Annotated in this window: 50 protein-coding genes, 3 tRNA genes and 1 pseudogene (1 of these 54 running past the window's edge); 27 read left to right on the plus strand and 27 right to left on the minus strand. The window is 61.2% G+C overall.

Annotated features, from left to right (window positions below):
• Positions 1-14: 14 nt before the first annotated feature.
• The 3 genes from AACQ43_RS00005 to AACQ43_RS00015 all read right to left on the minus strand — a co-directional run bounded on the left by AACQ43_RS00005 (position 15) and on the right by AACQ43_RS00015 (position 434).
• Positions 15-91: transfer RNA gene (locus tag AACQ43_RS00005), tRNA-Met, on the minus strand.
• A gap of 96 nt (positions 92-187) precedes the next feature.
• A tRNA-Met gene (locus AACQ43_RS00010) sits at positions 188-264 on the minus strand.
• A gap of 93 nt (positions 265-357) precedes the next feature.
• Positions 358-434, minus strand: a tRNA-Met gene (locus AACQ43_RS00015).
• Between the two features lie 196 nt (positions 435-630).
• Here AACQ43_RS00015 and glgX point away from each other — a divergent pair.
• Positions 631-2694, plus strand: coding sequence for a glycogen debranching protein GlgX (glgX, locus tag AACQ43_RS00020; protein ID WP_168965263.1), 2064 nt, complete (start codon positions 631-633; stop codon positions 2692-2694).
• A gap of 69 nt (positions 2695-2763) precedes the next feature.
• Here glgX and AACQ43_RS00025 read toward each other — a convergent pair whose 3' ends face one another.
• The 4 genes from AACQ43_RS00025 to AACQ43_RS00040 all read right to left on the minus strand — a co-directional run bounded on the left by AACQ43_RS00025 (position 2764) and on the right by AACQ43_RS00040 (position 6479).
• Positions 2764-3483: a hypothetical protein gene (locus AACQ43_RS00025; RefSeq protein ID WP_076360836.1), complete on the minus strand. Its 720-nt coding sequence runs from the start codon at positions 3481-3483 to the stop codon at positions 2764-2766.
• A gap of 209 nt (positions 3484-3692) precedes the next feature.
• Positions 3693-5330, minus strand: a complete 1638-nt coding sequence (locus tag AACQ43_RS00030) for an ATP-dependent endonuclease (protein WP_042067495.1) — start codon at positions 5328-5330, stop codon at positions 3693-3695.
• Between the two features lie 77 nt (positions 5331-5407).
• Positions 5408-5530, minus strand: a complete 123-nt coding sequence (locus AACQ43_RS00035; protein WP_254902163.1) for a hypothetical protein — start codon at positions 5528-5530, stop codon at positions 5408-5410.
• 61 nt (positions 5531-5591) lie between these two features.
• Complete coding sequence (locus AACQ43_RS00040; RefSeq protein ID WP_011706232.1) at positions 5592-6479, minus strand: helix-turn-helix domain-containing protein; 888 nt, start codon at positions 6477-6479, stop codon at positions 5592-5594.
• A 172-nt stretch (positions 6480-6651) separates the two neighbouring features.
• Here AACQ43_RS00040 and AACQ43_RS00045 point away from each other — a divergent pair, with 172 nt between their 5' ends.
• Positions 6652-7569, plus strand: coding sequence for a DMT family transporter (locus AACQ43_RS00045; RefSeq protein WP_168965265.1), 918 nt, complete (start codon positions 6652-6654; stop codon positions 7567-7569).
• Between the two features lie 52 nt (positions 7570-7621).
• On the plus strand, positions 7622-8476 hold the full coding sequence (locus AACQ43_RS00050) for a LysR family transcriptional regulator (RefSeq protein WP_168965267.1): 855 nt from the start codon (positions 7622-7624) through the stop codon (positions 8474-8476).
• An 84-nt stretch (positions 8477-8560) separates the two neighbouring features.
• On the opposite strand, the gene AACQ43_RS00055 is transcribed toward AACQ43_RS00050, so the two are convergent.
• Positions 8561-9340 (minus strand): TSUP family transporter, encoded by a 780-nt coding sequence (locus AACQ43_RS00055; protein ID WP_011706235.1) that lies wholly within the window; start codon positions 9338-9340, stop codon positions 8561-8563.
• A gap of 208 nt (positions 9341-9548) precedes the next feature.
• A complete protein-coding gene (locus AACQ43_RS00060; RefSeq protein ID WP_168965270.1) occupies positions 9549-10310 on the minus strand; it encodes a tRNA-uridine aminocarboxypropyltransferase in 762 nt (253 codons plus the stop codon).
• Positions 10311-10476: 166 nt separating this feature from the next.
• Between AACQ43_RS00060 and AACQ43_RS00065 the strand changes: the two genes are divergently transcribed.
• Positions 10477-10890 (plus strand): VOC family protein, encoded by a 414-nt coding sequence (locus AACQ43_RS00065; RefSeq protein WP_113994869.1) that lies wholly within the window; start codon positions 10477-10479, stop codon positions 10888-10890.
• Positions 10891-10968: 78 nt separating this feature from the next.
• Here AACQ43_RS00065 and AACQ43_RS00070 read toward each other — a convergent pair whose 3' ends face one another.
• Positions 10969-11958, minus strand: coding sequence for a D-alanine--D-alanine ligase (locus tag AACQ43_RS00070; protein WP_011706238.1), 990 nt, complete (start codon positions 11956-11958; stop codon positions 10969-10971).
• A gap of 200 nt (positions 11959-12158) precedes the next feature.
• Positions 12159-12767, minus strand: coding sequence for a 2OG-Fe(II) oxygenase (locus AACQ43_RS00075; protein WP_168965272.1), 609 nt, complete (start codon positions 12765-12767; stop codon positions 12159-12161).
• Between the two features lie 287 nt (positions 12768-13054).
• Here AACQ43_RS00075 and AACQ43_RS00080 point away from each other — a divergent pair, with 287 nt between their 5' ends.
• Both AACQ43_RS00080 and AACQ43_RS00085 read left to right on the plus strand, forming a co-directional pair.
• On the plus strand, positions 13055-13531 hold the full coding sequence (locus tag AACQ43_RS00080; protein ID WP_076360842.1) for a glutathione peroxidase: 477 nt from the start codon (positions 13055-13057) through the stop codon (positions 13529-13531).
• Between the two features lie 159 nt (positions 13532-13690).
• Positions 13691-15076, plus strand: coding sequence for a DEAD/DEAH box helicase (locus AACQ43_RS00085; RefSeq protein ID WP_168965274.1), 1386 nt, complete (start codon positions 13691-13693; stop codon positions 15074-15076).
• 63 nt (positions 15077-15139) lie between these two features.
• Here AACQ43_RS00085 and AACQ43_RS00090 read toward each other — a convergent pair whose 3' ends face one another.
• The 4 genes from AACQ43_RS00090 to AACQ43_RS00105 form a co-directional block, all read right to left on the minus strand.
• The gene (locus AACQ43_RS00090) at positions 15140-15577 is read right to left on the minus strand and encodes an acetyltransferase (RefSeq protein WP_168965276.1); all 438 of its coding nucleotides are present in this window, start codon (positions 15575-15577) and stop codon (positions 15140-15142) included.
• Between the two features lie 7 nt (positions 15578-15584).
• Positions 15585-16076, minus strand: coding sequence for a GNAT family N-acetyltransferase (locus AACQ43_RS00095; RefSeq protein ID WP_168965278.1), 492 nt, complete (start codon positions 16074-16076; stop codon positions 15585-15587).
• Positions 16077-16109: 33 nt separating this feature from the next.
• Positions 16110-16442, minus strand: a complete 333-nt coding sequence (locus AACQ43_RS00100; protein ID WP_011706244.1) for a YnfA family protein — start codon at positions 16440-16442, stop codon at positions 16110-16112.
• A gap of 173 nt (positions 16443-16615) precedes the next feature.
• Positions 16616-17461 (minus strand): DUF5718 family protein, encoded by an 846-nt coding sequence (locus AACQ43_RS00105; RefSeq protein WP_168965280.1) that lies wholly within the window; start codon positions 17459-17461, stop codon positions 16616-16618.
• Positions 17462-17817: 356 nt separating this feature from the next.
• Between AACQ43_RS00105 and cyaB the strand changes: the two genes are divergently transcribed.
• From cyaB to AACQ43_RS00130, 5 genes are all read left to right on the plus strand, one after another.
• Complete coding sequence (cyaB, locus tag AACQ43_RS00110; RefSeq protein WP_168965282.1) at positions 17818-18390, plus strand: class IV adenylate cyclase; 573 nt, start codon at positions 17818-17820, stop codon at positions 18388-18390.
• Positions 18387-18779: an NUDIX hydrolase gene (locus AACQ43_RS00115; protein ID WP_168965284.1), complete on the plus strand. Its 393-nt coding sequence runs from the start codon at positions 18387-18389 to the stop codon at positions 18777-18779. Before cyaB ends, AACQ43_RS00115 begins: the two co-directional genes overlap by 4 nt.
• 169 nt (positions 18780-18948) lie before the next feature.
• Positions 18949-19455, plus strand: a complete 507-nt coding sequence (locus AACQ43_RS00120) for a GNAT family N-acetyltransferase (protein WP_041217453.1) — start codon at positions 18949-18951, stop codon at positions 19453-19455.
• A 267-nt stretch (positions 19456-19722) separates the two neighbouring features.
• Positions 19723-20841: a glycerol dehydrogenase gene (locus tag AACQ43_RS00125; RefSeq protein ID WP_016350588.1), complete on the plus strand. Its 1119-nt coding sequence runs from the start codon at positions 19723-19725 to the stop codon at positions 20839-20841.
• A gap of 116 nt (positions 20842-20957) precedes the next feature.
• A complete protein-coding gene (locus tag AACQ43_RS00130; protein WP_168965286.1) occupies positions 20958-21290 on the plus strand; it encodes an antibiotic biosynthesis monooxygenase family protein in 333 nt (110 codons plus the stop codon).
• Positions 21291-21465: 175 nt separating this feature from the next.
• On the opposite strand, the gene pdxY is transcribed toward AACQ43_RS00130, so the two are convergent.
• The 3 genes from pdxY to AACQ43_RS00145 form a co-directional block, all read right to left on the minus strand.
• A complete protein-coding gene (gene pdxY / locus AACQ43_RS00135) occupies positions 21466-22329 on the minus strand; it encodes a pyridoxal kinase PdxY (RefSeq protein WP_168965288.1) in 864 nt (287 codons plus the stop codon).
• Between the two features lie 513 nt (positions 22330-22842).
• Positions 22843-23598 (minus strand): DUF429 domain-containing protein, encoded by a 756-nt coding sequence (locus AACQ43_RS00140; protein ID WP_168965290.1) that lies wholly within the window; start codon positions 23596-23598, stop codon positions 22843-22845.
• A gap of 78 nt (positions 23599-23676) precedes the next feature.
• Positions 23677-24243, minus strand: coding sequence for a VC2662 family protein (locus tag AACQ43_RS00145; protein ID WP_146061760.1), 567 nt, complete (start codon positions 24241-24243; stop codon positions 23677-23679).
• Between the two features lie 316 nt (positions 24244-24559).
• On the opposite strand from AACQ43_RS00145, the gene AACQ43_RS00150 reads away from it, so the two are divergent.
• The 5 genes and pseudogenes from AACQ43_RS00150 to AACQ43_RS00170 all read left to right on the plus strand — a co-directional run.
• On the plus strand, positions 24560-24910 hold the full coding sequence (locus AACQ43_RS00150) for a phasin family protein (RefSeq protein ID WP_011706254.1): 351 nt from the start codon (positions 24560-24562) through the stop codon (positions 24908-24910).
• A gap of 93 nt (positions 24911-25003) precedes the next feature.
• Positions 25004-26788 carry a class I poly(R)-hydroxyalkanoic acid synthase gene (locus AACQ43_RS00155; protein ID WP_076360854.1) on the plus strand — a complete coding sequence of 595 codons (1785 nt, stop codon included), beginning with the start codon at positions 25004-25006 and terminating at the stop codon, positions 26786-26788.
• Positions 26785-27189, plus strand: coding sequence for a MaoC family dehydratase (locus AACQ43_RS00160; RefSeq protein WP_168965292.1), 405 nt, complete (start codon positions 26785-26787; stop codon positions 27187-27189). Before AACQ43_RS00155 ends, AACQ43_RS00160 begins: the two co-directional genes overlap by 4 nt.
• 189 nt (positions 27190-27378) lie before the next feature.
• Positions 27379-27612 (plus strand): ribosome-associated protein YbcJ, encoded by a 234-nt coding sequence (gene ybcJ / locus AACQ43_RS00165; protein WP_010674882.1) that lies wholly within the window; start codon positions 27379-27381, stop codon positions 27610-27612.
• Positions 27613-27641: 29 nt separating this feature from the next.
• A pseudogene (locus tag AACQ43_RS00170) lies at positions 27642-27710 on the plus strand (ribosome-associated protein); the annotation flags it as partial.
• Between the two features lie 38 nt (positions 27711-27748).
• On the opposite strand, the gene AACQ43_RS00175 reads toward AACQ43_RS00170, so the two are convergent.
• The 4 genes from AACQ43_RS00175 to AACQ43_RS00190 form a co-directional block, all read right to left on the minus strand.
• Entirely contained in the window at positions 27749-28222 is a 474-nt protein-coding gene (locus AACQ43_RS00175; RefSeq protein WP_005300417.1) for a DUF4442 domain-containing protein, read from the minus strand.
• Positions 28223-28372: 150 nt separating this feature from the next.
• Entirely contained in the window at positions 28373-30124 is a 1752-nt protein-coding gene (locus AACQ43_RS00180; protein WP_168965297.1) for an ABC transporter transmembrane domain-containing protein, read from the minus strand.
• Positions 30121-31857, minus strand: coding sequence for an ABC transporter transmembrane domain-containing protein (locus AACQ43_RS00185; protein ID WP_168965300.1), 1737 nt, complete (start codon positions 31855-31857; stop codon positions 30121-30123). Before AACQ43_RS00185 ends, AACQ43_RS00180 begins: the two co-directional genes overlap by 4 nt.
• A 141-nt stretch (positions 31858-31998) precedes the next feature.
• A complete protein-coding gene (locus AACQ43_RS00190) occupies positions 31999-34800 on the minus strand; it encodes a response regulator (protein WP_168965302.1) in 2802 nt (933 codons plus the stop codon).
• Between the two features lie 154 nt (positions 34801-34954).
• Here AACQ43_RS00190 and trxC point away from each other — a divergent pair, with 154 nt between their 5' ends.
• Both trxC and AACQ43_RS00200 read left to right on the plus strand, forming a co-directional pair.
• Complete coding sequence (gene trxC, locus AACQ43_RS00195) at positions 34955-35383, plus strand: thioredoxin TrxC (protein ID WP_076360860.1); 429 nt, start codon at positions 34955-34957, stop codon at positions 35381-35383.
• 165 nt (positions 35384-35548) lie between these two features.
• The gene (locus tag AACQ43_RS00200) at positions 35549-36937 is read left to right on the plus strand and encodes an SLC13 family permease (protein ID WP_168965304.1); all 1389 of its coding nucleotides are present in this window, start codon (positions 35549-35551) and stop codon (positions 36935-36937) included.
• Positions 36938-37177: 240 nt separating this feature from the next.
• Here the strand turns inward: AACQ43_RS00200 and AACQ43_RS00205 are convergent, their stop codons facing one another.
• Complete coding sequence (locus AACQ43_RS00205) at positions 37178-39652, minus strand: glycogen/starch/alpha-glucan phosphorylase (RefSeq protein ID WP_041217444.1); 2475 nt, start codon at positions 39650-39652, stop codon at positions 37178-37180.
• Positions 39653-40037: 385 nt separating this feature from the next.
• On the minus strand, positions 40038-40235 hold the full coding sequence (locus tag AACQ43_RS00210) for a DUF4250 domain-containing protein (RefSeq protein WP_005300391.1): 198 nt from the start codon (positions 40233-40235) through the stop codon (positions 40038-40040).
• A 233-nt stretch (positions 40236-40468) separates the two neighbouring features.
• Between AACQ43_RS00210 and AACQ43_RS00215 the strand changes: the two genes are divergently transcribed.
• On the plus strand, positions 40469-40957 hold the full coding sequence (locus tag AACQ43_RS00215) for a cell division inhibitor (protein WP_167825033.1): 489 nt from the start codon (positions 40469-40471) through the stop codon (positions 40955-40957).
• Between the two features lie 395 nt (positions 40958-41352).
• On the opposite strand, the gene AACQ43_RS00220 is transcribed toward AACQ43_RS00215, so the two are convergent.
• Entirely contained in the window at positions 41353-42876 is a 1524-nt protein-coding gene (locus AACQ43_RS00220; protein ID WP_168965306.1) for a fumarate hydratase, read from the minus strand.
• A gap of 296 nt (positions 42877-43172) precedes the next feature.
• On the opposite strand from AACQ43_RS00220, the gene pabB reads away from it, so the two are divergent.
• The 3 genes from pabB (at position 43173) to AACQ43_RS00235 (ending at position 46586) form a co-directional block, all read left to right on the plus strand.
• Positions 43173-44459 (plus strand): aminodeoxychorismate synthase component I, encoded by a 1287-nt coding sequence (gene pabB, locus AACQ43_RS00225; RefSeq protein ID WP_248280964.1) that lies wholly within the window; start codon positions 43173-43175, stop codon positions 44457-44459.
• Positions 44460-44506: 47 nt separating this feature from the next.
• Entirely contained in the window at positions 44507-45073 is a 567-nt protein-coding gene (locus tag AACQ43_RS00230) for a CoA pyrophosphatase (protein ID WP_106552687.1), read from the plus strand.
• Between the two features lie 214 nt (positions 45074-45287).
• Complete coding sequence (locus AACQ43_RS00235; protein ID WP_011706270.1) at positions 45288-46586, plus strand: serine/threonine transporter; 1299 nt, start codon at positions 45288-45290, stop codon at positions 46584-46586.
• 413 nt (positions 46587-46999) lie between these two features.
• Here the strand turns inward: AACQ43_RS00235 and sstT are convergent, their stop codons facing one another.
• Positions 47000-48250 carry a serine/threonine transporter SstT gene (gene sstT, locus AACQ43_RS00240; RefSeq protein WP_106552688.1) on the minus strand — a complete coding sequence of 417 codons (1251 nt, stop codon included), beginning with the start codon at positions 48248-48250 and terminating at the stop codon, positions 47000-47002.
• Positions 48251-48587: 337 nt separating this feature from the next.
• On the opposite strand from sstT, the gene AACQ43_RS00245 reads away from it, so the two are divergent.
• From AACQ43_RS00245 to AACQ43_RS00260, 4 genes are all read left to right on the plus strand, one after another.
• A complete protein-coding gene (locus AACQ43_RS00245) occupies positions 48588-50516 on the plus strand; it encodes a RecQ family ATP-dependent DNA helicase (RefSeq protein WP_168965310.1) in 1929 nt (642 codons plus the stop codon).
• A 565-nt stretch (positions 50517-51081) separates the two neighbouring features.
• A complete protein-coding gene (locus AACQ43_RS00250) occupies positions 51082-53004 on the plus strand; it encodes a PrkA family serine protein kinase (protein WP_011706273.1) in 1923 nt (640 codons plus the stop codon).
• 23 nt (positions 53005-53027) lie between these two features.
• The gene (locus AACQ43_RS00255) at positions 53028-54299 is read left to right on the plus strand and encodes a YeaH/YhbH family protein (protein WP_076360866.1); all 1272 of its coding nucleotides are present in this window, start codon (positions 53028-53030) and stop codon (positions 54297-54299) included.
• Between the two features lie 10 nt (positions 54300-54309).
• Positions 54310-55827 carry a SpoVR family protein gene (locus AACQ43_RS00260; protein ID WP_076360867.1) on the plus strand — a complete coding sequence of 506 codons (1518 nt, stop codon included), beginning with the start codon at positions 54310-54312 and terminating at the stop codon, positions 55825-55827.
• Between the two features lie 64 nt (positions 55828-55891).
• Here the strand turns inward: AACQ43_RS00260 and fadR are convergent, their stop codons facing one another.
• Entirely contained in the window at positions 55892-56605 is a 714-nt protein-coding gene (gene fadR, locus AACQ43_RS00265) for a fatty acid metabolism transcriptional regulator FadR (protein WP_016350565.1), read from the minus strand.
• 333 nt (positions 56606-56938) lie between these two features.
• Here fadR and nhaB point away from each other — a divergent pair, with 333 nt between their 5' ends.
• Positions 56939-57671, plus strand: partial view of a Na(+)/H(+) antiporter NhaB gene (gene nhaB / locus AACQ43_RS00270; protein ID WP_168965312.1) — the 5' portion only. Its footprint extends 848 nt past the window's final position; the window shows 733 of its 1581 coding nt (coding positions 1-733); the start codon lies at positions 56939-56941; its stop codon lies off the right edge, out of view.

The raw sequence follows: 57671 nt of genomic DNA on the forward strand, positions 1-57671 counted from the left end.
TGGACACAAATAGTTGGTTGCGGGGGCCGGATTTGAACCGACGACCTTCGGGTTATGAGCCCGACGAGCTACCGAGCTGCTCCACCCCGCGTCCGTATTGTACTGCCACCACAAGAGACAGAGCAGTTGCCCCTTGCTGTCTTCGTCTCCACCGCAGCGCGATGCGCTTGCCATGAACACAAATAGTTGGTTGCGGGGGCCGGATTTGAACCGACGACCTTCGGGTTATGAGCCCGACGAGCTACCGAGCTGCTCCACCCCGCGTCCGTATTTCTTTCGTTCAGGCTGAGCAGTAGCCTGTTCGAATTCTCTTGTTTATCAAAACATTGCAAGGCAATCCTGATACAAGAACTCAGATGGTTGCGGGGGCCAGATTTGAACTGACGACCTTCGGGTTATGAGCCCGACGAGCTACCGGGCTGCTCCACCCCGCGTCTGAGGTCGCCAATAATAGGCGCCGGCGCTCAGATTGCAAGTAAATATCCTAAAAAAACTTCATTCGAAGATTAAACCGGCACAAATCGCAGGAATTTGCAACAGAGCGCCGATTTTTCAGACAAGCAGGTTTGGGGCCAGCTTGGCGCACTACACTCAGATGGTTTGTAACTCCTCGTTTTGGGTAGGTTTATCATGCGCATCTCCGCCGGTCATTGCCGTCAATTGGGGGCCACACCCGAGCACGACGGCGTCAACTTCGCCATCTGGGCTCGCCTCGCCAGCCGGGTCGAACTGCTGCTGTTCGCCAGTGCCGACGATACCACCCCTGAGGTGATCCCTTTGTCACCCCGTCTCAATCGCACTGCCTACTACTGGCACATCCATATAGAGGGCATCGAGCTCGGTCAACGCTATGCCTATCGCATCCAGGGCCCCTGGCGCCCCTACTACGGCACCCGCTTCGATGCGGACAAGGTGCTGCTGGACCCTTATGGCCGCAGCATCGAGCTGGGTGCCAACTACGATCGCTGGGCGGCGGCCCGCCCCGGCAGCAACCTGGCGGAGTGTGCCAAGAACCGGGTGGTGGACACCCGCCACTACGACTGGGAGGGGGACAAGCTGCCCGCCCACTCCCTCTCCCGCTCGGTGATCTACGAGCTGCATCTGGGGGGCTTCACCAAGTCGCCGAATTCAGGGGTCGACCCCGCCTTGCGCGGCACCTACCTCGGCCTCATCGAGAAGATCCCCTATCTGCAATCCCTCGGCGTCACAGCGGTCGAGCTGCTGCCGGTGTTCCAGTTCGATCCCCAGGACTCCCCCAGAGGGCTCTCCAACTACTGGGGTTACAGCCCCATGTCGTTCTTTGCCCCCCACGCCCAGTACGCCAGCGGCGAGGATCCCCTCACCGAGTTTCGCGACATGGTCAAGGCACTGCACCGGGCCAACATCGAGGTGATCCTGGACGTGGTCTACAACCACACCGCCGAGGGGGGCGACGATGGCCCCACCTTCTCGTTTCGCGGCATCGACAACGAGGCCTACTACATCCTCGACGCCAATCAGAAGGACACCAACTATTCGGGCTGCGGCAACACCTTCAACGGTGCCCACCCGGTGGTGCTGCGCATGATCATGGACAGCCTCCACTTCTGGCGCCAGGAGATGCACGTGGACGGCTTTCGTTTCGACCTGGCGGCCATTTTGTCGCGGGACGAGTCGGGCCAGCCCCAGGCCAATGCGCCAACCCTGCGCACCATCGATACCGATCCTCGCATCGCCGACATCAAGCTCATTGCCGAGGCCTGGGATGCGGGGGGCCTCTATCAGGTGGGTAGCCTGGCCGGCGCCCGCTGGCGCGAGTGGAACGGCCAGTTCAGGGACGACGTGCGCCGCTTTCTGCGCGGGGATGACAATGCGGTGATGCCCTTCGTGGAGCGGCTGTGCGGCAGCCCGGACATCTACCACTACCATCACGCCGATCCGGAGAAAAGTATCAACTTCGTCACCTGCCACGACGGCTTCACCCTGTGGGACTGGGCCAGCTACAACGGCAAGCACAACGACGCCAATGGCGAGCAGAACCGGGACGGCTGCGATCACAACTTCAGCTGGAATCATGGTGAGGAGGGGCCGAGCGAGGATCCCCAGATCAACGCCCTGCGGCTGCGACAGGCCAAGAACATGATGGTGGCCACCCTGCTCTCGGTGGGCTCCCCCATGCTGCTGATGGGGGACGAGGTGCTGCGCACCCAGCACGGCAACAACAACGGCTACTGCCAGGACAACGACACCTGCTGGATGCAGTGGCAGCCTGATGCCATGGGCCAGGAGATGTTCCGCTTCATGAAGGAGCTGATCCAGTATCGCAAGCACCTGTTCCAGCGCCCGGAGCAGGAGAGCATGCCGCTGTCGCTGACCGAGATCCTGCGCCACAGCGAGATCTGCTGGCACGGGGTCAACGCCGCCCAGCCAGACTTCAGCCCTCACTCCCACGCCATCGCCATGTCAGCCCTGTCGAGCGAAACCCGGCTGGCCCTCTACGTGCTGTTCAACGCCTACTGGGAGCCGCTCACCTTCAATCTGCCAAGCCCCCCCAAGGGGGTCGGTGGCTACTGGCGCCGGATCCTGGACACCGCCCTGCCCTCGCCCGAGGACATCAGCACCTTCGGTATGCCGCTGGAGGGGCTGACCCGGGAGTACCTGGCCCAACCGCGCAGCAGTTGCCTCTTCATCTGCGGTGCCGACGACTTTTACTAGGGGCTGCTTGCGGCCAGCAAAAAGCCCACCCCGGGCAACCGGGGTGGGCTTTTTCATGACGCCAGTCTGTCAGGCCAGCTGGTGTAGCACGCTGGTCGCCGCAAGCTGGGCGATGATGAGACCGCACAGGGCGGTGGAGACCACCACCGGGGCCGTCTCCTGCTGGCGATAGAGCGGGCTGAACCAGAGCAGCAAGGCCGCGATCAGCAGGGCAGCCTGGGTCAGTACAGCGGGGATCAGCGCATCGAGGCCGGCACTGCTTCCCTGCCAGCCCACCAGCACCGCCAGCCAGAGCAGACTCAGGATGGCGGCCACCAGCCCGGCCAGCGGCAACAGGGTATTGAACGCCTGCAGGCGGTGACGGGCCCGCAGCAGCATCAAATGGGCGAAGGCCGCCCCCAGCAGCACCATCTGCAGCAGGCCGCCAAGCCAGCCCTGGATCTGCAGCAAGCCGATGCCATAGACCAGCAGCGGCATGGCTGGCAGCCAGAACAGCGTGGCGGGAATGGCGCGCTTGCCCTCCAGCCTGGATTGGGCCAGCGACAGCACCACCCCCAGGATCAGGGCGGCAGCACCACTCCAGATCAGCCAGTCGGCCGCCTTGGCCTCCACCGCCAGCATCAGGGAGAGGCCGGTGATCACCCAGACCGAGAAGAGCTGGGTAGTGATCCGCGAGCGCTGGCCCGGGCAGAGATCACCGCGCCAGAGCACCAGGCCCAGGGCGATGAGGGCCCCCAGCGCCATCAGGCCGGTCAGGGGAAAGAGCCAAAAAGGGAGTTGGACAAACATGACGCCTCCAGCAGCAAGGATTCAGAACGCGCCGTTGGGCGCCGGATGAAGGGGCCGAGTATACCCAAAGCCGCCGCCATCCCCAATCCCTGCCGGGAGCGCGGCCGTCATTGAGCACTAGCGATCAGACATCGGCAACGGGAGCCGGCCGCCTTGCCAGCCAAGAATGCCGGGCCCTCGCCATCCGCTGCGGCCCGAGCTGGCAGCGGTCAGCCCTGGCCGCGGGCCAGCGCCACCACCCGGGCGAACATCTGACGCAGCACCGGCGGGATGTGCTCGCCGCCGAGCCGCTCCGCCTCCTCCACCACCGCCAGCGCCATGCCCGGCTTGCTGCGATGGTGAATCGCCTTGTTGATGATGCGCCCGGCGTTGAGGGTCGAGCGCCCCCCCACACCGGCTTCACGCCGGAACACCGCCTCGAAGCCGTTGTGATAGAGGTAGTGCTCTATGTCCGCCGCCGGCAACTGGGTCAAGCGATCCCGCTCTCGCTCGCCCTTGAGCAGGGAGCGGGCCGAAGTGGCGTACTTGACCCCCGCCTCGTCGCCGTCGGTGAGCAGATGCCACTCGATGCCGAAATCTCGCGCCACCTTGATGAGCGGAGACTGGCCGCACTGGGCGAACTCGATGATCCGCACCCCCTCCGCTCGCAGGCTGTAGCCGCAGATCTGGGCGAGTTCGGAGAGCAGCCAGATCTCGGTCTCCCCCTCCACCAGCAGCCAGCAGCGGGCAAACATCGACATGGGGCGGTTGATGCGCACATGGAAGGCAATCTTGCGCAGATCGTCGCTGCTGTAGCGCTCGCCCCCCAGCTGATGGCAGACGATGTCCTGCTGGCGGCGCACCAGCCGGCGGATCTGGTTGAGAGGCAGCGAAGATAGCAGGTCCCCCGAATTGGTGGTGAGCAGCTTCTGCCCCGGCAACTGCTCCAGCAGCCCCCAGGCCAGCGCCAGCATGGTGGGGTGCAGACGGCTCTCCGGGTCTTCCAGGATCATGATGGGGCGCGCGCCCTGCTCCAGCTCCCGGTTGCCCCGTGCCTGCAGCAGGGTGGCCGCCATGCCCGCCATCGCCAGCTGCAGCGCCCGGTTGTCGGCATTGCGCAGCAGCGCCTGCAGATTGCCGGGGTTGCGCAGGGTCATGGGGCGATTGACGATCTCCCGCTGGCTGCGCGGCTTGTTCTTGATGGGGGCCAGCGCGTTGAAGTAGTGATCCATCAGCTGGCGCACCGCCTGCAACGCCTCCTTGAGCTCGGGCTCGCCGATGCGCTGGGGCTCGTCGATCAGCTTGTCGGCCAGCTCGCTCAGCCGGTGCTCGGAGAGATCCCCCCACTGCAGGGTCTCCACCCCGTTGCGGGCGGTACGGGCATCCCGCAGCCGGAACACCGGGTTCATGGTGATGAGCAGGCAGACCAGCTCATGGGCATCGTCGATGGGCAGGCTCTTGCCGATGCCGTCGAGAAAGTCGTGGGTGGTGGTGACGCTGCCATCGCTCTGCAGTTCGGCGCTGGCGCGGTAGTGAATGCGGTGAAACTTGTCCTTGTGCTTGACCCAGGCCGCGCCAAGTCTAGCCAGCCGGCGGGAGTGCAGGCACATCTGGGGTCTGTGCTCGCTGAAGGTGAGCACCAGTTGCAGGTGGCGGGCCGGCTCGAGTTCGGGATCTTCAGGCTGGTGGAAATCATCGCTGCTGAACTGATAGGGCTCGGCATCCTGACCCAACAGACACCAGAGGGCGCGCAGCAGGCTGGACTTGCCCCAGGCGTTTTCGCCGATGAGCACTGTGGTGTTGTCCAGCCCGAGCGAGAGGCGATTTATTCCGCGAAAACCTTTGACTTCAATGCGTTCCAGAAACATGCGGCCATATCCAGTCCATCCTGATGGCGCAATAGTGGCAAAGTTGTCGGGAAAATCCTATCGGGTCGTGGCGATTTTCAGCGGGAACTGTGAGGAACGAGCGGTTCGGGCGGGGTCGGCATGCCAAGGCGGCCCTGAGGGGCATTCCAGTGGCTGAACCAGAGGTGGCGGGTACGGGTCTGACGTTTGCGATGATTCAAGGGCAACTCCTGTGCAGGTTGAAGGAACGAGGCTCCCCCTCGTTGCCGACCAATCTGCCGCTTATCTGTGACAGGAGGATGACAGCTGGCTGCGCCACTGGCCTGGCGTCAGACCAAACGCCTCCCGGAAGCGGTTGCCAAGGTGGGCCTGGGACGAGAAGCCGCACTGGATGGCGATGCTGGCCAGGGAGTCGGCGCCGGCCAGCAGCTGCTTGGCCCGCTTGAGCCGCAGCCCCAGCAGGTAGCGATGGGGCGGACAGCCGAGGCTCTGGCCGAACATGCGGGCAAAGTGGTATTCGCTCAGGCCCGCCTCCTGCGCCAGCTCGGCCAGGGTGACAGGCTCGGCCAGATGGGCCAGCAGGTACTCCTGCACCCGCCGGATCACCGCCGGCGCCAGGCCGCCACGCACCTCGGGCAGGGGCGGCGCCTCCCGGGTGTGGTGGCGATAGGCGTGCAGCATCAGCATCCAGGCGCCGTGGGAGAGCGCCATCCGGTCCACCTGGTGCTGCCAGTCCAGCTGCATCAGCTGGCCCTGCACCAGGGTGGCGGCCTTGGGATCGTCGATGAAGGTCTTGTCTTCCAGCAGCAGATGGCGCCCCTCCTTGTCGCACACCTCTTCGGCGATGCGGGTCAGGTGGGCCGGGGTGAAGTAGAGGTGGAAGAAGCGAAACTCCTCGCGCACCAGCCACTCGGATCTGTGGTGATCCGGCATGATGCACACCTTGCCGGTGCCGCCGTGGCCGCCCGGGCCGTCCAGCCGCTCGGTCTGCTCGCCCCCTTGCAGGTAGACGCTCAGGGTATGGTGGCCCGGCTTGTGGTAGCGGGTCTGATCGTAACAATTGCGCCAGCTGGCAACGCCAAGGCCGGGCTCCAGCCAGCAGGCGTTCTCCAGTCGCGCGCCCGTGCTGACCAGTGCATCGAATACTCCCGCCGGCTTAGTCTGCAGCACCCGCTCTGTTCCTCTTCTCTTGTTGCTTGCCTGATGGCCCTTGTGCGCCATCTTAACGCGGCGCAGCGGCAAAGGCTGCGGCTGCCCGCAAAAAACCGCAAGATGGTGTAAGCCCGCCGCCACCGCCCGCTGCATGCTGATCCCATGTCGTTGTCATCTCACCGGATACCCCATGAATCTGATGCTCTATCTTGCCACCGTCCTTATCTGGGGCAGCACCTGGATCGCCATCGCCTGGCAGCTTGGCCCCATTCCCATCGAGGTCTCTGTGCTCTATCGCTTCGCCCTGGCGGCGCTGGCGCTGTTTGCCCTGCTCACCGCCAGCGGCCGTTTCCCGCGCCTGCCCTGGGCCGGTCAGCGCTATGCGGCCCTGCTCGGCGGCCTGCTCTTTTCCACCAACTTCCTCTGTTTCTATCACGCCACCCTCTACATTCCGAGCGGCCTGTCGGCGGTGATCTTCGCCAGTGCCAGCATCTTCAACGGCCTCAACCTCTGGCTGTTCGAGGGGAAAAGACCCGGCCTGCGCTGGCTGCAAGGATCCTTGCTGGGGCTCCTTGGCACCCTCTTGCTGTTCTGGCCGGTGCTGGCGGATGCGCAACTGGGTGCAAACGGCTGGAAGGGGCTGCTGCTCGCCTGCGGCGGTACCCTCTGCTTCTCGCTCGGCAACCTGGTCTCGGCCCGCGGCCAGCGCCAGGGCTACCATGTGCTGCAGCTGGTGCCATGGGGCATGGTCTACGGGGTGGTGTTGCTGCTGGGCTGGGTCACCCTGCTCGGCCAGCAGCTGGTGATCCCGACCGACGGTCACTACCTGGCGGCCATGGTCTATCTCGCCCTGTTCGGTTCGGTCATCGCCTTCACGGCCTACCTCACCCTGGTGGGGCGGATCGGGGCCAGCAAGGCCTCCTATGCCACCGTGCTGTTCCCCCTGGTGGCGCTGACGCTCTCCACCTTCTACGAGGGGTTCGTCTGGCAGCCGGTGTCGGTGGTCGGCGTGGTGGTGAGCCTCATCGGCAACCTGGTGATCTTCGCCCCGCCCGTCAAGGCGTGGCGCTGGCCGCTGGCACGGGCTACAAACGGTACTTGCCCCTGATGCCACCAGCCCCTAAGGTAACCGCTTTCAACAGACGAGGATGGGAGAGAGCATGTTACTGGAAGGGCTGGAGACACTCTGCCTGCTGGCGAGCGAGGGCACCATGGCCAAGGTCGCAAGCCGCCTCTACATCAGCCAGTCGGCGGTCAGCAAGCGCATCGCCCAGCTGGAACAGCGCCTTGGCAAGAAGCTCATCGAGCCGGATGGGCGCCACACCCGCCTCACCCCCCAGGCCAGGGAGCTGCTCACCCGGGTGGCCCCGAGTCTGGCCGAGATGAAGGGGGTGCTGACGGACAGCCAGATCCTCACCGACCAGACCCCCCTGCCCGTCGCCTGCTCCGAGACCCTCCTGGCGGGCTACCTCGCCCGCTTCATGCACAACTACCTCGAGCAGGATCCCCATATCGCCCTCTCCACCCACCACACGCCGGTGATCCTGGCCCGGGTGCGCGGCGGCGACGCCCTGCTCGGCATCTGCGCCGGGCGCCTGCCACCGGGCCACGGACTTGAAGCTTCACTGCTGCTGGAGGAGCCCTTCTATCTGGTGGAGGGCGATCAGCGCGAGGGGAAAAACGCCGATCAAGGGCTGCGCCAGATCCTCACCATGGACCTGGACAACCCCTCCAACCGCTATCTGCGCGAACCGCTGGCGGCCCTTGGCCTTACCCCCGCCATGGAGCTCGACTCCTACCTGGCGCTGATCGAGCTGGCCAAGGCCGGTATCGGCCCAGTGCTGCTGCCGGCCGGCCTGCTGGCGCTGGTCGGCGCACAGGGGACCCAGGCTCGCCCCCTCGCCGGGCTCGCTCGCCCGCTGCACCTGGTCTATCGGCCAAACAGCCTCAAGCGTGCGCGTATCGCCCAGCTGGTGCAGGCCCTGCAAGCCCACTTCCAGCCGCTGGCCGGCTGAGCGCCACAACGCAAGGGGGCCCGATCTTGCGGATCGGGCCCCCTTGCATTGACAGCCGTGACTGCCGCTGTCAGCGAAAAGCGCTTACCCCAGCCAGGCAAATAGCTCGGGGTACTGGCTCCACACCAGCTTGGCGGACATCAGCAAGGAGACGGTCACCAGCAGCGGCTTGATCAGCTTGACCCCTTGCTTGAGCACCATTTTCGAGCCGAAACGGGCGCCGATGAACTGGCCCAGCGCCATGCAGAAGCCAACGCTCCACACCACCTTGCCCCCCAGCGCGAAAAACAGCAGTGAAGCGATATTGGAGGTGAAGTTGAGCAACTTGGTGTGAGCGGTAGCCCGCGCCATGCCAAAGCCCGCCAGCGCCACGAAACCGATGGCAAAAAACGATCCCGTGCCCGGTCCGAAGAAGCCGTCATAAAAACCCACCCCGCCGCCCACCAGCAGGGCGAACGCCATGGGGGCGAGGCGGCGAGAGCTCTCGGCATCGCTCACCCGGGGGGAGAAGAAGAAGTAGCAGGCGAAGGCCATCAGCAGGAAGGGCAGCAACCGCTCCAGGATGGCGGCGTCGATGGTCTGCACCGCCAGGGTGCCGAGCGCCGCGCCGATGAAGGTGCAGATCACCGCCGGCCAGATGATGTGCCACTCCAGCAGCCCCTTGCGGGCATAGAACCAGGTGGCGGAGAAGGAGCCGAAACTGCTCTGCAGCTTGTTGGTGCCGAGCACCAGCGCCGGCGGCATGCCGGTGGCGAGCAGGGCAGGCACCGTCAGCAGGCCGCCCCCACCGGCAATGGCATCGATAAAGCCGGCCACCAGGGCCACGCCGAACAGGGCAAGCAGGGTAAACAGTTCCAATTCCATCCATAGCCTCACAACATTGACGGGGCCGGCAAGGGCCCGCACAGCGCAGGCTCGCCATGAGCCTGATGAACACCGCTGGTCGCTATCCTAATGGGGCTTGGCTCATGAGGCTAACGAAACAGTGGCAGGCAATTGATTCCTGATTTTCATCAATTAATCCCCCCTGTGAAGCGGCTGGCAAGCATATCGGCCCCCTCACCCACCCTGTTCAGGCAGCATCGGGCGCGCAGGTCGCCCCATCGCCTTTGATGTCGGCCAACGCCTGCTGCAGGTGAGCTTCATCCTCGCCGGGGGCCCGGCTGACCCGGCCCGCCATGTAGCGGCTGCTGAAGAGATTGAACCAGAGTTGCAACGCCTGCCCCGCTGCCAGCTCGCCGGCCACCTCCAGCACGCAGGCCGCCACCTCGGCGGTACACAGGTGCTCGTCGCAGTGGGCTACCCGCATGCCATAGGTGGAGAGCGCATCGGGCTTGATGGAGAGCACCGGAAAGTCGTCCAGATAGGGGCTCTTGTTGAACATCTTGCGCGCCTCGGGCCAGGTGCCGTCCAGCAGGATGAACAGCGGCTTCTTGCCAGGAACCGGGGTCACCACCGAGGTGAGCCGGGCCGGTGCCTTCTCGCAGGCGGGAAACACCACATAGGGCTGCCAGGCGGGATCCGCCAGCAGGGCCAGCAGCTCGGGATGGGGCTTGGTGCGCGACCAGAGAAACGCCCAGGTGGTATCCGGCAGCACATCGGCGATGAGACGGCCGGTGTTGGAAGGCTTCATCGGCTCGCTGTCGTACATCAGCAGGCAGAAGCCGGCCTCAGCCTTGAGCTCGGGGCGCCACTCGCAGGCACACCAGTCGTGGCGCAGCTGGCAAGCTTCGCAGCGCGGCACGCTGCCGCCACGGGCGAGAAAGGGTCGGGTCGAGACGCTCTTGCGCCAGATGCGCAGGCGATTGACGGCGTGGTCGGGAATTGGCTTCATGGAACGCGGCTCTGGCGATGCCTGTGGCAGGACAAAAAGGGGGCAGATTGTAGCGAGCCGTCCACCGCGCAGCAAGGCCCCCCATCCGGGACAAGCCGGGAGGCCACGCCTCTCTATACTTGGTCGTCAACCCATGCACCCACGCATGGGACACAGGAGGACGACGATGGCAGAACAAGATATTGCCCGAGAGCACGCCCTGGCCGAAGGCACTACCTTCACTTGGCACGAGCTCTATCTGCCCGATGCCGAGGCCGGGATCCGTTTCTACACCGAGGTGCTCGGCTGGGAGAGCCAGACCATGGCGATGGAAGGCGGCGACTACCCCATGTTGGTTGCCAATGGCAGACCGATCGCCGGCGTGCAGGCCACCCGGGGCAATCCCGAGATGGCCGGCGTGCCACCCCACTGGGCAACCTATATCGCGGTGGATGACGTCGATGCCAGGGTGCTCAAGGTCAACCAGCACGGCGGCAGCGTGGTGGTGCCCGCCATGAATATCCCGGGGGTCGGGCGCATGGCCCTGATTGCAGATCCACAAGGGGCGCACATCTGGCTGTTCACCCCTGACCCTATGTGACATCGCCTACCGCAACAACGACAGAGGGGCCCGCAGGCCCCTCTTCATCATTCAGCTAGCCCTGCTCGGGCGCCGGCCTCAGACCGCCTTGCGCAGGATCTGCTCAAGGTAGTCGGCGAAGCGGTGACCGTGATGCTCCAGCAGTTTCGGGAACATGGAGATGGAGGTCATGCCCGGGAAAGTATTGATTTCGTTCAGCAGGATCTCGCCCTCTTCGGTCAGGAAGAAGTCGATACGCGACAGGTGGGTCAGTTTGAGCTGACGGAACGCCTTGAGCGCGTATTCGTGAATGGCGTCAGCCTGCGCCTGGGTCAACCCCTCGGCGCGCAGTGCGGTCTCGGTGTGACTGGCGCTGCTGTACTTCTCTTCATAGGTGTAGAACTTGTCCTGCGGCACGCAGATCTCGCCCGGATAGGTGGCCACCAGCTCGTCACCGTATTGGTACACCGCCACTTCCAGCTCGCGCGGCTTGACCGCTTTTTCGATCAGTACCTGCTCGGAATAACCGAAGGCATCGGCAATGCCCTTCACCAGATCCGCTTCGTTGCTGGCGGAGTAGCAGCCAACGGAAGAGCCCTGGGAGGCCGCCTTGATGAAGACCTTGCCCCACTTGGCCAGCGCGGCTTTCGCCTCGCTCAGCGCCGCGTCGTTCTGCTCGGTCAGGAACAGATAAGGGGTGTTGGGGATGCCGATGGCGGAGAGCCACAGCTTGGTGCTGATCTTGTTGAAGCAGATCTTGCTCGCCTCGGCGTCGCAGCCCAGATAAGGCAGGCCCGCCAGCTCGAGGAAGGATTGCAGGTCGCCGGTCTCGCCAGGGTAGCCGTGGATGCAGGGCACCACGTAATCCACCGGCCGGGCCACGCTGTCAAACGACAGCAGCTTGTCCAGCCCCAGCTTGCATTCGCGGCCATCGGCGCTGAGCCAGCGGTCGGCAAACATCTCGACCCGGGTCACTTCCACGCCGGGCAGGAGGGAGAGCTGTTTTTCGAGGAAATTGGCACTGCGCAGCGAGACTTCGTGCTCGGAGCCACCGCCGCCGCACAGCAGCAAGACATGGATGTTCTTCATTAGATGTGATCCCTTGGGAAAAGCGGCTTCGCCATCACCATTTAAAACCCAACCGCATTAAAACCGGACGAAGCCAGATACGAAGATAAGTGCGGGCCAGTGTAGCAAGGGAGATCAAGCCTTGTCAGCCGATGGGAGCCCCATCCGCCGACAACGGCCATAAAAATTCCCACCTGTGTCAGAAATTGGATGAAAAGAGCTCAGCGCGGCGGATCGAGCCGGCCGTTGCCGCTGCCGTTGACCCGAAACCAGCCGGCGATGCTGTAGCGCTCCTGGTTGGCGGGCAGCACCTCGTGGGGGAACTCTTCGGATAGAAACAACACCAGTCGTCCGCCCCGGGGCGAGACATCCATCAAAAACTGCTCGTCGTCATCGTACATCCGCAGCACGCCGCCTGCCTGGGGTTGCCAGTCGTTGTTCAAATAGAACACCGAGGTAAGGCGGCGGTTGGATCGCCCGGCGAAGGCATCGCGATGGGTGGCATAGAAGTCGCCGCTGCGATAGCGGGCAAAGTGAGCCTCGTAGTCGAACAGCCCCAGCATCAGCATCTGGTTGGCGGCCAGCCGCAGTGCCTCCATCCTCGCCAGATAGTCGGCCACCGGCGCACCGAGGGAGGGTTCGAGCCAGTGGATCTGATCCCGGCGAATGGAGCGGTTGTCCTGATGCAGGGCATCGCGACCGATCCCGGCCGGCCGCCACGCATCCGGCAGACACGCCTTGAGGGCATCCACCTCGGTGGCGGTTAAAAAATCATCCACTATCACCCATCCCCGGGTGTAAATGGCGTCCATGACGGCTTGATAGTCCAAGATTGACTCGCAACAAGTGGAGAGAGGGCGCTTTTTAGCGACTTCCAGAGCAAGACACAAACCGGTTTGCTTATCCTCAGAAGTCCCACCATCAATACGCTATCCGGGCGCACAAGGCCCCCATTATCTGATCCCCCTCGCCAGCCTGTGATCTGGCGCACTCAAATACCCTCAGACCGGGTTAGATCTTTCATTGCAAAGGGGAAAGCGGCGCTTGCTCCGCGCCGTCGCGCCCGTTACCGTGGAGCGATACGCCCTGAATGGGCCCCATTCAACAGGAGTGCTTGATGTCATTGCCCGACCTAACCCTGCAACGCCTTGATGGTACCGAATTTCCCCTGTCCACCTTGCAAGGCCAGGTCGTGCTGGTGGTCAACGTCGCCAGCCGCTGCGGTTTTACCCCCCAATACACCGGACTGGAGGCGCTCTATCAGGAGCTGGGCCCCGAGGGATTGATGATCCTGGGCTTCCCCTGCGATCAGTTTGGCCACCAGGAGCCGGGAGATGCAGAGGAGATCGCCCGCTTCTGCTCCCTCGACTATCCGGTCAGCTTCCCCATCATGGCCAAGTGCGAGGTCAACGGCGAACAGGCCCACCCCTTCTATCAGTGGCTCAAGCGGGAGCAACCGGGTCTGCTGGGGCTGGAGAACGTCAAGTGGAACTTCACCAAGTTCCTGATCGACCGGGACGGCAAGGTGGTGGCCCGCTTTGCTCCCACCAGCAAACCCGAGAGCCTGCGAGACGATATCCAGGCCCTGCTCTGAGGCCGCTGCACGCGGCGGCCGGACAACGCGACACGGCTGCTGCGTGCAGGGCGCGCATCTGCTATATTACGCCCCCGTTATCATTTCCATCTTGTGGCGGGTGCCAGCGCACCTGCCATCCGCTGAGCCCAAGGCTCACCAGAGGAGTCTCTCTCGAACATGTCATTCAACGAACTGGGTCTGTCTCCGCACATCCTGCGGGCCGTCAAGGAGCTGGGTTACGAACAGCCAACCCCCATCCAGCAACAAGCCATCCCCGCCATTCTGGCCGGACAGGATGTGCTCGGCGGCGCCCAGACAGGCACAGGCAAAACGGCCGGTTTCACCCTGCCCATGCTGCAGCGCCTGCTGGCCAACCATGGCCGTGGCCGCCGTCAGGTGCGGGCCCTGGTGCTGACCCCGACCCGCGAACTGGCCGCCCAGGTGGGTGAGAGCATCATCAAATATGCCCACCACCTGCCGTTTCGCACCCTGATCGCCTACGGCGGCGTCAGCATCAAGCCCAATCTGGACGCCATCAAGCTCGGCATCGACATCCTGGTGGCTACCCCGGGCCGTCTGCTGGATCTGCTGACCCAGGGGGCGCTGACCCTGTCCGAGCTGGAAGTGCTGGTGCTGGACGAAGCGGATCGCATGCTCGACATGGGCTTCATCGTCGACATTCGCCGCATCATGAAGGCACTGCCGGCCGAACGGCAGACCCTGCTGTTCTCCGCCACCTTCTCACACGAGATCAAGGCGCTGGCGGATGACCTGCTCCAAGAACCCACCCTGATCGAGGTGGATCCCAGCAACACCGCCGCCGAGCAGGTGACCCAGCGCATCATCCAGGTCGACCGGGAACGCCGCCGCGAGCTGCTCTCCCACATGATCGGTCGCGGCAACTGGCAGCGGGTGCTGGTGTTCGTGCGCACCAAGCAGATCGCAGATCGCCTGGCCCAGCAGATGCAAAAAGACGGGCTCGATACCGTTGCCATCCACGGCGACAAGAGCCAGGGTGCCCGCAACCGGGCGCTGGCGGATTTTCGGGAAGGCAAGGTTCGAGTGCTGGTGGCGACCGACATCGCCGCCCGCGGCCTCGACATCGATCAGCTGCCCCACGTGATCAACTTCGAGCTGCCCCAGATGGCGGAGGATTACATCCACCGTATCGGTCGCACCGGCCGCGCCGGCCGTGGCGGCGAGGCCATCTCGCTGGTGAGCCAGGACGAACTGGGCCAGCTCAAGGGAATAGAGGCACTGATCGGCCAATCCCTCTCGGTGGAGATCCTGGAAGGGTACGAGCCCAGCGGCAAACCGAGCCGGCAGACCCTGCCGGGCAGCAAGCCGGTACAAAACCCGCCGCGTGCCCGTGGCGCCGCCAATGCCAAGGGTGGCAACGGCAAAACCGCCGCAGGCAAGAGCAAGGCCAAGAGCGATGGCGGCAAGAAGCCTGCCCCAGCCCGCAAGCGGGAAGTGGTGGGCGAGGATATCGGCTTTACCCCCATGCGCCGCCTGCCCAAGGCCCAGCGCGACGACTATCAGGACAACTCCAACGAGGAGTAACAGGCCATCCTGATCCCGTCATAACAAAAAACCGCCTGAGGGCGGTTTTTTACTGGGCCGGTGTCACTGGCCTGTCAGTGTCATATGCAGCAATGGATAGGGCTTGCCCTGCCCGTCCAGCGCCGAACGACCCACCACCTCGAAACCCAGGTGGCGATAAAAGCCGAGCGCCTGCTCATTCTGCTCGTTGACGTCCACCCGGGTCGCCCCCAGCCGGGCGATGGCATCGGCCACCAGCAGGCGGCCAACCCCGCCCCCGCGCAGCGCCGGGTCGACAAACAGCATCTCGATGTTGCCCTCGTGCTCCCCGCAAAAGCCGGCGATACCCTGGTCGTTGCGGGCGCAGGTGAGGGTCACGGCGTCAAAGTAATGTTCCAGGATGAGCTCGCGCAGGGTGGCGATCTCCTCCTCCGGCAAAAAATGATGGGTAGCGCGCACCGACGCCTCCCACAGCGCGATCAGGGCCTGATAATCCCCGCGCGATGGCTGTTCCAGTCTCATATCGTACTCACTCAATAGATTGATTGTTTGGAGCCTGTCCGGCCGTTGCCATGGCGTCGACCTGCTTGAGGACAAACCCCTTCTCGATGCCGGCCTTGAAGCCGAGCGATGCATAGAGCCGGTGGGCCGCCTCGCGCCCCTCCCCCGACAGCAGCATCACCTTGTAGCAATCCTGCTGCCAGGCGAGCGCAAGGGCATGGGTCAGCAACTGCCGGCTGATGCCCCGGCGCCGAAACGCAGAGGCCGTCACCACGTGCTCCACCATGCCAAACGGCCGGCCGCCGTTGGTCAGGGTCGCTACCACGCCGAGCTGGCAGGTGGCAGCCAGCTGGCCATCCACCTCCGCCACCAGCAGGTGAAGATGAGGCTGCGCCAGCAAGGCCGTCAGCGCCGTACGGGCAGCATCCGGTGAAAGCGCAGGGTCATGGGGGCGCAATTCTCGATAGAGCGCCAGCAGACCGGCCATATCCTGCAGAGTACAGGCCCTGATGTGCGTCATCCCTCTTCTCCTTGTGCTGCGGGCGGCGCGGTTTCACGCCTCGCGGGGGGCAAACATGATGATGGCCATACCGCACAGGGCCACCAGCGACCCCACCAGATCCCACAGGCTGGGGCGGATGCCGTCCACCAGCCAGAGCCAGAGGATGGCTACGAAGATGTAGACGCCGCCATAGGCGGCATAGACACGCCCGGCTGCGGTCGGGTGCAGTGATAGAAGCCAGGCAAACAGCATCAGGCTCAACCCCGCCGGCAGCAGCAGCCAGACGCTGCGCCCCTGGGTCAGCCAGAGATAGGGCAGATAACAGCCCAGGATCTCGGCCAGCGCCGTCACCAGAAACAGCCCCATGGTTTTCAACTCGCCCATCAGCTACCCCATTATTCAGCAACGTGTTCGACAACGTGTTCGGCAAAAAGAGCAATGGTAAGCCAAATGGCCGGGCCGGGTAAGCGGGATCAGGCAACAAACGCGAGGGGGAAGGATAACGGATGCAACACGCAGCCGGCCTTCCTCCGCCAGCACGGGGGAAGGCCGGGTCATCAGCGGGTCTTGACCGCCTGCAGCAGCACCGACATGTCGGGCCCGAACTGACGGGTGCGAATGGCCTCACGGATATCGCTTTCGCCATAACGGCTGGCCGGATAGAGCAGCACGCAGGCAGTGTCACCGGGCTTGAGGAAGTGGGTCTCGCCAAACGGGGTATAACGGGTAGCCCCGATGCTGATGAGGGCATGGGCCGGGCGCCCGGCCTGGGCCAGCAGCCCCTGGATGTGCTCGGCCGGCCCCTCGTCCTGCTGATGGTTGAACTTGTCGATGGCCCACGTCAGCAATTGGCCGTGGAAGTAGCTGTAATCCACTGCCGCGCTGTCCACCCCGTAGAGGTGCAGCTCGCCGTCCCGCTCCAGATAGCAGGCGATGCGGTAGTCATCGAGCTCGCAGCCGGCGGCGAAATGGGACAGGGGCAGCAACGCGGGGGCCAGCCCCTTGCTCTCTTCGCCCCAGTTCTTCTTCTCGCTGATCTTTTTGGCGTTGGGACGGCGGATGGAGCAGTCGTTGTAGGCACCAAAGGCGCGCGGATGGATGCCCACCACCTGCTCCCCCGCGTACTCCAGCTCGCACCAGAGCGCCACTTCCGGCTCTATCTGCACTTTCTCATCGCCGCTCACCGCCGCCTCCGGCAAGAAGATGGCGTCGCCGCTCAAGGGGAAGACACCAAGCTGGCCGGGGTGGCCCGGCACGTAGAAGGGGAACAGCGCCTTGGGGGCGCTGGTGTCGCGCACCACCACCGCCACGAAATCCGAGGCCTCGCCGGCCTGCTCCAGATGACCGGCGAAATTGCCCGCCACCCCGAGTCCGATAAACTTGCTCTCTGCTGTCACTTGCATCTTCTCACCTGCCTCTTGCCAAAGCGAAGGCAGCGGCCCGGCACGGGGCGGCTGCCACGAAAGTGGCAAGGATTAAAACACAGGGGTCTGCCCTCGCCCAGCCTGCACGCCCCATCCTGTGCGCCAGCGCGAACTTTTTCCGGCCGCTCGGCGAGCTTGTGAGCAACCGCCATGCCCGCACTGACTCGACCGTGTGCGGCGCCTGCCCTTGATCAGGGCGACAGGCCGCGCATTGATCAACTATGGGCCCCGGAAACAGATCGTTTCCACATCCTGCCGCCTTGCCCCTTGGGCCAGCCCGCCAACTTTGCTAGGCTGCCCGCCATGCCAATCCGCACACTCAAGGATGCCTGTCGATGTCAGCACAGCACTTTCAGGGCCGCTTCGAGGTCGAGTTCAAATACAGGCTCGGCGATGTCGAGGCCTTCACCATTGCCCTCGCCGCCCTCAATCCCGAGGTGATGCTGGAGCGCAACCAGGAGCAGGACACCTACTTCGACATGTCGGACCGCAGCCTGAGCGCAGCGGGCAAGAGCCTGCTGATCCGTACCATGCAGCCCTCCGGCATCCGGCTCTGGATCGTGAAGGGGCCCGAACCCGATCGCTGCGAGGCGGTCAACATCACCGACGCCGACAAGGCCATCAGCATGCTGCACACCCTGGGTTACCAGCCGATACTGACCCTTCGCAAAGTGCGCAGCATCTATTTCGTCGGCCCCTTCCACGTCACCCTGGATCACCTGGCAGGGCTCGGCGATTTTGCCGAGCTGGCCATCATGACCGATGACGAAACCCTGCTGCCAGATTATCGCCAACAACTGCTGTCCCTGGCCGCCCAGCTCGGGCTGGACCCCGACCGGCTGGAGACCCGCTCCTATCGCACCCTGTGCGAACAAGCCACCACACCATCACCAGAGAGACGTTCATGATCGACAAACTCGCCTGGCTGACCTTCAAGGATCAGCAACTGCTCTGTGCCCGCTCCCACGGCAAGCAGATCTACTACATTCCCGGCGGCAAGCGCGAAGCGGGAGAGAGCGACGAGGCGGCGCTGATGCGCGAAATCGAGGAGGAGCTGGCCGTGGCCCTCAAGCCCGATACCCTGGCGTTTGCCTGCGAGTTCAGTGCCCAGGCCGACAGCAAACCGCAGGGGGTCAACGTCAAGCTGCGCTGCTACACCGGCGAGGCTGACGGCACTCCCGTCGCCTCGGCGGAGATCGCCGAGCTGCGCTGGCTCGACAGCCGCCATATGGCCGAGATCTCTGCGGTTTCCCGGCTGCTGTTTGCCTGGCTGGTCGAACAGAAGCTCATCCGCTAAGGGGAACCCGCCTTGAGGGCGTGATCGGGCGCACCCGGCGAGTGACAACGACTTGAAATTGGCGGCAGAAACGGCGAGTCTAACCAGTCATCCTGCCGCCGGTCCCGTTGGCGGCAGGCGCCGCGGCAGACCGGGCCGGTGGCGTGAACTTTGTTGACAAGGACTCCTGATGGACATAGTTGAGGTTGATACCACCCAGGGCATCAAGCCTGCCCTCATCACTTTGCTGCAAGACAGCGTCGCCAGCGGCGCGTCGGTGGGTTTTCTGCCGCCGCTGACCGAAGAGCAGGGGCTCGTCTATTGGCAGGGCATAGAGACGGAGCTGGCCGCGGGCAGCCGCCGGCTCTGGGTCGCTTTCCTGCAACACCAGCTGGTCGGTGCCCTCCAGCTCTCGCTGTGCACCAAGGCCAATGGCCGTCACCGCGCCGAAGTGGAAAAACTGATGGTGCACAGTCTGCACCGTGGCAAGGGGGTCGGCCGTGCCCTGATGGCCAGCATGGAGCAAGGGGCCAAAGAAGCCGGCCGCAGCCTGTTGGTGCTCGACACCAGGGTGGGCGATGCCGCCTCCCGCCTCTATCGCCAGCTTGGCTACCAGGAGGCGGGCCAGATCCCCGCCTTTGCCCGCAGTGCCGACGGTACCCTGGCAGCCACCCTCTTTTTCTACAAGCAGCTCTGAGCCGCGCACCGCCTCCGCTTCGCACGCCTCTACCCTGCATGCCTCTACTCTGTATGCCACCGTGCGCCCTCCCCATGGAGGGCGCGTTGCGTTACCCTCCTGCCCGTAGAAAACAATCAAAATGGCATCAAGATTAATTCTGAATCTCCTATAGCCCCATTTGTATATGATTGTTCCTTCACCTCACGCCAGACGAGGCGTATGGTGTGGCAGAAAGACCCGTTTGCATACCAAGCGGATGCCGCTCACTGCCTTGAGGAATACTGCATGCCTATCCTGCCTCGTACCGTCACCTCCCCCAAGAAGTTCATCATCGGCCACGATCTGCTGCCCCAACTCCATGATCACGTAAAAGATTTCGGCGACAATGCCCTGCTCGTCAGCGACGAATTCATTCTGGAGAGGGTGCGGGAAGAGGCGCTCGCCGGCCTGCTGCAGGCAGGCCTGAAGGGAGCGGTCGAGAAGTTCAACTACGAATGCACCGACATCGAGATCCGCCGCCTGTGTGATCTGGCCGAACAACAGGGGGCCAATGTCATCGTCGGCATCGGCGGCGGCAAGACTCTGGATGTCGCCAAGGCGGTCGCCTTCTACCTGCGCCGCCCCGTGGTGCTGTTTCCCACCATCGCCTCCACCGATGCCCCCTGCACCGCCCTCGCGGTGATCTACAACCCGGCGGGCGAGTTCGAGCGCTATCTGTTCCTGCCCCAGAACCCGGATGTGGTGATCGCCGACACCGCCATCATAGCGGCGGCCCCCGCCCGCTTCTTCGCCGCCGGTGTGGGCGATGCGCTCGCCACCTACTTCGAGGCCCGTGCCTGTTACCGGGCGGACGGTATCAATCTGGTGGGCAAGCGCCCCTCCCGCACCGGTCTCGGGCTGGCCCGGCTCTGCTACGAGCTGCTGGGGGAGAACATCGAGCTGGCGATGGACGCGGTGCGCCACCATGTCACTACCCCGGCGCTGGAGCAGACCATCGAAGCCACCATCTATCTGAGCGGCGTGGGCGCCGAAGCGGGCGGCCTGGCGGCGGCCCATGCGGTCAACAACGGCATGTCGGTGGTGGCGGATCTGCACCGGGCCCAGCACGGCGAGAAGGTGGTGTTTGGCCTGCTCACCCAGCTGGTACTCGAGCGCGCGCCCCAGGCCGAGCTGGACGAGGTGATGCGCATCATCCAGCTGGCCGGCCTGCCCATGACCCTGCAGGAAATGGGGCTGAGCCGTTTCGTGGAGAGCGAGTGGCGCCAGGTGGCCAAACTTGCCTGCGATCCCCTCGACACCATGGGCAACATGCCGATGAGCGTCAGCGAGCAGGATGTCTACCACGCCATGATCGCGGCCAACGCCATGGCCGAGCGCTACCGGGCCCGCCACCCACGCGCCTGATCGGCACTCAAGCAAAGCCGTGATCACGCCGACAAGGCCGGCCCCAGCGGCCGGCCTTGTCATTCCCTGCCCGACCTGCTGCAATGGCCCCTTTATCCTTGGGACAAGGAGTCACCATGATATTGGAAGTCGCCCCTTTGCAGGTTATCCCCGGTCAGGCTGCCGCCTTCGAGCTGGCATTCTCCCTGGCCCAGCGCATCATCAGCACCATGCCTGGCTACGGTGGACACCAGCTCCAGCGCTCGCTGACCGATCCCCACCGCTATCTGCTGCTGGTCAACTGGCGGCGCCTCGAAGATCACACCCAGGGTTTTCGCGGCTCACCCCAGTACCAGCAGTGGAAGTCCCTGCTCCATCACTTCTACGATCCCTTCCCCACAGTCGAGCACTACCGGCAGGTCACGTTCGATGAGGCAGAGCAGCGGGAACAGGGCAACGGCCAGATCTGAACCGGATGCCCGGCGTCAGGACCAAGGTGACGGCTGAGGCGGCATTGCCTCGCTCGGTGTGCAAGCAGATAAGCGGCGCAGCGGGGAGCTGGTAACTGATAGATGAGGAAGAGTGATCAGGGGGCCAAGCTGGGCGCGGATCATCCGCGCCCAGGCCCTCCCCCTGATGGCCAGGTCAGGCCAACCGTTCGGCCCGCGCCTTGATCAGAGGGGCGACAAAGGCCTCCTGGGCCGCGATCAGCTGCAACTCATAGGCATCGGCCTGCCAGGTGTGCAGCAGTACCGTATCCACCGCCGCATTGGTGCGCTCGAACGCGCTGACGGCATCGTAACCCGCCTGCAGATTGGCCAGCATCAGCGCGCTGATGAGATCCCCCACGCCCACCGGCTGGCGGGCAAACTCGTAGAGCGGGCGGTCGATCAGATAATCTCCCTCGGGGGTGGCCAGCAGCATCTCGAAACGACCCGGCTCGCGAGCGGCGCGTCCAAGATGCTTGACCAGCACCATCTTCACCCCGCGCGCCAACAGCTGATGAGCGGCGGCCCGCGTCTGCGCCAAATCCGTCAGATGGACGTCGCACAGGGTCTCCAGCTCCAGCAGATTGGGGGCCATGATGTCGGCCGCCGGCAGCGCCTTCTCGGTCAAGAAACGGGTCACCCCAGGAGCGACGATGCACCCTTTCTCCGGGTGACCCATCACGGGATCGCAGAAATAGATGGCGGCAGGATTGGCGGCCTTGACCGCGGCCACTACCGCCAGGATCTCGTCTCCCTGCTCCGCCGAGCCCAGATAACCGCTCAGCACGGCGTCACAGTGGGCCAGCACCTCGATATTCGAGAGCCCTTCGCACAGGGCGCTGATATGTCCTGCGGGCATCGCCATTCCCTGCCAACCGGCCGTATATTGGGTGTGGTTGGAGAACTGCACCGTGTTGATGGGCCATACCTCCATACCAAGACGGCGCATGGGAAACACGGCAGCGCTGTTGCCGGCACAGCCGAACACCACGTGGGACTGGATAGAGAGAATGCGTTTCATCGACATCACCGCAGAGAAGAGTCAGGGGAAAGGCGCAATATATCGGATGAAGATATTGATCTTCCACCCTTGATCAGCACAAACCCTTATTTGGTCGGCAAAATCCTCGATGACGCGCTGCTTGCCACCACCATCACCGGCCCCTTCTTCGCTGGCATGCCGTAGTTTGCAACCGCGAACATGGCCGTAATGGCCTGATAAAGTGATACAAGGCTCTTGTTTGATGGCATATGAGATTAACAAGTGAGCTTTTTGTGCGCAGAACCATGTAATGACGAGTAAACCGGCAGATACCTGTGGCAGCCTTGGCCGTCAGCGAGCAAGGCAGTAAGGCAGTAAGGCAGTAAGGCAGTAAGGCAGTAAGGCAGTAAGGCAGTAAGGCAGTAAGGCAGTAAGGCAGTAAGGCAGTAAGGCAGTAAGGCAATTGTGGAAGGAGGCAACGGCGTCGGTGCAAGTGAATAGCTCACCGGCCGGCCAGAGGCCGGATCGGGCTGGTCAGCCCGATCCGGTTTATCAGGGGCGAGCGAAGTGGTAGACCCAACCCTCGTCCAAAGCCATCTCGGCGGGCGGCGCCACCAGAGCCGGCAACAGGGAGACGCTCCCCTTGGCGGCGTATTGCAGCGCCATCAGGGCGCAGATGGCGGCATCGTAGCGATCGGTCCCCGCCGTCACATCGGCCGGCAGATGCGCCAGCAGCTCGGCGCGCACCGCCGATGCCTTGCCCCCTACCTTGGCAAGGGCGGGATAGACCTCCAGCACGGCGCGATCGGTCTGCGGTTGCTGCTTGGGCACCAGCTGCAAGTCGGCCAGTCGGGGCAGCATAGCGAGCGCCAGGGTCGCGTTGTTGCCGAGCCGGTCGAAAGTGGCCGAGAGCGGCTTCTTGCCATATTGCCGGTGCAGCCAGCGCTCGCAGTCCCGATAAGCATAAGGGTTGTCTATCTCGCGCTGGGGCACGGCGCACTCGGTCGCCCTCCCCGCCAGCAGCTCGCCCAAGGCGCGAGGAAACGCCAACGGCGCGTCGATCCCGAGCGCCAACTGCGGGCAGGCCAGCACCTGCAGCAGATGGATCTCATCGTGCAATGCCGGGCGCAGCAAGGCATCCAGATCCGGCGCAACCCGTGAGCTCAGTCGAAACAGGGGCGATACCCCAAACCAGTGCAGCCGCTGTTCACGCGCCTGCCACCCCACCACGGCCACCGCCTGGGCACTGCCCTGCCAGCCTCTTACGTCCCAGCCGATGCCGATGGCATCCATGTGTTCCATTGTCATGCCAGTGTCACCTCTGCACGCTATCAATGCAGCACAGGGTAATGGCTGGAGACCCTAAAGCAAGGTTGGCAGCGCGGCTTAGAAGGATTTCTTGAAATTGATCAGTGGCAAGATGGGGAAAACCCCGTTCTCGGCGTAGTTGGCGAGGCCAATCTGCAGACCGTCCAGATGCTTGGTGGCGTTGATGAAGCCCAGCTGGAAGGTGGTGCGCTCGGCATAGTTGACGAAGCCGACGTTGGCCAGGGCATTGCCCTTGGCGATGTTGACGGCACCCCAGTTGAGGCCCTGCACATTGTTGGTCAGGTTGACGAAGCCAAGGTTGACGCCCTTGTCCTGACCCTCGTGCCAGTTGACCGCGTTGATCGCCACCCCGCCAAACTGGTGGCGTACCCGGCTGGCGCCGAGAAAGATGCCAAGCTGCAGACCGGTGAATTGATCCACGTCGGAAAGGGCGAAGACAGGCAGATCGATCCCCTTCACCTGACCGGTGCGACCATAGAGAACAGAGGCTCTGGCCCCCTCGACCTGATGGGATGCGGGCAGATTGACGCCGGGCAAAGAGAGCTGAACAGGGGTACTGGCGTGGGCAACGCCGCCACCAAAGGTCGCAGCCCCCAGGGCAAGCAGCAGGCGAGCAGGTTTCATCGATGCATTCCTCAAGACTCAGGGAGTGGCGTCAGCCTACCAGCCCCGCGGCCTGGGAACGAGACCAAACGGACGTGGCTGCGTCACCCCTCGTCTGAGTCGGGTCAATCAAACTGGACAGACCAGAATCAATGTTTAGCCCAAAATTAACATTTATATTATTTACATCAAGCCTCATTTGATAACACAATGCTTAAACGTACGTTTGAACAGAGCAAATGATACGTAACGACTTAAGGATGTAGTCGCACAGTTGTAACCCAACCCGGGCCATCGGCCCTTTTGCAATACCTTCTGCCAACCACGGAGACGCGCGATGAATATGGACGTAATCAAGACCTTTACCGAGCAGATGCAAGGCTTTGCCGCCCCCCTCACCCGTTACAACCAGCTGCTGGCCAGCAACATCGAGCAGCTGACCCGGCTGCAACTGGCGTCCGCCAACGCCTATGCCGAGCTGGGGCTGAACCAGCTGCAGGCCGCCGGCAAGGTGCAGGATGCCCAGAGCCTGGCGGCCCTCGGCACCGTCCAGCTGGAGACCGCCAGCCAGCTCTCCCGCCAGATGCTGGACGACATCCAGAAGCTCAATACCCTCGGCCAGCAGTTCAAGGACGACCTCGACGCCCTGGCTGCCGACGGCATCAAAAAGAGCACGGGCAAGGCCTGATATCCCCCTGGCTGCCCGCTGCGGGCAGCCACATCTCCCCATGCTCCGTCACGACAGGCTCGCCCTGCGCCGGGGATGGGTGAAGGAGAGAACATGAGCCAATCATCTTACGGCCCGCTGTTCGAGGCCCTGGCCCACTACAACGACAAGCTGCTGGATATGGCCAAGGCGCAGACCGAGCGCACGGCCCAAGCCCTGCTGCAGACCAATCTCGACGACCTCGGCCAGGTGCTGGAACAGGGTAGCCAGCAGCCCTGGCAACTGATCAATGCCCAGATGAACTGGTGGCAGGATCAGCTCAAGCTGATGCAGCACACCCTGCTCAAAAGCGCAGGCCAGCAGAGCGAACCGCTCATCGCCCCGGAGCGCAGCGATCGCCGCTTCAAGGCCGACGCCTGGAGCGAGCAGCCCATTTATGACTACCTCAAACAATCCTATCTGCTGACCGCCAAGCACCTGCTGGCTTCGGTGGATGCCCTCGAGGGGGTGCCCCAGAAGAGCCGGGAGCGGCTGCGTTTCTTTACCCGCCAGTACATCAACGCCATGGCGCCCAGCAACTTTCTGGCCACCAACCCGGAGCTGCTCAAGCTGACCCTGGAGTCTGACGGCCAGAATCTGGTGCGCGGGCTGGCGCTGCTGGCCGAAGATCTCGAGCGCAGCGCCGATCAACTCAACATCCGGCTGACCGACGAGTCCGCCTTTGAGCTGGGGCGGGATCTGGCGCTGACGCCGGGCCGGGTGGTGCAGCGCACCGAGCTGTATGAGCTCATTCAGTACAGCCCGACCACGGAAACGGTGGCCAGGACGCCGGTGCTGATCGTGCCGCCCTTCATCAACAAGTACTACATCCTGGACATGCGGCCCCAGAACTCCCTGGTGGCCTGGCTGGTCGCCCAGGGTCAGACGGTGTTCATGATCTCCTGGCGCAACCCGGGTCCGGCCCAGGCCGACATCGATCTCGACGACTACGTGGTGGATGGGGTCATCGCCGCGCTGGATGGTGTGGAGGCGGCCACCGGCGAGCGCGAAGTGCACGGCATCGGTTACTGCATCGGCGGTACCGCCCTCTCCCTGGCCATGGGCTGGCTGGCCGCCAGGCGCCAGAAGCAGCGGGTTCGCTCCGCCACCCTGTTCACCACCCTGCTCGACTTCTCCCAACCGGGGGAACTTGGCATCTTCATCCACGAGCCCATCATTGCGGCGCTGGAAGCCCAGAACGAGGCCAAGGGCATCATGGACGGGCGCCAGCTGGCGGTCTCCTTCAGCCTGCTGCGGGAGAACAGCCTCTACTGGAATTACTACATCGACAGCTACCTCAAGGGGCAGAGTCCGGTGGCGTTCGATCTGCTGCACTGGAACAGCGACAGCACCAACGTGGCAGGCAAGACCCACAGCAGCCTGCTGCGCCGGCTCTATCTGGAGAACCAGCTGGTGAAGGGAGAGCTCAAGATCCGCCACACCCGCATCGATCTCGGCAAGGTGAAGACCCCGGTGCTGCTGGTCTCGGCCATGGACGATCACATCGCCCTCTGGCAAGGGACCTGGCAGGGCATGAAGCTGTTCGGCGGCGAGCAGCACTTCATCCTGGCTGAATCGGGCCACATCGCCGGCATCGTCAATCCGCCGGACGCCAACAAGTACGGCTTCTGGCAGAACGACGCCGAGGCCACCAGCCCCGAGGCGTGGCTCGCCGGCGCAAGCCATACCCCAGGCTCCTGGTGGCCGAAGATGGCAGCCTTCATCCAGAGCCGGGAAGAGGATCCCGCCCCCCTTCCCGCTCGCATCCCGAGCGAAGGGCTGGAAGCGGCGCCCGGCAGCTACGTCAAGGTTCGACTCAACCCGGTCTTTGCACAGACCCCCGAGGAGGAGCCCGCATGAGCACACTCCCCTTCGAGGTGGGCCAAAAAGCCAGACTGACCAAGCGGTTCGGGGCGGCAGAGGTCGAGGTGTTTGCCGGGTTGTCGGAGGATTTCAATCCGCTGCACCTGGATCCCGCCTTCGCCGCCACCACGCCGTTCGAGCGCCCCATCGTGCACGGCATGCTGCTGGCCAGCCTCTTCTCGGGGCTGCTGGGCCAGCAGCTGCCGGGCAAGGGCACCGTCTACCTCGGTCAGATCCTCGCCTTCAAGCAGCCGGTGTTTGTGGGGGATGAGGTGACGGCAGAGGTGGAGATCATCGCCCTGCGCAGCGACAAGCCCATCATCACCCTGGCCACCCGCATCCTGACGGCCACCGGCGCCATCGCCGTCAACGGTGAAGCCGTGGTGAAGTTCGGCTGAAAAGGGTTTGCCCCATGATCTCAGTCAGCCCGGCCACAGCAGGGCTGACTGCTATGGTGTGTGCCCCAAAAATGGTCTTGCAAGCCACAATTGCCTGCCGACAGATGCCCTTGCCCTTTCCTTGACGGCCCGAACTGCCTAGAATAATCGCCCTGCTGTTTCAGCCATTCATCCACTAGAGGATTTCCCATGGAGACGTTTCTGCTCGAAGGCCACCCCTTCGTTGCCTTGTGCGACCTTATCAAACATCAGGGTTGGGCCGATTGTGGCGGTGCGGCCAAGGCTCTGGTCGCCGAAGGGCTGGTAGAGGTGGACGGTCAGGTCGAGACCCGCAAACGCTGCAAGATCGTGGCCGAGCAAGTAGTCAACTTCAATGGCATGAAAGTGGTCGTGAAAGAAGGCGTCAGCCCCGAGATCCTCTGATCCCGACGCTCTGCCACGCAAGTGCTACCGAGCAAGTGGTCAACTTCAACGACATGAAGGTCGTGGTGAAAGAAGGCATCAGCCCCGAGATCCTCTGATCTCGCTTGCATAAGGGCGCCGACGCGCCCTTTGGTATTCAGCTGGCCTTGATCGACAGGGTCAGCACGAAGCGTGCCATCGCCTCATCTCCGTTCAGTGACGGACAGGTGGCCACCACCTGGATGGGACGATTGATGCGCTGACCGCTGGCCAGCGACTCGTCGATCATGGCGTCGATCTCCTCCCCGGCCGCGCAGTCAAACTGCACATCCCCTTCGGGCCGTTTCAGAAACTCCCCCTGCACATCCTTGAAGGCGAAGTGCACCTTTTTGCGCCGCTGCCGCCCCTTCTCCATCACCAGCAGACCGCCAACCAGATCGGCACCGGTTGCCAGCGCGCCGAAGTACATGCTGCCCAGGTGGTTGCGGGTGCGCCAGCCAAGCGGAATGCGAATGCGCAGCGCCTTGGCGCTCATCTCTTCGATGACGGGGGCACAAAAACCGATGACGGGGATGTAGCGCCAGGCAAAGAGCCGTAGTGCCAGGTTGGCCTTCAAACGTTGCAAATCCATATGCGAACTGATCCGATGAGTTGATGTAAACAGCATGTTGCCAGCATGACTGGCGTTCGACAAGGACGCGGATCACGCTTGCCACCTTTTCACCACCCAAAAAAAGAGGGAACCGCACGGGTTCCCTCTGCTCATTCCTGTGGCGGTCGCTCAGGCCCGCTTCTCTTCCAGCCAGGCTCCCTGGCTCTGCATCTCGAACAACTGGGCATAATGGCCACCCAGCGCCATCAGCTCGCCATGGGTACCCCGCTCGTTCACCTGACCGCGGGAGAGCAGCAGGATCTCGTCCGCATCGACGATGGTCGAGAGGCGGTGGGCGATGGCGATGGTGGTACGGCCGCGCCGTGCCGCCGCCAGCGCCGAAGAGAGGGCCAGCTCGGTCTGGGAGTCCACGCTGGCGGTCGCCTCGTCCAGAATGAGGATACGCGGATCCCCCACCAGGGCGCGGGCAAAGGAGAGCAGCTGGCGCTGGCCGGCGGAGAGGTTCTTGCCCCCCTCCTCCATCAGGGTGTTCAAGCCCTCCGGCAGGCTCAGCACGAACTCGGCCAGCTGCACCTCGGTCAGCGCCTGCCAGAGGCGCGCCTCGTCGATGCCGTCGCGGCCAAGGCGCAGGTTTTCCGCCAACGTCCCAACAAAAATAAAGGGATCCTGCTGGACCAGCCCGATGCTGCGACGCACCGCCGAGAGCGACAGGCTCGCCATCGGATGATCATCGAAGCGGATGGTGCCCTGATCCAGCGGGTAGAAGCCCATCAGCAGGCTGATGATGGTGGACTTGCCACTGCCGGTGTGACCCACCAGCGCCAGCATCTGGCCCGGTTTGGCGGTAAAGCTCACGTCACGCAGCACCTGCTGCTCACCATCGTAGGAGAAACCCACCCGCTCGAAACTCACCTGCCCCTTGAGCGGGCGCATCTCGCCCTCGGTGCTCTCGCGCGCTTCATCGAGCAGGGCAAAGACCCGCTCCCCGGCCACCATGGCCTGCTGCAACTGGTTGAGCTGGTTGGTCATCTCGATAAGCGGCTCGATCATCCGCCCCAGATAGCTGATGAAGGCGTAGAGCACCCCCACCTGGATGGCGCCCTCCGCACTCAACCCCTCGCGGGCAAACAGCGCCAACAGGCCGATCAGCACCATCATGTAGAAGAGGTCGATGAGCGGACGCAGCAGGATGCCGTTGATCTTGAGGCTCTTGAGGCGCGCCGCCCAGTGCTGCTGGTTCACCTCGGCAAAGGCGTTGGCAAAATGGTGCTCCTGCACCATGGCCTGAATGACCGGCATCCCCTGCAGCGACTCGTTGAGGCGGCTGTTGATGTCGGAGAGCAGACTGCGGGTCGCTCGCACCACGGGCACGCTCAGTTTCTGGTAAAGCCACATCACTCCGCCCACCGCTGGCAACAGGCAGGCGCACACCAGCATCAGCCGCAGATCCAGCAGCGCCATAGAGATGAGAATGCCGCACAAGAGCACCACCTTCTGCACCAGCAGCCCAATCACCTGTACGTAGAGGTTCATGATCGCCTCGGTGTCGTTGGTGATGCGGGAAATCAGCGAGCCGGAGCGATGCTGGTCAAAGTAGCGGGCCGGCAACCGGATGGCGGTGGCAAACACCTGCTCGCGCAGCCGCTGCACCACCGCCTGGGCGATGCGGTTGAAGCGCAGGGACTGCAGGTAGAAACCGGCTGCAGACAATACCTGCAAGCCGAGATAGCCGGCGGCGATGGCCGCGATGGCGGGCCACACCAGCTGGCGTGGCGCCAGATAGTCGTCGATGAACAGCTTGATGAGCAAGGGACCGGCCACTTCGGCGCCGGTGGCCAGCAGCAGGCAGATCCCCGCCTGAATGAGCCAGCGCGGATAACGGGCGCAGTACCCGAGCAGTCGTTTGATGGTCGGGTTCACAGGCGCTCCTCCACGTCTTGCTCGAGACGCTGGTAACGCACCATGTCGGCATACCAGCCGTTGTAGGCCATCAGGGCGCCGTGGCGACCCCGCTCACTGACATGACCCTGATCCAGCACCAGGATCTCGTCGGCCTGCTCCACCGCCGTCATCCGGTGGCTGACCAGGATCAGGGTACGCTTGTGGGCCTTGAGAGCATGCAGGATCTGCTGCTCGGTGTGGGCATCCACCGCCGAGAGGGCATCGTCTAGCACCAGGATGGGCGCCTCCAGCAACAGGGCACGGGCGATGGCGAGCCGCTGTTTCTGGCCGCCGGAGAGGGTCACCCCCTTCTCCCCCACTTCGGTCTCATAGCCTTTGGGGAAACGGCTGATGTCGTCGTGCACGCAGGCGATGCGCGCCACCCGCTCAATCTCCTCCCGGCTGGCATCGGGGCGGCCGAGGGCGATGTTGGCGGCAATGGTGGTGGAGAAAAGAAACGGCTCCTGCGGCACATAGGCAAACTGGCCGCGCAGCTCACCCAGCGCCAATTGCGAGATGGGCACCTCCCCCATGCGGATCTCCCCCGCGGTGGGGTTGGCCAGTCGCATCAACAGCTTGAGCAAGGAACTCTTGCCCGCGCCAGTGCGCCCGACGATCCCCAGCATGCCGCCGGCTTGCAGGGTGAAATCCACATTGCGCAGCAGAGTGCGCTGCTCGAGCTGGTAGCTGAGCGCCGCGGCGCGCAGCGGAAAGGCCGAGGCCAGCGCCATCGGCTGGGCCGGCTCCTCGATGTCGCTACGCTCGCCGAGCAGGCTTTCGATCCGTGAATAGGCGGCGCTGCCACGCTCGATGATGTTGAACAACCAGGCGATGGCGAACATGGGCCAGATCAGCTGACCGAGGTACATGGTGAAGCTGGTGAGCTCCCCCAGGGTCAACTCGTCACGCAGCACCAGAGCGCTGCCGCCGGCCACCGCCAGAAAGTAGGAGCAGCCGATGCACAGGTAAATCACGGGATCGAACTTGGCATCGATGCGGGCCACCGCCATGTTGCAGGCACCCGCCTCCCGGGTCAGCTCGGCAAAACCGCGATCTTCGAGCGACTCTACCGCATAGGACTTGAGCACCCGCACGCCGGATAGCGCCTCCTGGGTCTTGTTGTTGAGCCGGGAGAAGGCACCCTGCGCCGCCTTGAACTCCTTGTAGATCTGGGTGCCGAAGCGGTTCATGAAGAACGCCATCACCGGCAACGGCAACAGGGAGAGCAGAGTCAGCTGCCAGGAGTACTGGCTGCACATGATGGAGAGCACCAGCACCCCGACGATGATGGAGTCCACCAGGGTCAACACCCCTTCCCCGGCGGTCATCTCCACCGCCTGGATGTCGTTGGTGGCATGGGCCATCAGATCGCCGGTTCGGTGGCGCTGATAAAAGTCCGGGCTCATGCGGGTGAAGTGGCTGAACAGCCGGTTGCGCAGCACATAGGCGAGCCGATAGGAGGCGCCAAACAGCATGACTCGCCACACATAGCGCAGCAGATAGATGAGCAGACCAAGACCAAACAGCCCGGCCAGATAGCCCGTCAAGGTTGCACTATCAAGGGACCCTTTGGCGATGCCATCCACCACCCAGCCCACCACCTTGGGCGGGATCACGGTCAACAGAGCCACCATCATCAACAGGGAGATGGCGATCAGGTAACGCCGCCACTGCTCCTTGAAGAACCAGCCCAGCCTTGCAAATACGCTCACGTAGATATCCTTTGTCGCGACCGGCCCATAGCCGGCGCCCATCACGGGGAAACTCAATGCAATCGCCCCCGGCTGGGGGCGATACGAGGGGGTCATGATAGCCTGAAGCAAGCGGCTTGAGAATTATTGCTATTTCACCTGTTACAACAAGCGATCATCACGCTGTCCGAAGCCTGCGTACGGTGTTTCATGCTGCTCCCCGGTGAGCAAGAAGTGGGACACCTCCTCCCGGGTCAGACTGAACACCTGTTGCAACTGCTCCAGATCCTGCTCGGTCAGCTCCTCCTGCTGGCGCAACCGCCACTCCAGCTCACCGGCCATGATCTGCAGACGGGAGGCGGAAATATTGGCGGAGACCCCCTTGAGGGTATGCAGCAACCGGCAGGCGATATCGGGCTGCTGACGACGCAGGGCGGAACGGATCTCCCACAGGTCATCCTTGTGCTCTGACATGAACAGCTTGAACAGGATCTGCAGTGCCTCCTTGTCCTGCTCCAGCCGCCTGAGAGCATCCTCCAGATCCAGCACTCCCATCAGGTCGGGCGGTTTCACCTCGAGCGGCACCCGCCGCTCGCCGCTGGCGCTCTTCACCCACTGCAGCAGGTTGTTGTAGAGATCGAGCTTGCTGACCGGCTTGGTGACATAGCCGTTCATGCCGACCCCGAGGCAACGTTCCCTGTCCCCCGGCATGGCGCTGGCGGTCAGGGCGATGATGGGGACATCGTGCTTGTCGACCATCTTGCGGATCTGGCGAGTGGCATCCAGCCCGTCCAGCACCGGCATCTGCAAGTCCATCAGGATCACGTCGAAGGGCTGCTCGGCCACCCGCTCGACCGCCTCCCGGCCGTTGCCCACCACAGTAACCAGGGCATCGACCCGGCGCAGGTATTCGATGATGAGCTGCTGGTTGACCCGGTTGTCCTCGGCCAGCAGTACCCGGATACCTTGCAGCAGCTCGCGAAAATGCTGCTGATCCCCCTGCGCCTCGGCCTGGCGGAACTGCTGATCGTGGGAGCTGCCGTTGAGCAGCTCGTCCACCTTGGCCAGCAGGGCATTTTCGGTCATCGGCTTGGGCAGGAAGTGGGTCAATCCCATGCTCTCCATCCGCCCATGCAGTCCCTCCTTGGCCCAGGCACTGGTCATCAGGATCGGCAGACGGCGCCACTGGCTGTGTTGATACATCTCGAGCGCCAGATCCAGCCCGTCTTCCTGCCCCATGCGCCAGTCCAGAATGGCCAGCCGGATATTCTGCCCCTCTTCCCGCAGCACCTGGCGGGCCCGGGAGAGGCTGTTGACCGCCATCACCCTGGCACCGGCCCGGCCCAGGATATCCTTGGCCAGGTCCAGCACCAGCTCGTTGTCATCCATCACCAGCACCAGCGGCTGATGCTCGAAGAAGACCCGCCGCCCGGAGACGCCGTAGACCGCCTTGGTCATGGGGATCTCGAACTGGAAGACCGAGCCCGTTCCCGGCTTGCTCTGTACCGTGATCCGGCCCCCCATCAGTTCGACCAGACGCTGGGAGATGTTGAGACCCAGGCCGGAGCCGCCGTATTTGCGGGTATTGCCTGCCTCCAGTTGGGTGAAAGGCTGGAACAGCTGGGCCTGTTTCTCCTCGGCGATGCCGATGCCGGTGTCACGCACGCTGAAACGCACCTGCATGGGATGCTGGTTAACCAGGGTGATGGCCACTTCCACCTCGCCCCGCTCGGTAAACTTGATGGCGTTGTTGACCAGATTGACCAGCACCTGGCCGAGGCGCAGCGGATCACCGCGCAGAAAATCCGGCACAGCTGGCGACTTGTTGATAATGACCTCGACCTGCTTGCGCTCGGCCAGGTCGGCAAACATGCCGGCCAGCGAGTCGATCTGCTCGCTCAGATCGAAGTCGATCTCCTCCAGGGTCAGCTTGCCGGACTCCACCTTGGTCAGATCCAGAATGTCGTTGATGAGCAGCAGCAGGGTATCCGACGAGGATTTGATCTTGCTGAGATAATCCCGCTGCTGCTGATCCAGCTCAGTCTGCAATGCCAGCGAGCTGAACCCGATGATGGCGTTCATGGGGGTGCGGATCTCGTGGCTCATGTTGGCCAGAAAATCGCTCTTGGCCTGGGCCAGCAAGCCGGTCTGGCGCGACAGCTCGCTCAGCTTCTGGTTGCGCCGCCACAGGGTCACCGCCACCAGTCCGAAACAGAGCATGGCCCCCCCCAATACCATCAGATAGAAGCGGCTCTTGAGGGAGGAGGCCTGCTCCATCTTGCTCTGCTTCCAGAGTGACAGCCCCTCCAGTTCGTGCATGTCGATGACCTGGTTGCGCAGCACGTGGTACTCCACCACCTGATGGCTGACATCCTCACTCAGTTGGGCCAGCCCCGCCACTTCGGGATTGGAAGGATAGGCCGTCTTGAGGCGTCGCTGCAGGGCCTGCAGCCGCAGTTGCTCGCCCTTGTCCCAGCTACGTTTGAGGTAGTGACTGAGCTGTGCCAGCTCGGTCAGGTCGATGGCAAGCGGAGAGTCTGCCGGCAAGGTGGCCAGCAAGCCGTTGAGCTGCTTTTGAAAAGGCTGCTCTATGTACTCGATCGCCATCTCCATGGAATAAAGCTTGGCCAAGTCGAGCAAATAGCTGTCGATGTCATGCAACAGGGATTGGGAGTGAGGATTGTCGGCAGAGTCGGGATCGTTGCGCACCTGGCGCACAAAACTGTCGAGGTTGCTCGACAACTGGTTGAGACGTTGCTGTACGTTGCCGTCATTGGCCTTCTCGCGGCCAAGCAGATAGACGGTGTCGGTATTGACCCGGTTGAGGATCAACTCTGCCGCAACGCTGAGTTCGGAGGCCTTCTGCTGCTGGCTGAGCAGCTGCCAGCAATAGCCGGAAAACCCCAGCAGCGATACGATGATCAGGCTAAGCACAACACGATTGACCCGTGTCACATTATTCATCCCGTCTCGATTCTCATGTCATGGCCACGTATCCACCGACATCATGTCGACACAGGATCACTGGCTGTGAAAGATAACTGGCGACTATGTTACCGTTACTCTGCCCTGTCAGTGCAATAAGATGTTGCAGGGCTTATGTATACAGGAATCAATTATGTCATTTATCACTACCTATTGTAGCCATTGCTTCACCAGGAACCGCCTGCCTGAAGAAAAAGTGGATTCAAACGCGAAATGCGGCCGCTGCAAGAGCGGGCTGTTCACCACCAGCCCGGTCAACGGCCAGGAGCAGCAGTTCGATACCCTGATCCAGTCTGACATCCCGGTCGTGGTCGACTTCTGGGCCAGCTGGTGCGGGCCATGCCTTCAATTTTCACCTGTTTTTCAACAAGTTGCCAGTGAACTTGAACCAAGACTCCGCTTCGTCAAGGTCGATACCGAGCAACAAGCCGCCATTGCGGCCCGTTACGCCATTCGCAGCATTCCCACCCTGATGGTCTTCAAGCAGGGCAAGATGGTGGCACAGCGCAGTGGCTCCCTTCCTCCCAGTCTGTTCAAGGAGTGGTTGCACAGCTTCATCTAGGCCACAAATGATACCAACATGTTTAATTTGTGTTTATTTAATGTTTTCATTTGCCTTGACTCTGTGAGTCCCGGCATGCTTTGACCAGTCCCCCCTGTTTCAAACGGGGGGATGAATGTAATCTCGGCAACACAACAACAACCATAAATTAACCGAGAGAACAATATGCACACATCTGCAGTACCCTCCACTACCCCATCACGCTGGCTGGACATCAAATCCGGGATCGTCATCCTGGATGTGTTGCTGCTCTGTGCCATGCTGGCCTGGCTCCCCTTTGACCCCAACGTCAACAAGGGGCTGGGGATCCTGGTCTTCATCGCCATCCTCTGGCTGACTGAAGCAGTCAACATCACCATCACGGCCCTCTCCATCCCGGTACTTGCCACCCTGCTCGGGGTCTTTGACATGAGCAAGTCCCTGACGGACTTCGCCAACCCGGTGCTGTTTCTGTTCTTCGGCGGCTTTGCACTGGCCGCAGCACTCTCCAAACAGGGGCTGGATACCCAGATCGCCGCCAAGGTGATGCAGCTTGCCAGAGGCCACCTCGGCTGGGCCGCCATCGTGCTCTTCACCATCACGGCCGCCCTCTCCATGTGGATCAGCAACACCGCCACCGCCGCCATGATGATGCCGCTGGCCCTCGGCATGCTGAAAGGTATCGATGCCCACAAGGAGCGCCGTACCCTGGTCTTCGTCCTGCTGGGGGTCGCCTACAGCGCCAGCATCGGCGGCATCGGCACCCTGGTCGGCAGCCCGCCCAACGCCATCGCCGCCGCCCAGATGGGGCTGGGTTTCACCGACTGGATGAAGTTCGGCATCCCGGTGGTACTCATCTTCATGCCGGTGGGCATCGGCCTGCTTTATATGGTGGCCCGTCCCAACCTCTCCCATCAGGTCAGCACCGAGAAGGTCACCATCCAGTGGACCGGTCAACGCAAGATCACCCTGCTCATCTTCCTGACCACAGTACTGCTGTGGATCGGCTCCCAGCCCATCGCCAAGGCACTGGGAGGCATTCCCCAGTTCGATACCCTGATCGCCATGGGCGCCATCGTGGCCATTGCCATCAGCCGGGTGGCCAGCTGGGATGACATCAACCAGAACACCGACTGGGGCGTGCTGATGCTGTTTGGTGGCGGCCTCACCTTAAGCGCCATCCTGAAGCAGACCGGGGCCAACGCCTTCCTGGCGGAGCACCTCTCCAACGGTCTGGCCACCATGCCGATCTTTATCATCCTGCTCTGTCTGGCCGCGTTCGTGGTATTCCTGACCGAGCTGGTCTCCAACACCGCTACTGCCGCCCTGCTGGTACCGCTGTTTGCCGGGGTAGCCCAGGCGCTGGGGGTATCGCCCATCGTCGTCTCCGTGCTGATCGCCGTCGGCGCCTCCTGCGCCTTCATGCTGCCGGTGGCCACCCCGCCCAACGCCATCGTGTTCGCCAGCGGCCATATCAAACAGCGTGAGATGATGCGGGCCGGCCTGGTGCTGAACCTGGTCTTCACCGTCATTCTGACCCTGCTCGCCTACTTCATGGGCGACATACTGCACTGATATGCCGAGTACCAAGAGGCCCCTGACGGGGCCTTTTTATTGCATCTTCTGAATGCAATCTCGACAAGCCCCCCCTCTCACCCGTGCATCGCCACTGTTCTCAGCTAAAAGAGCCGTATTGTGAAGGTTCTGGTTTGACGTTTCCCGCTTGTGCTCTCTTTTCCTCAATCCCCATCACCAACACCGCCCACCCAAAATAAAAACCCCCGCATGGCGGGGGTTTGCTGGTTTACCGTCAGGTCAGCCGATGCTGCAAGGTTTCAGTTGCCAGATGCGATCCACATAGTCCTGGATGGAGCGATCGGAGTTGAATTTGCCCATGGTGGCCGAGTTGATGATGGCCTTCTTCGCCCACAGAGCCGGATCCCGATACCAGCTGTCGATCAGCTTGTGGGCTTCCGAGTAGGAGGCGAAATCGGCCAGGGTCAGGTAGGGATCCCCCCCTTCCAGCAAGGAACGTTTGATGGAGGAGAGCTCGCCCGGACGACCCGGCGTGAAATAGTCGGTATCAAACCAGTCCAGCACGGCCTTGAGCTCGGAGTTGGCATAGTAGAAGTCGTACGGATTGTAACCGCGCCCCTTCAATGCCTTCACTTCGTCAACGTTCAGACCGAAGATGGCGCAGTTCTCGGCTCCCGCCTCTTCGGCGATCTCGATATTGGCGCCGTCCAGCGTGCCGATGGTGATGGCACCGTTGAGCGCCATCTTCATGTTGCCGGTACCGGAGGCTTCATAGCCGGCGGTGGAGATCTGCTCGGAGACATCCGCCGCCGGGATCAGCTTCTCGGCCAGGCTCACACGGTAGTTCGGCATGAACACCACTTTCAGCTTGCCCTGGATGCGGGCATCGTTGTTGACCCGCTCCGCCAGCTTGTTGATGGCGTAGATGATGTCTTTGGCAAGCTTGTAACCAGGCGCCGCCTTGGAGCCGAAGATGAACACCCGCGGGTGCATGTCATAGTCGGGGTTGGCCAGCAGGCGACGGTAGAGCGCCATGATATGGATGAGGTTCAGCTGTTGACGCTTGTACTCGTGCAGACGCTTGATCTGCACGTCGAAGATCGCCTCCGAACTCACCTCGATGCCGGTTTCGGCCTTGATCACCTTGACCAGCTTCTCCTTGTTGTGGCGCTTGATGGTCATGAACTGCTGCTGGAATGCCTTGTCGTCGGCAAATTTGACCACGCTGCGCAGCTTGTCGAGCTGCAGCGGCCACTCTTTGCCCACCACCTCGTTGTAAAGCTCGGCCAGTTCCGGGTTGCAAGCCAGCAGCCAGCGACGCGGGGTCACCCCGTTGGTGACGTTGCACATCTTCTGGGGCCACAGCTCGGCATACTCGGGGAAAAGATCTTCCTTCACCAGTTTGGAGTGGATCTCGGCCACACCGTTGACCTTGGAGGAGCCAATGACGCACAGGTTGCCCATGCGCACCTTGCGCACATCACCCTCTTCGATGATGGAGAGCTTGGCCTTGATGGCATCGTTACCCGGCCACTTGGGCTCCACCAGCTCGCTCAGGAAGCGGGCGTTGATCTCGTAGATCACCTCAAGATGACGGGGCAGCACCTTCTCGAACAGACTGACCGACCACTTCTCCAGCGCTTCCGGCAGCAGGGTGTGGTTGGTGTAGGAGAAGACCTGATAGCTGATGGCCCAGGCCGCGTCCCAGGTCAGCCCCTCTTCGTCCACCAGCACCCGCATCAGTTCCGGGATGGCGACGGTGGGGTGAGTATCGTTGAGCTGGATGGCAATCTGGGCGGCAAAGTTGCTGAAGTCAGCGCCATGCACCCGCTTGTAGCGACGCATGATGTCCTTGATGGAGCAGGCACAGAAGAAGTACTGCTGGATCAGGCGCAGCTCTTTGCCCGCATCGGTCTCATCGTTCGGATAGAGCACCTTGGAGATGGTCTCGGCCTGGGCTTTCTCCGCCTGGGAATCGATATAGCCACCGGCGTTGAACACGTCCCAGTCAAAAAACTCGGAGGCGCGGGATTCCCACAGGCGCAGGATGTTGACGGTATGACCGCCAAAGCCGACCACCGGGATATCCCAAGGCACCCCTTTGATCTTGCGGCCAGCGTGCCACACCTTCTTGAGGCCACCGTTGTCACCAAACACGGTCTCGACATAGCCATAAAGCGGGATCTCCTGCACGGATTCCGGGCGGCAGATCTCCCAGGGGTTGCCATATTCACGCCAGGAGTCGGGGCGCTCAATCTGGCGACCATCCTGAATTTCCTGACGGAACAAGCCATGCTCGTAGTGGATACCATAACCGACCGCCGGGTAGTTCAGGGTCGCCAGGGAATCGATGAAGCAGGCGGCCAGACGGCCCAGACCGCCGTTGCCGAGCGCCATGTCGGGCTCTTGTTCACACAGATCGGTCAGCTCCAGACCGAGTTCACCCAGCGCCTCTTCACAAACTTTGTATAGAGAGAGGTTGTGCAGGTTGTTGGAGGTCAAACGCCCCATCAGGAATTCAGCAGAGAGATAGTGAATCGCACGAGTATCTTTCTTGAAGTGAGTCTGCTGAGTACGGGTCAGGCGCTCGTACACCTGTTCGTTGACGGCGGCTGCGGTCGCTTTCCACCACGCTTCTGGCGAGGCTTTCTGTTCGCTTGTACCCAAGGTAGAACGCAGGTGACGCACGATACTCGCCTTGAGCTGATCTTTATCCAGTTGGAGATCCTGGTCTGTCTTCTTCTTGGTAGCCATAAACCATTTCCTTCGTTACAGAATAATAAATTGTTATCCCATCAGGGACCGGCGCTGTTGTTATCTCAGAATATGTTCCGGCGTGGGCATACTAGCTAAAGCCGCTGGTTTAAAAGTTAACGCAAGTCACACTTTAACGCATAAAAATGACAGTTCAAGCTTGAAAACCCTTTCCTGAAACCTACCATTATGAATCTTTAATTTCATTAAAAATCATACAGTTAATATCTTCATGAAAATATAAATACGTGAATAGGTTTTCAATGATTGCCAAGTGCTGAAAATCCTTGAAAATAACTGAAAATTCAGCGCACATTGAAAACGATTTCAATGTGCGCTGTTCATAAGAAACAAAGGCCAAGGCTGTGCGGTTGATTTCTGCGAGTCAACCATGGGCCTTGAACTGGTTGCTCATGGGGTCATAGTGATAGCCTATCTGCAATAAGCGGGTAGCCAGCTGATCCTCCGTCATGTCGTAGTAGGCCAACAACTCTTCCAGCCCGTCACACTCCAGCCGCAGCTTCTCATTGATGATCCCGAGCAGGATATTGGCATCCAGTCGTTGCAAGGTGCTGACGTCCATCTCATCTCTCCTCTGTGCAAGACATACTGTATAACCATGGGCGTCCCCTCCTGCTTTGTCCATAGGCTAAAAAACACCCACCACCAACATCAAATAAATAACCTTTACAATCAATAGCATAGATTCAATTACTGCCAATTCGATCACATTTTAGTGCACAAATGGCTTGTCACTGGCATCAACAGCAACTACTGTATGTGCATACAGCATGGTTATTCATACAGGACAAACATATGAGCCAGCCCATGAGTCAGTACCCGATCACCACCTCAGCCGGTATGAGCAATCCCTGGCCCACCCGGCATCAAGGCAACATGGATGATGAGCGTTATAGCGCAACGATTGCCCATGAAGCCCCGCTGCTTGATGAGCTGGTGAGACTGAGCCATGGCGATACCGGCTGGATCCTGTTGATCGCGCCACCCGGCCTGCCGGTAGCCAAGCAGTTGCAGGCACAAGGGATCAATCCCGCCAGGGTGTTGGTGGTGCATAGCCCCAAGATCAAAAACTGGCAGCGTACGCTGGAACAGAGTCTGGGCAACGGCCGCTGCGCCGCCGTGCTGACCTGGCTGCCGGAGCAGGTCATGCTGGATCGCGCCAAGTTGAGCAAGCTAGGACAACGCTGCGGGGTTCTGACCCGTTTCTTCGAGCCGGCCGCATCCTCTCCTGTCCACAGTGGTTCACTGGTCTATGGTGGGCAGGATGTCTATCTCAACCACTGACAGGTGCCAAGAGTGTGAGGAGGCGCCTTGTAGTATGAGCTGGAGAGTTGAACGGGCTTTTCGGTTGGCGCTGAACAGCCCAGCCATCACTCAGTGACAAGAGCCCTGCAGCCATCAGGCAAGTGCCTGCCGACAGATGGAAGTGGAGGCCGGAAAACCCCTCGCACCGAGCACAGTTGGCAGTTGGCAGTTGGCAGTTGGCAGTTGGCACTCATGCGACTGCACGCAGACCAAAAGAGAAGGCGACCCTGGGGTCGCCTTCGTTCTGTCTGTTAGACGGTAGCTGTATGACGGTGATATCCACGGCGGTCACACGCCGCGTCTCTTCACGCTTCACGCTGAGCCTCGAGAAAAGTCTCAAGACCGCGAGTGAACAGCCATCAAACAGCTTTCATTCACGCCAGCTTGCCATCGAGCTCGGCAATCTTGGCAGACCAGTAAGCCGGGCCTGTCTCATGGATATTGTTGCCCTGAGAGTCCACCGCCACGGTCACCGGCATGTCTTCCACCTCGAACTCATAGATGGCTTCCATACCCAGATCGGCAAAGGCCACTACCCGCGCCTTCTTGATGGCCTTGGCCACCAGATAGGCGGCGCCGCCGACGGCCATCAGATAGACAGCCTGGTGCTGCTTGATGCTCTCGACCGTCTTGGGGCCTCGCTCGGATTTGCCGATCATGCCGATGAGGCCAGTCTCACCTAGCATCATGTCGGTGAACTTGTCCATCCGGGTGGAGGTGGTCGGGCCGGCCGGGCCGACCACTTCGTCACGCACGGCATCGACCGGGCCGACGTAATAGATGAAGCGGTTGGTGAAGTCGACCCCTTCCGGCAGCCCCTCGCCTTTTTTCAGCATGTCGGCAATGCGTTTGTGAGCGGCATCGCGACCGGTCAGGATCTTGCCGGAGAGCAATACGGTATCCCCGCTCTTCCAGCTGGCAAGCTCTGCCTTGGTGATGCCGTCGACATTGACACGGCGTACGTTGCCGCCAGCCGAGCGGGTGATCTCCGGCCAATCTTCCAGCTTCGGCGGAGTCAGCTCGGCCGGGCCGGAGCCATCCAGTTCGAAGTGCACGTGTCGGGTCGCCGCGCAGTTGGGGATCATCACCACCGGCTTGGAGGCGGCGTGGGTCGGCGCAGATTTCACCTTCACATCCAGCACGGTAGTGAGACCGCCGAGCCCCTGGGCACCGATGCCCAGCTTGTTGACCTTGTCGTAGAGCTCGACCCGCAACTTCTCTTCGGTAGTTTGCGGGCCACGGGCGATCAGCTCCTGGATGTCGATATGCTCCATCAAGGCTTCTTTGGCCAGTACAGCTGCCTTCTCGGCGGTACCGCCGATGCCGACCCCCAACATGCCAGGTGGACACCAGCCGGCGCCCATGGTCGGCACGGTTTTGAGTACCCACTCGACCACGTCGTCGGAGGGGTTGAGCATCACCATCTTGGACTTGTTCTCGGAGCCGCCGCCCTTGGCCGCGATGCTCACTTCCACCTTGTCACCCGGGATCATGTCGATGTGCACCACGGCCGGGGCATTGTCCTTGGTGTTCTTGCGACTGCCGGCGGGGTCGGCCAGCACGGAGGCGCGCAGCGGGTTGTCCGGATTGGTGTAGGCACGGCGGGTGCCCTCGTCCACCATCTCCTGCACCGTCATGTCGCTGTCCCACTGCACCTGCATGCCAATCTTGACGAAGCAGGTGACGATGCCGGTATCCTGACACAGGGGGCGATGCCCTTCGGCGGACATGCGGGAGTTGATCAGGATCTGGGCCAGGGCATCCTTGGCGGCCGGGTTGATTTCGCGGTCATAGGCTGCCTTGGCGGCCTGTACGAAATCGAGGGGGTGGTAGTAGGAGATGTACTGCAGGGCGTCGGCGATGGAATCGATAAAATCCTGTTTTTTAATGATGCTCATATCATCCTCACTGGTCCTTGTCTCCGGCTCGATGCAGAGCAAGGGCTTCCATATGAGCCGTGCTTCGGTGGGGTGGTGCCAGGCAGCTTGCCTGTCGGCCCGATAAGACAACGGCGTGTTTTTTCTAAAAATTCCGGCGGCTATGATACGCTTGCCACCCCCGTACCGGCTAGGGAGCAGGCTGTAAACTGTTGCCTGTGTAACAAAAAATGAAACCAACGCTGCATATCCACCATTTTGATCACCAGACGGCGCTCCATGCCCTGTTCGCACGCCTTCATCACCTGCCCTGGGCCATGTTGCTGGAATCCGCCGGCCCGCTGGGAGCAGACAACCGCTTTGACATCATCACCGCCGATCCGCTGGCCACTTTGCAGACCGAGGGGACGCTGACCCGCATCGCGCAGGGTGATCAGCACGAATCCCATGAAGATGATCCGTTGACGCTGCTGGCCCAACGCCAACACGCCCTGCTGGGAGAGGTCATCAATCAGGCGGCGCCCCTGCCCTTCATCGGCGGTGCACTCGGCCTGTTTGGCTATGATCTGGGCCGCCGTTTCGAGCGTTTGCCGTGCCTGGCCGCCCGTGACGTGACCATCCCGGACATGGCGGTCGGCATCTATGACTGGGCCCTGCTGCGGGACGTAGCAACGGGCCAGTGGCAGCTGGTGCACTGGGGCGATGAGGCCGGCCTTGCCCGCCGCCTGCAGTGGCTTGAGGCCCAGCAGGCAACCGCCACTGAGCCCTTTGCCTTGCAGGGAAGATGGCAGAGCAACATGAGCCGCGCGCAATACGGTGACAAGTTTGCCAAGGTCCAGGCCTATCTGGCCGCAGGGGACTGCTATCAGATCAACCTGACCCAGCGCTTCAGCGCGCCCTATCGGGGCGACGAGTGGCAGGCCTATCAGGCGCTGTCCCAAGCCAACTGCGCCCCCTTCTCAGCCTTCCTGCGCTTGCCGCAGGGCGCCATATTGAGCCTCTCCCCCGAGCGTTTCCTGCTGCTCGATCAGCGCCATATCGAGACCAAGCCCATCAAGGGCACCCGCCCGCGACTGGCCGACCCGGAGCAAGATCAGGCCAGTGCTCTGGAGCTCGCTGGCGCCGACAAGGACAGATCGGAGAATCTGATGATCGTGGATCTGCTGCGCAACGACATCGGCCGGGTGAGTCGACCCGGCTCGGTCAGCGTACCCAGCCTGTTTGCGGTAGAGTCCTTTCCGGCGGTGCATCACCTGGTGTCCACCATCCACGGCGAGCTGGATGCACAGTGGCAGGCGGTGGATCTGCTGCGCGCCTGTTTCCCCGGCGGCTCCATCACCGGCGCCCCCAAGATCCGGGCCATGGAGATCATCGAAGAGCTGGAGCCCCAGCGGCGCAACGCCTACTGCGGCAGCATCGGCTATCTGAGCCAGCATGGCCGGATGGATACCAGCATCTGCATCCGCACCCTGATCGCCGCACAGGGTCAGCTCCACTGCTGGGCCGGTGGCGGCGTCATTGCCGACTCCGACGTGGACGACGAATATCAGGAAACCTATGACAAGGTGGCCCGCATTCTGCCGCTGCTGGACACACTGCGTTGAAAACCTGACAAAATGGATCACAGCAACTGGAGCGAAGAAGAATCGAGATGGACCGTGCCGAACTGCTGACCCGCTTTTTATTGCAACGCCCCGCCCCCGCCCACCGGCTGACGGTGGCCGGGCTCAAGCCCGCCGCCGTGCTGCTGCCGCTGGTCGAGCGGGCCGACGGCCTGCAACTGCTGCTGACCCGGCGCAGTCCGCACCTGCGCCACCACGCAGGGCAAATAAGCTTCCCTGGCGGCAGGCAGGATCCGGACGACCGGGATTTGATCCACACGGCGCTGCGGGAAACTCAGGAAGAGCTCGGCATAGACCCTGCCCAGATAGAGGTGCTGGGCACTCTCACCCCCCTCAACACCGTCTCCCAATACGACGTGCTGCCGGTGCTGGGGCTGGTCACGGCCGACTATCAGCTCACCCTGAGCCGGGACGAGGTCGACCAGGCTTTCGAAGTGCCGCTCAACCACCTGCTGGATCCACGCCACCATATCGCGCTCACCATTCCCAGAGCCGATCACCTGCACACCATCTATTGGATCCCCTGGCAGCACCACTTCATCTGGGGCGCCACCGCCAGCATGATCCGCCAACTATCTCGGCAACTTGCCATATAACATTTTGCCTACAAAAGATTGTGCAACATTCGCGCATTAACATTAAAATAACGTAGGTTTTTATAAAAAATAATTGATTAATTCTTCTTTCGATCACATTTCCAAAAAGAATGCGGGTTTGAGCCCCATAAAGGTGAATTTGATCAACATTTTTGATTAAAAAAACCGTATCCTTGCGCCGATTCAATAAAAACCACAATTCGGGGTGAGACACATGTCTAATACTGTCACCGGCGCACAGGACGTTGCGACCTCACAGGAGCAAGGAACCCGCTCCATCCAATCGCGTGGTTGGACCAAACAAGACACCAGCTGGGTGATCAGCCTGTTCGGTACCGCCGTCGGCGCCGGCATTCTGTTTTTGCCCATCAACGCCGGCATGGGTGGCTTCTGGCCACTGGTGGTGATGGCGCTGCTGGTTGGGCCCATGACCTACCTGGCCCACCGCGGCCTCGCCCGCTTCGTACTCTCCTCCAGCAGACCCGATGCCGACATCACGGAGGTGGTGGAAGAGCACTTCGGCGTGGGTGCCGGCAAGTTGATCACCCTGCTCTACTTCTTCGCCATCTACCCCATCGTGCTGATCTACGGGGTGGGCATCACCAACACGGTTGAGAGCTTCATGGTCAACCAGTTGCAGATGACGGCCCCCCCGCGCTGGATCCTCTCCATCGTGCTGATCATGGGCATGATGTCGGTGATGCTGGCCGGTGAAAAACTGATGCTGAAGGTGACCGAGTTCCTGGTCTACCCGCTCATCGCCATCCTGGTGGGGATCTCCTTCTATCTCATCCCGGACTGGACCGGCGCGGCCCTCTCCCAGATGCCGTCCGGCAAGGACTTTGCCATCACCCTGTGGCTGACCATTCCGGTGCTGGTGTTCTCCTTCAACCACAGCCCGGCCATCTCCAGCTTCTCGCTGGCCCAGCGCCGCGATCACGGCGAACACGCGGTCGAGAAGTCTGACGCCATCCTCAAGCGCACCGCCACCATCCTGCTCGGTTTCGTGATGTTCTTCGTCTTCTCCTGCGTGATGAGCCTGACTCCGGCGCAGCTGGCAGAAGCCAAGTCCCAGAACATCGCCGTGCTCTCCTACCTGGCCAACCAGCACGCCAGCCCCATCATCTCCTACTTCGGCCCGCTGGTGGCATTCGTGGCCATCGTCTCCTCCTTCTTCGGCCACTACCTGGGTGCCCGTGAAGGCCTGAAGGGGATGATCGTCCAGAACCTGCGCAAGTCCGGCAAGGAGCCGAACCACAAGAAGGTCGAGATGTTCATCATCGCCTTCTTCATCCTGACCCTGTGGGGCACCGCGGTGATCAACCCCTCCATCCTCGGCATGATCGAGTCGATGGGCGGGCCCATCATCGCCACCATCCTGTTCATCATGCCGATGTACGCCATCAAGCGCGTACCGGCCATGGCGAAGTATCAGGGCCATATCAGCAACGTCTTCGTGGCTGTGATGGGGATGACGGCCATCTCAGCCATCCTCTACCAACTGCTCGGCTGACACTCGCCATGCCAGCAAAAATGCCAGCCGGTTACCCTGCTGGCATTTTTTTATGGTGCCAACAGCAGCGGATAATGGCTCTCCAGTAGGCGAGCATTTACAGGCATGTTGGCCGACGCGCCGGTCGAGGAGTCCGCCCTGCTCCCCATCCCGACAATTTCCCCTCTACCCGTAAGCGACCCTCGCATAGCAACCAGCAACAGCCTACCCGGAGCGCGGGCCCCCTTATGCAAGTCGGAGCCACACAGCCTGCCTGACAAGCCGTTTATCCGTTCACTTGATGTGCCTGCGGTATCCACTTCAGCCTGATCCCCTCATCTCCTGCAGATGCGGATCGGACCAGCACCCAGACCGCCAGACAATAAAAAACGCCCTCGAATGAGGGCGTTTTCAGTGCTGTGAAGGCTGTACTATCAGGCTTCGCTGTTGGGCACCGGCGAGGCATCCAACAGGGTTTCATCTTCGGCCATGCAGGCCGCGGCGGTGAACAGCACGTCGGTGGAGCTGTTGAGAGCCGTCTCTGCGGAGTCTTGCAGTACCCCAATGATGAAGCCCACGGCCACCACCTGCATGGCGATGTCGTTGCTGATGCCGAACAGGCTGCATGCCAGCGGGATCAGCAGCAGAGAACCGCCGGCCACGCCGGATGCGCCACAGGCGCTGATGGTGGCAACCACGGAGAGCAGAATGGCGGTGGCCAGATCCACTTCCATCCCCAGGGTGTGTACCGCCGCCATGGAGAGCACTGTGATGGTGATGGCGGCACCGGCCATGTTGATGGTGGCACCCAGCGGGATGGAGACCGCATAGGTGTCTTCCGGCAGACGCAGTTTTTCACACAGAGTCATGTTGACCGGAATGTTGGCGGCGGAGCTGCGGGTAAAGAAGGCGGTCACGCCGCTCTCTTTCAGGCAGGTCAGCACCAGCGGATAGGGGTTGCGCTTGATCTTCCAGAACACAATCAGCGGGTTGACCACGAAGGCAATGAACAGCATGCAACCGATCAGTACCATCAGCAGGTGGGCATAGCCGAACAGGGCGTCAAAGCCTGTTTCCGCCAGGGTGGAGGCAACCAGGCCCAGAATGCCGAGCGGCGCGCAGCGGATCACTGCTTTCACGATGGTGGAGACGCCGTGGGACAGGTCGGTGATCACCGCCTTGGTCCCCTCGCTGGCGTGGCGCATGGCGATGCCAAGGCCGATGGCCCAGGCCAGAATGCCGATGTAGTTGGCATCCAGCAGCGCCTTGACCGGGTTGGTCACCACGTTGAACAGCAGGGTCTGCAGTACCTCGGTGATGCCGCCCGGCGGGGTGATCTCGGCACTGTTGGCCACCAGATGCAGGTTGGAGGGGAACAGGAAGCTGGCCACGACGGCGACCGCAGCAGCCAGGAAGGTACCCAGCAGATAGAGCAGCAGGATCGGTTTCATGTTGGTCTTCTGGCCCTGCTTGTGGCCGATGATCGCTGCCATGACCAGTACAAAGACCAGCAGCGGAGCGACCGCCTTCAGAGCGCCGACGAACAGGCTGCCGAGCAGACCCGCTGTTTTGGCCCATTCCGGCATGAACATGGCAAGGAGGATACCGAAGACCAGACCGACCAGGATCTGGCTAACCAGGCTGGTACTGTTGACCAGTCTTACGAGGGGGTGTTGTTGTGTCATCAAATAGTCCCTGAGCACCGAAGTGCGTGAATCATTAGTCCTGTTGGCAACCGCTACGCCAGGCGACACCCATGTCACGGCTGGCGTCATCTGTCCCGGCAAGCTTTCTGTTGAGCCTGTCCGGTAACACACGGGGTTGCGGACAAGGAATATCCCATCTGCAACCGCTTTTTTCCATATAATCACTGAAAAATATCCGGTTTACCTCACAAAAAAACCACAACAATGCGATAACACAATATCAACAGCATTCAAATGGATGCCGTTTTCCCTCGCTTGGCCATCCAGACACTCCCCGGCGGTGGTATCATGACGGTTTTTGCGCTGGAGCCCTGCCATGATCTCATCCCTGTTGACCCGTCACTTCGGCTTCGATCGGTTAAGACCGGGACAGGAGGCGGTGATCAGCCGATTACTGGCCGGCCAGAGTGCCGCCGCCATCTTCCCCACCGGCTCCGGCAAGTCCCTCTGTTATCAGTTGCCAGCGCTTGCCCTGCCCCATCTGACCCTGGTGATTTCGCCGCTGATCGCGCTGATGCACGATCAGCTCGCCTTCCTTCGCAGCAAGGGGATCGCCGCCGCCACCCTCGACTCGAGCCTGACGCCGGAGGAGAGCCGCCGGGTAATGCAGCAGGCCAGCGATGGCCAGCTCAAGATCCTGATGATTTCGGTAGAGCGGCTCAAGAACGAGCGCTTTCGCCGCTTCATCCAGCAGGTACCGCTGTCGATGCTGGTGGTGGACGAAGCCCATTGCATTTCGGAGTGGGGCCACAACTTTCGCCCCGACTATCTCAAGCTGCCGGATTACCGCCGTGAATTGCAGATCCCGCAGGTATTGCTGCTGACGGCCACCGCCACCCCGGCGGTCATGGCCGACATGCAGGCCAAATTCGAGATCGAGGATGAAGGACTCATCGTCACCGGCTTTTATCGAGCCAACCTGGACTTGGCCGTGGTACCGCTGCCTGACGAGGCTCGCGATGGCTGGCTGCATGCCGAGCTGACTCGTGACCCCGCCGCACCGACCATCATCTATGTCACCCTGCAGCACACCGCAGAGCAGTGCGCCGCCCGCTTGCAGCAAGCCGGGATCAGGGCACGCGCCTATCACGCCGGGCTCGATGCCACCCTGCGCAGCCAGATCCAGCACGACTTCATGGCCGGCAAACTGGACTGCATCGTGGCGACCATTGCCTTCGGCATGGGGATCGACAAGGCCGACATTCGCCGGGTGATCCATTACGATCTGCCCAAATCCATCGAAAACTACAGTCAGGAGATAGGCCGCGCCGGCCGGGATGGTCTGCCTTCCCGCTGCATGGTACTGGCCAATCGCAGCCAGTTGCCGGTGCTGGAAAACTTCGTCTATGGCGACACCCCGGACAGAGCGGCCATTGTCACCTTGCTCGAGATCCTGCAGCAAACCGGCAGTGAGTGGGAATTTGGCTTGCTGCGCCTCTCCAACGAAACCAATATCCGCCAGCTGCCGCTCAAGACCCTGTTGGTCTACCTGGAAATGGCGGGCATCATTACACCGGCCTACAGCTATTTTGCCGAGTACCGCTTCAAGTTCGTGCTGGACAAGGCCGATATCCTGGCCCGTTTCAATCCGGCGCGACGCCAGTTTCTGGAGCAAGTGTTCGCCAGTGCCCCGCAGGCGCGCAGCTGGTGCACCATGGACTTCGAGGCGCTCTGGCAGGGCTATCAGGGAGAGCGGTCGCGAGCCGCTGCCGCGCTGGATTATTTGCAGCAGCAAGGCTGGATCGAGCTGGAAAGCAAGCAGATGACCGAGGTTTATCGGGTACTGCAACAAGATCTGGACATAGCACTGCTGGCCGATCAGCTGCACGAACTGTTTGAAAAGAAAGAGCAAAGCGAGCTGGCGCGTCTGCAGGCATTGCTGAGTTTCTTTACCTCCAGCAGTTGCCTGAGCCATGAGCTGGCCGGCTACTTTGCCGATCAGGCCGCGCCCACCCATTGCGGGCACTGCTCGGTCTGTCGGGGAGAGGTGGCACAGCTTCCCTCCTTACCCAGCCGGACACTTCCCAATGAACAGGGGCTCAGAGCCTGGTGCGATCCACTGGTAGCCCTGTGTCATAGCCGGGATCCCCGCATCCTGACGCGTTTCCTGTGCGGCATCACCACCCCGCTCACCACCCGGCTCAAGGCCAGAAGCCTGGCTGGATTCGGCCAGCTGGCATCCCACCCCTTTGCCGATGTGCTGGCAGCCGTATCCCACATTTATGCCGCTCGCCAAGAAGAATAAGCGGCCTAAACATCCGGTGGAGCCCAAAAAAATAAGACCCTCGCATCTGCGAGGGTCAAGCCAACGGAAACGTGCTTAAACAGAGCTTTGTATCAGCAACCAGCCACTCTCTTGCTAAAGCGCTGACTGCCTGACACAGGGCCAATCTAGAGCAGTCACAATGTAGCGTCAATGTAAAAATTAGAGCTAAAACACCAAACAAAACGCTTTCCGCGCACGTAAACGTAACGCCCATTCTTCCAGACTACGCCCTGCCCCTTGCCCCGTCTGTGCTGCAGCCAGTCACCCAGATAAACGCGATGCCATTTCCATTTTCTGGCAAACATTTATTTTTTATGTCTTTGACATTTACCTCACTATCGTGGCAAAAATAATTTAACAGTCAGTAACATAGGTGTGTCACTGATTGCGCCTTCCCGCATTGGGTCGGGAAGTACCCTTGCAAATTTAAACCAATAGTTGGTGATGGATTACTGGGGGCTGTTGACTAGGCTTAATGAGGTAAACAGAACAAAAGTAGTGATCCACTCTTTTCAGGGTAAGCGACTATAACGAGGGCAAAGTTATGGGCATCTTCGAGCATTATCAACAGCGATATGAGAAAGCCAGGGAAGAGGAATACACCATCCAGGAATTTCTGGATATGTGTAAGCAGGACAAATCCTGCTACGCCTCCGCCGCCGAGCGTTTGCTGGTCGCCATCGGCGAACCGGAAATGATCGACACCTCGGTCAATCCCAGACTCAGTCGCCTTTTCTCCAACCGCGTCGTGGCACGCTATCCCGCCTTCAAAGATTTCTACGGCATGGAAGAGGCCATCGAACAGATTGTCTCCTATCTCAAACACTCAGCTCAGGGCCTGGAAGAGAAGAAGCAGATCCTCTATCTGCTCGGGCCGGTTGGCGGTGGTAAATCCTCGCTGGCAGAGAAGCTCAAATCCCTGATGCAGAAGGTGCCTGTCTATCGCATCAAGGGGTCACCGGTCAACGACCACCCCTTCTGCCTGTTCGATATCGAAGAAGATGGCGAAATTCTGGAGAAGGAGTACGGCATCCCGCGCCGCTATCTGCGCCCCATCATGTCTCCCTGGGTCGCCAAACGACTGCACGAGTTTGGTGGCGACATCACCAAGTTCAAGGTGGAGAAGGTCAATCCCTCCATCCTCGACCAGATCGCCATCGCCAAGACCGAACCGGGCGATGACAACAACCAGGACATCTCCTCGCTGGTCGGCAAGGTGGATATCCGCATGCTGGAGCACTTTGCCCAGGATGATGCCGACGCTTACTCCTACTCGGGCGCGCTGTGCAAGGCCAACCAGGGGATCATGGAGTTCGTCGAGATGTTCAAGGCGCCCATCAAGGTGCTGCATCCGCTGCTGACCGCCACCCAGGAGGGCAACTACAACGGGACCGAGGGGCTCTCTGCTCTCCCCTTCGACGGCATCCTGCTGGCCCACTCCAACGAATCCGAGTGGCAGCAGTTCCGCAACAACAAGAACAACGAGGCTTTCCTCGACCGAGTCTACATCGTCAAGGTGCCTTACTGCCTGCGCGTGTCGGAAGAGGTGAAGATCTACGAGAAGCTGCTGGTCAACAGCGAGCTGACCGATGCCAAGTGCGCCCCGGGCACCCTTGAACTGCTGGGCCAGTTCTCCGTGCTGTCGCGTCTCAAGGAGCCGGAAAACTCCAGCCTCTACTCCAAGATGCGAGTCTATGATGGTGAGAGCCTCAAAGACACGGATCCCAAGGCGAAGAGCTATCAGGAGTATCGCGACTACGCCGGGGTGGATGAAGGGATGAATGGCCTATCTACCCGCTTTGCGTTCAAGATCCTCTCCCGCGTCTTCAACTTCGACCACGCGGAAGTGGCAGCCAACCCGGTACACCTCTTCTATGTGCTGGAGCAACAGATCGAGCGCGAGCAGTTCCCGCAAGAGCTGCATGACCGCTACCTCGAGTTCATCAAGGGCTATCTGACCCCGCGCTATGTGGAGTTCATCGGCAAGGAGATCCAGACCGCCTACCTCGAGTCCTACTCCGAGTACGGTCAGAACATCTTCGACCGCTACGTCACCTACGCCGACTTCTGGATCCAGGATCAGGAGTACCGTGACCCCGAAACCGGCCAGCTGTTTGACCGTGCGTCGCTCAACAGCGAGCTGGAGAAGATTGAGAAACCCGCCGGGATCAGCAACCCGAAAGATTTCCGCAACGAAATCGTCAACTTCGTGCTGCGTGCCCGGGCCAACAATGCAGGCCGTAACCCCAACTGGACCAGTTACGAGAAGCTGCGCACCGTGATCGAGAAGAAAATGTTCTCCAACACGGAAGAGCTGCTGCCGGTTATCTCCTTCAACAGCAAAACCTCAGCCGAGGAGCAGAAGAAGCACGATAACTTTGTCGAACGGATGATGGAGAAAGGCTACACCCGCAAACAGGTGCGACTGCTCTCCGAGTGGTATCTCAGGGTACGCAAGTCATCCTGACCCTGACTGTTCAAGGGGGAGTTATGGCGCATTTTATCGACCGCAGGCTCAACGGCAAAAACAAAAGCGCTGTCAATCGGCAGCGCTTCATCCGCCGTTACAAGAAGCAGATCAAACAAGCGGTCTCTGATGCTGTCTCCAAGCGCAGCATTCAGGACGTAGACACAGGCGAGAGCATCAGCATCCCGACCAAGGATATCGGCGAGCCCCATTTCCATCAGGGGCAAGGCGGCAAACGGGAGATGGTGCATCCCGGCAATGACCAGTTCGTCTCCGGTGACAAGATTGACCGCCCCAAGGGAGGAGGTGGCGGTCAGGGCTCTGGTGAAGGGCAGGCTTCCAACCAGGGAGAAGGGGCGGACGACTTCGTATTCCAGATCTCCAAGGATGAGTACCTCGATCTGCTGTTTGAAGATCTCGAGCTGCCGCGGCTGCAGAAGACCCAGCTCAACCAGCTGATGGAAGTCAAAACCTACCGGGCGGGCTACACCTCCAACGGGGTGCCCGCCAACATCAACGTGGTGCGTTCGCTGCAAAATTCGCTGGCCCGTCGGATGGCGCTGCAGGCCGGCAAGAAACGCCAGCTGCATGAACTGGAAGATAGGCTGGCCCTGCTGGCGGCAGCACCCAACGAACATTTTGCCGAAATAGCCCAGCTCGAGAAGGAGATCAGGGAGCTGAAAAGACGGATCGACGCGGTCCCTTTCATCGACACCTTCGATCTCAAATTCAACAACTTCGTCAAGCGTCCCGTCCCCTCCAGCCAGGCGGTGATGTTCTGCCTGATGGACGTGTCGGGCTCCATGGATCAGGCCACCAAGGAGATGGCCAAGCGCTTCTACATCCTGCTCTATCTGTTCCTGAGCCGGACCTACAAAAACGTCGAGGTGGTCTATATCCGCCACCATACCCAGGCCAAGGAGGTGGACGAGCACGAGTTCTTCTACTCCCAGGAAACCGGTGGCACCATCGTCTCCAGCGCCCTCAAGATGATGAACGACATCATCAACGAGCGTTATCCTGCCCATCAGTGGAACATCTATGCGGCGCAAGCCTCCGATGGTGACAACTGGGCCGACGACTCGCCTCAATGCCGGGAGATCCTGGCGCGGGACATCATGCCGCGAGTGCGGTACTACTCCTATATCGAGATCACCACCCGTGCCCACCAGACGCTGTGGCACGAATATGAATCGGTCGCCAGCGAGTTCCCCCACTTCGCGATGGAACACATTCGCAAGGTAGAGGATATCTACCCGGTATTCCGGGAGCTGTTCAAGAAGCAAGCGGCGTGAGGGAGGTCATATGGTAGAAACCGCAAGAAAAGTCGCACCGCTGGACGATGGCCCGGACTGGAACTTCGACCTGCTGGACATTTACCATCAGGAGATAGCTCGGGTCGCCAAGTTCTATCGACTGGATACCTACCCCAACCAGATCGAGGTAATCACAGCAGAGCAGATGATGGATGCCTACTCCAGCGTCGGCATGCCCATCGGTTATCAGCACTGGTCATTCGGCAAGCGCTTTATTCACACCGAGCGCAACTACAAACGTGGCCAGATGGGGCTGGCCTACGAGATCGTCATCAACTCGGATCCCTGCATCGCCTATCTGATGGAGGAGAACACCATGCCGATGCAGGCACTGGTGATGGCCCACGCCTGTTACGGCCACAACTCCTTCTTTAAGAACAACTATCTGTTCAAGACCTGGACCGATGCCTCCTCCATCATCGACTATCTGCTGTTTGCCAAGAACTACATCACCGAGTGTGAAGAGAAACACGGCATCGATGCGGTGGAAAAGCTGCTCGATTCCTGCCATGCCTTGATGAACTTCGGGGTCGATCGCTACAAGCGGCCCCAGAAGATCTCGCTGGCCGAAGAGAAGCGCCGCCAGAAGGCACGGGAAGACTATCTGCAAACCCAGGTCAACGAGCTGTGGCGAACCCTGCCCAAGCAGCACAAAGCCTCCGGGGTGGAAGACAGACGCTACCCGGCTGAACCACAGGAGAACATTCTCTATTTCATCGAGAAGAATGCCCCTCTGCTGGAGCCCTGGCAGCGCGAGATAGTGCGCATCGTGCGCAAGATCAGTCAGTACTTCTATCCGCAAAAGCAGACCCAGGTGATGAACGAAGGGTGGGCCACCTTCTGGCACTACACCATCCTCAATCACCTCTATGACGAGGGCAAGATCAGCGATCGCTTCATGATTGAGGTGCTGCACAGCCACACCAACGTGGTCTACCAGCCCCCCTACAACAGCCGCTACTACTCGGGGATCAACCCCTACGCCCTCGGCTTTGCCATGTTTACCGATCTGCGCCGCATCTGCGAGAACCCGACCGAGGAGGACAGATACTGGTTCCCCGATTACGCCGGCAGCAACTGGGTCGATACACTGCATTTCGCCATGCAGAACTTCAAGGATGAAAGCTTCATCAGCCAGTTCCTCAGCCCCAAGGTGATGCGCGACATGAAGCTGTTCGCCATTGATGACGACGATCTGAAGAACTATCTCAAGGTCTCCGCCATCCACAATGACGAGGGTTACCGCCAGGTGCGCAATACCCTGTCAGCCCAATACAACCTGAGCAACCTGGAGCCCAACATTCAGGTATTCAACGTGGCGGTGAAAGGCGATCGCTCGCTGACGCTGCGCTATGTACCGCACAACCGGATCCCGCTGGGTGACTCCCGTCACGAGGTGCTCAAGCATCTGCACCAGTTGTGGGGATTCGATGTGGTGCTGGAACAGGATAATGGTGAACTGCCTGCCGATATCATCGGGCGTTGCCCGGAGAAGAAACAGGCTTGAGCAGCCAGCCATCCACCATAAAAAAACGCGCCATTCGGCGCGTTTTTCTTGCATCAGAATCAGATCAGTTATCGCACAGATTGCTCGGCATGTCCTGACGCAGACGGGTCCACAACTTGCCTGACTCGATGCCGTACTGACGCACCGTCATGAACACGGCCTCGTGATTCTTGGTCTCGGCCAGATTCAGCAAGGTCTTGTAGTAGGCATCGGCTGCTTCGCGGGCCTGCTTGTCGGAGAAATAGTAACGACCAACCCGGCTATACAACCCCTTGAAGCCGTTGAGGATCAAGGCGTAAATCGGGTTACCGGAGGCAAAGGAGAGCTGGTGGTGCAGACGATAATCAAACTCGGCATACGCTTCCGGGGAATTTTCTACCGCGTCGGCACCGCGCAGGATCTCGGCGGCTTGCTCCGGATTGTTGCGGATCGCGCCACGAATGAAGATGGTGCAGATGTTGGTGCGCGCCGACAGCAGCTGGGCCACCAGATCCGGCACCTTGTCCTGATCCAGCCTGGCCAGGGTCTCCAGAATGTTGAGCCCAGAGGTCTCCCAGAAATTGTTCACCTTGGTCGGTTTGCCATGCTGAATGGTGAGCCAGCCATCACGTGCCAGACGCTGCAGCACTTCACGCAAGGTGGTTCGAGTCACGCCAATCAGCTCGGACAGCTCACGCTCGGCCGGCAAGATGGATCCTGGAGGAAAGCGATTGTTCCAGATGGACTCGATGATATATTCCTCGGCAAACCCTGCAGGGCTCTGCGCTTTTATGACCATGTAGTGACTCTGTTGTAGTACGTAAAAAGGCTCACGAATAATAGCAAAGCAGGGAGGGCTGGCAAGCAGAAGGTCGGTCCTCTGCTCACATAAGCAGGTCATTTTGTTAAAAATATGTATTGAATCCTGCGATGGGTGTCAGCCAACCCCATTGATTGACGATAAAACGGCCAATCTCGTGGGCAAGGCCGACTATGTTATTTATAGTTAATGCACTTTTTGATTAAAATCATGAGGAATCAATCTGATAAGGGACAACATCCGGATGTTCTGGTCGAGCCTGTCTTGACTGCATAGACGCAGATACCAACCACAACACAGAGACCCATTATTATGCCAATCAGCTTAGGGCAAGCCTTTGCCAGGAACTTTCTGGGCAATGCGCCCCAGTGGTACAAGGCCGCTATTCTTCTATTCCTGCTGATCAACCCGATCGCCTTCTACCTCGATCCCTTCATCGCCGGCTGGCTGCTGGTCGTCGAGTTCATCTTCACGCTGGCCATGGCGCTCAAGTGCTATCCGCTGCAACCCGGTGGCCTGCTGGCCATCGAAGCCGTGTTGATCGGCATGACCTCAGCCGAGCAGGTCAAGCATGAGCTGGTGGCCAATATCGAGGTACTGCTGCTGCTGGTCTTCATGGTGGCCGGCATCTATTTCATGAAGCAGCTGCTGCTCTATGTGTTTACCAAGCTGCTGATCCGGATCCACTCCAAGACCCTGCTTTCATTGGCATTTTGTCTGGTCTCCGCCTTCCTGTCAGCCTTCCTCGACGCCCTCACCGTGATCGCCGTGGTGATCAGCGTCGCCACCGGTTTCTACGCCATCTATCACAAGGTCTCCTCCGGCAAGGAGTTCGGCAACCCGCACGATCACACCGATGATGATGCCGTCAACGAACTCAATCGCCAACATCTGGATGACTTTCGCGCCTTCCTGCGCAGCCTGATGATGCATGCCGCCATCGGTACCGCCCTCGGCGGTGTCTGCACTCTGGTGGGAGAACCGCAGAACCTGATCATCGGCGAACAGGCGGGCTGGAACTTCGGCGAGTTTGCCATTCGCATGT

The sequence above is a fragment of the Aeromonas sp. DNRA1 genome (genome assembly GCF_963888745.1).
Taxonomy (GTDB): domain Bacteria; phylum Pseudomonadota; class Gammaproteobacteria; order Enterobacterales; family Aeromonadaceae; genus Aeromonas; species Aeromonas hydrophila.

What these genes read in the sequence shown, in the direction of transcription:
- AACQ43_RS00235 (WP_011706270.1), top strand. Translation starts at nt 45,288, where the DNA reads ATGTCTAATACTGTCACCGGCGCACAGGACGTTGCGACCTCACAGGAG.
- AACQ43_RS00260 (WP_076360867.1), top strand. Translation starts at nt 54,310, where the DNA reads ATGGTAGAAACCGCAAGAAAAGTCGCACCGCTGGACGATGGCCCGGAC.
- AACQ43_RS00080 (WP_076360842.1), top strand. Translation starts at nt 13,055, where the DNA reads ATGTCATTGCCCGACCTAACCCTGCAACGCCTTGATGGTACCGAATTT.
- AACQ43_RS00130 (WP_168965286.1), top strand. Translation starts at nt 20,958, where the DNA reads ATGATATTGGAAGTCGCCCCTTTGCAGGTTATCCCCGGTCAGGCTGCC.
- AACQ43_RS00030 (WP_042067495.1), bottom strand. Translation starts at nt 5,330, where the DNA reads ATGTTTCTGGAACGCATTGAAGTCAAAGGTTTTCGCGGAATAAATCGC.
- fadR (WP_016350565.1), bottom strand. Translation starts at nt 56,605, where the DNA reads ATGGTCATAAAAGCGCAGAGCCCTGCAGGGTTTGCCGAGGAATATATC.
- AACQ43_RS00210 (WP_005300391.1), bottom strand. Translation starts at nt 40,235, where the DNA reads ATGGACGTCAGCACCTTGCAACGACTGGATGCCAATATCCTGCTCGGG.
- AACQ43_RS00115 (WP_168965284.1), top strand. Translation starts at nt 18,387, where the DNA reads ATGATCGACAAACTCGCCTGGCTGACCTTCAAGGATCAGCAACTGCTC.
- AACQ43_RS00070 (WP_011706238.1), bottom strand. Translation starts at nt 11,958, where the DNA reads ATGAAGAACATCCATGTCTTGCTGCTGTGCGGCGGCGGTGGCTCCGAG.
- AACQ43_RS00120 (WP_041217453.1), top strand. Translation starts at nt 18,949, where the DNA reads ATGGACATAGTTGAGGTTGATACCACCCAGGGCATCAAGCCTGCCCTC.
- trxC (WP_076360860.1), top strand. Translation starts at nt 34,955, where the DNA reads ATGTCATTTATCACTACCTATTGTAGCCATTGCTTCACCAGGAACCGC.
- AACQ43_RS00100 (WP_011706244.1), bottom strand. Translation starts at nt 16,442, where the DNA reads ATGGGCGAGTTGAAAACCATGGGGCTGTTTCTGGTGACGGCGCTGGCC.
- AACQ43_RS00200 (WP_168965304.1), top strand. Translation starts at nt 35,549, where the DNA reads ATGCACACATCTGCAGTACCCTCCACTACCCCATCACGCTGGCTGGAC.
- AACQ43_RS00065 (WP_113994869.1), top strand. Translation starts at nt 10,477, where the DNA reads ATGGCAGAACAAGATATTGCCCGAGAGCACGCCCTGGCCGAAGGCACT.
- cyaB (WP_168965282.1), top strand. Translation starts at nt 17,818, where the DNA reads ATGTCAGCACAGCACTTTCAGGGCCGCTTCGAGGTCGAGTTCAAATAC.
- sstT (WP_106552688.1), bottom strand. Translation starts at nt 48,250, where the DNA reads ATGACACAACAACACCCCCTCGTAAGACTGGTCAACAGTACCAGCCTG.
- AACQ43_RS00255 (WP_076360866.1), top strand. Translation starts at nt 53,028, where the DNA reads ATGGCGCATTTTATCGACCGCAGGCTCAACGGCAAAAACAAAAGCGCT.
- AACQ43_RS00190 (WP_168965302.1), bottom strand. Translation starts at nt 34,800, where the DNA reads ATGAATAATGTGACACGGGTCAATCGTGTTGTGCTTAGCCTGATCATC.
- AACQ43_RS00045 (WP_168965265.1), top strand. Translation starts at nt 6,652, where the DNA reads ATGAATCTGATGCTCTATCTTGCCACCGTCCTTATCTGGGGCAGCACC.
- AACQ43_RS00105 (WP_168965280.1), bottom strand. Translation starts at nt 17,461, where the DNA reads ATGCAAGTGACAGCAGAGAGCAAGTTTATCGGACTCGGGGTGGCGGGC.
- AACQ43_RS00230 (WP_106552687.1), top strand. Translation starts at nt 44,507, where the DNA reads ATGGACCGTGCCGAACTGCTGACCCGCTTTTTATTGCAACGCCCCGCC.
- AACQ43_RS00150 (WP_011706254.1), top strand. Translation starts at nt 24,560, where the DNA reads ATGAATATGGACGTAATCAAGACCTTTACCGAGCAGATGCAAGGCTTT.
- pabB (WP_248280964.1), top strand. Translation starts at nt 43,173, where the DNA reads ATGTTGCTGGAATCCGCCGGCCCGCTGGGAGCAGACAACCGCTTTGAC.
- glgX (WP_168965263.1), top strand. Translation starts at nt 631, where the DNA reads ATGCGCATCTCCGCCGGTCATTGCCGTCAATTGGGGGCCACACCCGAG.
- AACQ43_RS00245 (WP_168965310.1), top strand. Translation starts at nt 48,588, where the DNA reads ATGATCTCATCCCTGTTGACCCGTCACTTCGGCTTCGATCGGTTAAGA.
- AACQ43_RS00050 (WP_168965267.1), top strand. Translation starts at nt 7,622, where the DNA reads ATGTTACTGGAAGGGCTGGAGACACTCTGCCTGCTGGCGAGCGAGGGC.
- AACQ43_RS00025 (WP_076360836.1), bottom strand. Translation starts at nt 3,483, where the DNA reads ATGTTTGTCCAACTCCCTTTTTGGCTCTTTCCCCTGACCGGCCTGATG.
- AACQ43_RS00055 (WP_011706235.1), bottom strand. Translation starts at nt 9,340, where the DNA reads ATGGAATTGGAACTGTTTACCCTGCTTGCCCTGTTCGGCGTGGCCCTG.
- AACQ43_RS00060 (WP_168965270.1), bottom strand. Translation starts at nt 10,310, where the DNA reads ATGAAGCCAATTCCCGACCACGCCGTCAATCGCCTGCGCATCTGGCGC.
- AACQ43_RS00220 (WP_168965306.1), bottom strand. Translation starts at nt 42,876, where the DNA reads ATGAGCATCATTAAAAAACAGGATTTTATCGATTCCATCGCCGACGCC.
- ybcJ (WP_010674882.1), top strand. Translation starts at nt 27,379, where the DNA reads ATGGAGACGTTTCTGCTCGAAGGCCACCCCTTCGTTGCCTTGTGCGAC.
- AACQ43_RS00155 (WP_076360854.1), top strand. Translation starts at nt 25,004, where the DNA reads ATGAGCCAATCATCTTACGGCCCGCTGTTCGAGGCCCTGGCCCACTAC.
- AACQ43_RS00140 (WP_168965290.1), bottom strand. Translation starts at nt 23,598, where the DNA reads ATGACAATGGAACACATGGATGCCATCGGCATCGGCTGGGACGTAAGA.
- AACQ43_RS00095 (WP_168965278.1), bottom strand. Translation starts at nt 16,076, where the DNA reads ATGACGCACATCAGGGCCTGTACTCTGCAGGATATGGCCGGTCTGCTG.
- pdxY (WP_168965288.1), bottom strand. Translation starts at nt 22,329, where the DNA reads ATGAAACGCATTCTCTCTATCCAGTCCCACGTGGTGTTCGGCTGTGCC.
- AACQ43_RS00145 (WP_146061760.1), bottom strand. Translation starts at nt 24,243, where the DNA reads ATGAAACCTGCTCGCCTGCTGCTTGCCCTGGGGGCTGCGACCTTTGGT.
- AACQ43_RS00215 (WP_167825033.1), top strand. Translation starts at nt 40,469, where the DNA reads ATGAGCCAGCCCATGAGTCAGTACCCGATCACCACCTCAGCCGGTATG.
- AACQ43_RS00250 (WP_011706273.1), top strand. Translation starts at nt 51,082, where the DNA reads ATGGGCATCTTCGAGCATTATCAACAGCGATATGAGAAAGCCAGGGAA.
- AACQ43_RS00090 (WP_168965276.1), bottom strand. Translation starts at nt 15,577, where the DNA reads ATGAGACTGGAACAGCCATCGCGCGGGGATTATCAGGCCCTGATCGCG.
- AACQ43_RS00160 (WP_168965292.1), top strand. Translation starts at nt 26,785, where the DNA reads ATGAGCACACTCCCCTTCGAGGTGGGCCAAAAAGCCAGACTGACCAAG.
- AACQ43_RS00175 (WP_005300417.1), bottom strand. Translation starts at nt 28,222, where the DNA reads ATGGATTTGCAACGTTTGAAGGCCAACCTGGCACTACGGCTCTTTGCC.
- AACQ43_RS00205 (WP_041217444.1), bottom strand. Translation starts at nt 39,652, where the DNA reads ATGGCTACCAAGAAGAAGACAGACCAGGATCTCCAACTGGATAAAGAT.
- AACQ43_RS00085 (WP_168965274.1), top strand. Translation starts at nt 13,691, where the DNA reads ATGTCATTCAACGAACTGGGTCTGTCTCCGCACATCCTGCGGGCCGTC.
- AACQ43_RS00125 (WP_016350588.1), top strand. Translation starts at nt 19,723, where the DNA reads ATGCCTATCCTGCCTCGTACCGTCACCTCCCCCAAGAAGTTCATCATC.